The organism is Neisseria gonorrhoeae (assembly GCF_013030075.1).
Lineage (GTDB): Bacteria > Pseudomonadota > Gammaproteobacteria > Burkholderiales > Neisseriaceae > Neisseria > Neisseria gonorrhoeae.
Map to the genome: position 1 here is coordinate 567,065 of NZ_AP023069.1, position 57,671 is coordinate 624,735.

The 57,671-nt window shown below is 52.3% G+C and carries 42 protein-coding genes and 5 pseudogenes (1 of these 47 cut by a window edge); 26 read left to right on the plus strand and 21 right to left on the minus strand.

Annotated features, from left to right (window positions below; all coding sequences use genetic code 11):
* Positions 1-82: 82 nt before the first annotated feature.
* Together HT085_RS03040 and HT085_RS03045 are read right to left on the minus strand one after the other, a co-directional pair.
* Positions 83-1,072, minus strand: coding sequence for a tyrosine-type recombinase/integrase (locus tag HT085_RS03040; RefSeq protein ID WP_003689040.1), 990 nt, complete (start codon positions 1,070-1,072; stop codon positions 83-85).
* A gap of 259 nt (positions 1,073-1,331) precedes the next feature.
* Positions 1,332-1,520, minus strand: a complete 189-nt coding sequence (locus HT085_RS03045; RefSeq protein WP_003689039.1) for a hypothetical protein — start codon at positions 1,518-1,520, stop codon at positions 1,332-1,334.
* Between the two features lie 240 nt (positions 1,521-1,760).
* Here HT085_RS03045 and purM point away from each other — a divergent pair, with 240 nt between their 5' ends.
* The 3 genes from purM (at position 1,761) to HT085_RS03065 (ending at position 6,612) form a co-directional block, all read left to right on the plus strand.
* Positions 1,761-2,795 carry a phosphoribosylformylglycinamidine cyclo-ligase gene (gene purM / locus HT085_RS03050; RefSeq protein WP_003691398.1) on the plus strand — a complete coding sequence of 345 codons (1,035 nt, stop codon included), beginning with the start codon at positions 1,761-1,763 and terminating at the stop codon, positions 2,793-2,795.
* Positions 2,796-3,797: 1,002 nt separating this feature from the next.
* The gene (locus HT085_RS03060; RefSeq protein WP_017147274.1) at positions 3,798-4,451 is read left to right on the plus strand and encodes an IS1595 family transposase; all 654 of its coding nucleotides are present in this window, start codon (positions 3,798-3,800) and stop codon (positions 4,449-4,451) included.
* Between the two features lie 133 nt (positions 4,452-4,584).
* A complete protein-coding gene (locus tag HT085_RS03065) occupies positions 4,585-6,612 on the plus strand; it encodes a BCCT family transporter (RefSeq protein ID WP_003691396.1) in 2,028 nt (675 codons plus the stop codon).
* Between the two features lie 89 nt (positions 6,613-6,701).
* On the opposite strand, the gene HT085_RS03070 is transcribed toward HT085_RS03065, so the two are convergent.
* The gene (locus HT085_RS03070) at positions 6,702-8,255 is read right to left on the minus strand and encodes a fatty acid--CoA ligase (protein WP_003691393.1); all 1,554 of its coding nucleotides are present in this window, start codon (positions 8,253-8,255) and stop codon (positions 6,702-6,704) included.
* Between the two features lie 50 nt (positions 8,256-8,305).
* Between HT085_RS03070 and HT085_RS12020 the strand changes: the two genes are divergently transcribed.
* Entirely contained in the window at positions 8,306-8,434 is a 129-nt protein-coding gene (locus HT085_RS12020) for a hypothetical protein (protein WP_255294324.1), read from the plus strand.
* Between the two features lie 72 nt (positions 8,435-8,506).
* Here the strand turns inward: HT085_RS12020 and HT085_RS03075 are convergent, their stop codons facing one another.
* The 4 genes and pseudogenes from HT085_RS03075 to HT085_RS03090 form a co-directional block, all read right to left on the minus strand.
* Positions 8,507-9,700, minus strand: a complete 1,194-nt coding sequence (locus tag HT085_RS03075) for an SGNH/GDSL hydrolase family protein (RefSeq protein ID WP_003691388.1) — start codon at positions 9,698-9,700, stop codon at positions 8,507-8,509.
* Positions 9,697-10,680 (minus strand): peptidoglycan O-acetyltransferase PatB, encoded by a 984-nt coding sequence (patB, locus tag HT085_RS03080; RefSeq protein ID WP_003689032.1) that lies wholly within the window; start codon positions 10,678-10,680, stop codon positions 9,697-9,699. The genes HT085_RS03075 and patB overlap by 4 nt, the downstream gene beginning before the upstream one ends.
* Positions 10,681-10,690: 10 nt before the next feature.
* Positions 10,691-12,127 carry an MBOAT family O-acyltransferase gene (locus HT085_RS03085; RefSeq protein WP_003689031.1) on the minus strand — a complete coding sequence of 479 codons (1,437 nt, stop codon included), beginning with the start codon at positions 12,125-12,127 and terminating at the stop codon, positions 10,691-10,693.
* A 129-nt stretch (positions 12,128-12,256) separates the two neighbouring features.
* A pseudogene (locus HT085_RS03090) lies at positions 12,257-13,422 on the minus strand (sugar transporter).
* A gap of 440 nt (positions 13,423-13,862) precedes the next feature.
* On the opposite strand from HT085_RS03090, the gene HT085_RS03095 reads away from it, so the two are divergent.
* A complete protein-coding gene (locus tag HT085_RS03095; protein WP_003689029.1) occupies positions 13,863-14,075 on the plus strand; it encodes a heavy-metal-associated domain-containing protein in 213 nt (70 codons plus the stop codon).
* Here HT085_RS03095 and HT085_RS03100 read toward each other — a convergent pair.
* Entirely contained in the window at positions 14,054-14,215 is a 162-nt protein-coding gene (locus HT085_RS03100; protein WP_170830926.1) for a hypothetical protein, read from the minus strand. The genes HT085_RS03095 and HT085_RS03100 overlap by 22 nt on opposite strands.
* Before the next feature lie 7 nt (positions 14,216-14,222).
* Between HT085_RS03100 and HT085_RS03105 the strand changes: the two are divergent.
* The 9 genes and pseudogenes from HT085_RS03105 (at position 14,223) to HT085_RS03145 (ending at position 26,066) form a co-directional block, all read left to right on the plus strand.
* Positions 14,223-15,802: pseudogene (locus tag HT085_RS03105) on the plus strand (methyltransferase regulatory domain-containing protein).
* Positions 15,803-15,883: 81 nt separating this feature from the next.
* Positions 15,884-16,981 carry a hypothetical protein gene (locus tag HT085_RS03110; protein ID WP_003689027.1) on the plus strand — a complete coding sequence of 366 codons (1,098 nt, stop codon included), beginning with the start codon at positions 15,884-15,886 and terminating at the stop codon, positions 16,979-16,981.
* Positions 16,982-17,094: 113 nt separating this feature from the next.
* Positions 17,095-18,209 (plus strand): annotated as a pseudogene (locus HT085_RS03115) (glycerate kinase).
* A gap of 124 nt (positions 18,210-18,333) precedes the next feature.
* A complete protein-coding gene (locus HT085_RS03120; RefSeq protein ID WP_003702839.1) occupies positions 18,334-18,789 on the plus strand; it encodes a low molecular weight protein-tyrosine-phosphatase in 456 nt (151 codons plus the stop codon).
* A 76-nt stretch (positions 18,790-18,865) separates the two neighbouring features.
* A complete protein-coding gene (locus HT085_RS03125; protein ID WP_010357704.1) occupies positions 18,866-19,342 on the plus strand; it encodes a Fur family transcriptional regulator in 477 nt (158 codons plus the stop codon).
* Complete coding sequence (locus HT085_RS03130; protein WP_003691374.1) at positions 19,330-20,256, plus strand: CobW family GTP-binding protein; 927 nt, start codon at positions 19,330-19,332, stop codon at positions 20,254-20,256. Before HT085_RS03125 ends, HT085_RS03130 begins: the two co-directional genes overlap by 13 nt.
* Positions 20,257-20,320: 64 nt before the next feature.
* Positions 20,321-20,878 carry a peptidylprolyl isomerase gene (locus tag HT085_RS03135; protein ID WP_003691373.1) on the plus strand — a complete coding sequence of 186 codons (558 nt, stop codon included), beginning with the start codon at positions 20,321-20,323 and terminating at the stop codon, positions 20,876-20,878.
* A gap of 107 nt (positions 20,879-20,985) precedes the next feature.
* A complete protein-coding gene (locus tag HT085_RS03140) occupies positions 20,986-23,037 on the plus strand; it encodes a site-specific DNA-methyltransferase (protein WP_080343708.1) in 2,052 nt (683 codons plus the stop codon).
* Positions 23,038-23,126: 89 nt separating this feature from the next.
* Entirely contained in the window at positions 23,127-26,066 is a 2,940-nt protein-coding gene (locus HT085_RS03145; protein WP_003689015.1) for a type III restriction-modification system endonuclease, read from the plus strand.
* Between the two features lie 93 nt (positions 26,067-26,159).
* Here the strand turns inward: HT085_RS03145 and ttcA are convergent, their stop codons facing one another.
* From ttcA to HT085_RS03160, 3 genes are all read right to left on the minus strand, one after another.
* Positions 26,160-27,119 (minus strand): tRNA 2-thiocytidine(32) synthetase TtcA, encoded by a 960-nt coding sequence (gene ttcA / locus HT085_RS03150; RefSeq protein ID WP_003689014.1) that lies wholly within the window; start codon positions 27,117-27,119, stop codon positions 26,160-26,162.
* A 91-nt stretch (positions 27,120-27,210) separates the two neighbouring features.
* Positions 27,211-28,074: a CAF17-like 4Fe-4S cluster assembly/insertion protein YgfZ gene (ygfZ, locus tag HT085_RS03155; RefSeq protein ID WP_025455802.1), complete on the minus strand. Its 864-nt coding sequence runs from the start codon at positions 28,072-28,074 to the stop codon at positions 27,211-27,213.
* Between the two features lie 33 nt (positions 28,075-28,107).
* Entirely contained in the window at positions 28,108-28,470 is a 363-nt protein-coding gene (locus HT085_RS03160) for a RidA family protein (protein ID WP_010357712.1), read from the minus strand.
* A 74-nt stretch (positions 28,471-28,544) separates the two neighbouring features.
* On the opposite strand from HT085_RS03160, the gene ybaK reads away from it, so the two are divergent.
* The 6 genes from ybaK (at position 28,545) to HT085_RS03190 (ending at position 37,212) form a co-directional block, all read left to right on the plus strand.
* Positions 28,545-29,024 carry a Cys-tRNA(Pro) deacylase gene (gene ybaK / locus HT085_RS03165; protein ID WP_003691371.1) on the plus strand — a complete coding sequence of 160 codons (480 nt, stop codon included), beginning with the start codon at positions 28,545-28,547 and terminating at the stop codon, positions 29,022-29,024.
* A gap of 21 nt (positions 29,025-29,045) precedes the next feature.
* The gene (locus tag HT085_RS03170; protein ID WP_012503722.1) at positions 29,046-29,738 is read left to right on the plus strand and encodes a DUF4870 family protein; all 693 of its coding nucleotides are present in this window, start codon (positions 29,046-29,048) and stop codon (positions 29,736-29,738) included.
* 3 nt (positions 29,739-29,741) lie between these two features.
* The gene (locus tag HT085_RS03175) at positions 29,742-30,617 is read left to right on the plus strand and encodes a DMT family transporter (protein ID WP_003689009.1); all 876 of its coding nucleotides are present in this window, start codon (positions 29,742-29,744) and stop codon (positions 30,615-30,617) included.
* A 207-nt stretch (positions 30,618-30,824) separates the two neighbouring features.
* On the plus strand, positions 30,825-34,253 hold the full coding sequence (locus HT085_RS03180; RefSeq protein ID WP_003689008.1) for a TonB-dependent receptor domain-containing protein: 3,429 nt from the start codon (positions 30,825-30,827) through the stop codon (positions 34,251-34,253).
* 214 nt (positions 34,254-34,467) lie between these two features.
* A complete protein-coding gene (locus HT085_RS03185; protein ID WP_003689006.1) occupies positions 34,468-35,451 on the plus strand; it encodes a Slam-dependent surface lipoprotein in 984 nt (327 codons plus the stop codon).
* A 270-nt stretch (positions 35,452-35,721) separates the two neighbouring features.
* On the plus strand, positions 35,722-37,212 hold the full coding sequence (locus tag HT085_RS03190) for a surface lipoprotein assembly modifier (protein ID WP_003691365.1): 1,491 nt from the start codon (positions 35,722-35,724) through the stop codon (positions 37,210-37,212).
* Between the two features lie 67 nt (positions 37,213-37,279).
* On the opposite strand, the gene aspA is transcribed toward HT085_RS03190, so the two are convergent.
* The 3 genes from aspA to HT085_RS03205 form a co-directional block, all read right to left on the minus strand.
* Positions 37,280-38,677: an aspartate ammonia-lyase gene (gene aspA, locus HT085_RS03195; protein ID WP_003691363.1), complete on the minus strand. Its 1,398-nt coding sequence runs from the start codon at positions 38,675-38,677 to the stop codon at positions 37,280-37,282.
* Between the two features lie 75 nt (positions 38,678-38,752).
* On the minus strand, positions 38,753-38,890 hold the full coding sequence (locus tag HT085_RS03200) for a hypothetical protein (RefSeq protein WP_003691361.1): 138 nt from the start codon (positions 38,888-38,890) through the stop codon (positions 38,753-38,755).
* A 63-nt stretch (positions 38,891-38,953) separates the two neighbouring features.
* Positions 38,954-39,514, minus strand: coding sequence for a YceI family protein (locus HT085_RS03205; RefSeq protein WP_003691360.1), 561 nt, complete (start codon positions 39,512-39,514; stop codon positions 38,954-38,956).
* 200 nt (positions 39,515-39,714) lie between these two features.
* On the opposite strand from HT085_RS03205, the pseudogene HT085_RS03210 reads away from it, so the two are divergent.
* From HT085_RS03210 to HT085_RS03220, 3 genes and pseudogenes are all read left to right on the plus strand, one after another.
* A pseudogene (locus HT085_RS03210) lies at positions 39,715-40,362 on the plus strand (IS1595 family transposase).
* 174 nt (positions 40,363-40,536) lie between these two features.
* Positions 40,537-42,781, plus strand: a pseudogene (locus tag HT085_RS03215) (TonB-dependent receptor).
* Between the two features lie 124 nt (positions 42,782-42,905).
* Positions 42,906-44,456 carry a YdgA family protein gene (locus tag HT085_RS03220; RefSeq protein ID WP_003688997.1) on the plus strand — a complete coding sequence of 517 codons (1,551 nt, stop codon included), beginning with the start codon at positions 42,906-42,908 and terminating at the stop codon, positions 44,454-44,456.
* 423 nt (positions 44,457-44,879) lie between these two features.
* On the opposite strand, the gene lpdA is transcribed toward HT085_RS03220, so the two are convergent.
* From lpdA to aceE, 4 genes are all read right to left on the minus strand, one after another.
* Positions 44,880-46,664, minus strand: a complete 1,785-nt coding sequence (lpdA, locus tag HT085_RS03225) for a dihydrolipoyl dehydrogenase (protein WP_003691354.1) — start codon at positions 46,662-46,664, stop codon at positions 44,880-44,882.
* A gap of 17 nt (positions 46,665-46,681) precedes the next feature.
* Positions 46,682-47,116, minus strand: coding sequence for a hypothetical protein (locus HT085_RS03230; protein ID WP_029670159.1), 435 nt, complete (start codon positions 47,114-47,116; stop codon positions 46,682-46,684).
* 100 nt (positions 47,117-47,216) lie between these two features.
* A complete protein-coding gene (gene aceF / locus HT085_RS03235; protein ID WP_003701407.1) occupies positions 47,217-48,779 on the minus strand; it encodes a dihydrolipoyllysine-residue acetyltransferase in 1,563 nt (520 codons plus the stop codon).
* A 149-nt stretch (positions 48,780-48,928) separates the two neighbouring features.
* Positions 48,929-51,592, minus strand: coding sequence for a pyruvate dehydrogenase (acetyl-transferring), homodimeric type (gene aceE, locus HT085_RS03240; RefSeq protein ID WP_003691347.1), 2,664 nt, complete (start codon positions 51,590-51,592; stop codon positions 48,929-48,931).
* Positions 51,593-52,289: 697 nt separating this feature from the next.
* Here aceE and HT085_RS03245 point away from each other — a divergent pair.
* Both HT085_RS03245 and HT085_RS03250 read left to right on the plus strand, forming a co-directional pair.
* Complete coding sequence (locus tag HT085_RS03245; RefSeq protein WP_003688993.1) at positions 52,290-54,002, plus strand: proline--tRNA ligase; 1,713 nt, start codon at positions 52,290-52,292, stop codon at positions 54,000-54,002.
* Positions 54,003-54,064: 62 nt separating this feature from the next.
* Complete coding sequence (locus tag HT085_RS03250) at positions 54,065-54,721, plus strand: fumarylacetoacetate hydrolase family protein (RefSeq protein ID WP_003688991.1); 657 nt, start codon at positions 54,065-54,067, stop codon at positions 54,719-54,721.
* Between the two features lie 9 nt (positions 54,722-54,730).
* Here the strand turns inward: HT085_RS03250 and ruvX are convergent, their stop codons facing one another.
* From ruvX to HT085_RS03265, 3 genes are read right to left on the minus strand one after another with little or no spacing between them, the layout of a single operon-like run.
* Complete coding sequence (gene ruvX / locus HT085_RS03255; protein ID WP_003688990.1) at positions 54,731-55,186, minus strand: Holliday junction resolvase RuvX; 456 nt, start codon at positions 55,184-55,186, stop codon at positions 54,731-54,733.
* Entirely contained in the window at positions 55,179-55,727 is a 549-nt protein-coding gene (locus HT085_RS03260) for a YqgE/AlgH family protein (RefSeq protein ID WP_003688988.1), read from the minus strand. Before HT085_RS03260 ends, ruvX begins: the two co-directional genes overlap by 8 nt.
* A gap of 1 nt (position 55,728) precedes the next feature.
* Positions 55,729-56,289 (minus strand): CreA family protein, encoded by a 561-nt coding sequence (locus HT085_RS03265; protein ID WP_003691340.1) that lies wholly within the window; start codon positions 56,287-56,289, stop codon positions 55,729-55,731.
* 326 nt (positions 56,290-56,615) lie between these two features.
* On the opposite strand from HT085_RS03265, the gene HT085_RS03270 reads away from it, so the two are divergent.
* Positions 56,616-57,671, plus strand: partial view of a peptidoglycan DD-metalloendopeptidase family protein gene (locus HT085_RS03270; protein ID WP_003691339.1) — the 5' portion only. The gene runs 741 nt beyond the window's last position; only the first 1,056 of its 1,797 coding nucleotides appear in the window; the start codon lies at positions 56,616-56,618; its stop codon lies beyond the right edge, outside the window.

The window sequence follows — 57,671 nt, forward strand, 5'->3', positions numbered from 1 at the left end:
TGAACCTTTGAAACCGAAGATAATTAATTTTCCTCTTTATTTTCAATACGCAGTGTGCCCTATGTTTTTAAATAAAAATATTTTAATCCAACATTTTTGCAATATCCGCCATGTCGGGGCGGTAGTAAACATTGAGTAAAATCCTTAAATCCCGATGCCCGCTGATTTTTGCCAAGACCTCCACAGGCACTTTTTTTGATAGGCGCGTGAGGGCTTCGCGGCGGGTGTCGTGAAAATGCAGGCCTTGTATGCCGCAATTATCCCGCGCTCGCCTGAATAATACATCAAGGCTTTTGGCATCCAGGCTAAACACCCATGTGTCATCAATTCCGCGCAGTTGCTCTATTAGTTCGGCGGCTCGCAAGGATAATGGCACGTCACGGCTGTCGCCGTTTTTAGTTATTGGGAGGTGGGCAATACGACGCCGCATATTCACATCTGCCCATTTTAGGCCGCAGATTTCGCCTGCCCGCATGGCGGTTTCGATGGCAAATAGGACGGCAACGGCAACCCGTTGCACCGCCATTTTCGGTTTCTCATTAGGCCGGTATAGGAGGGCGGCGCAAATATCGGCAATTTCCTGCTCGGTTGGCCGTCTTGTCCTTGCCCGGCTTTTTTTCGGCTTGCTGATTTTGCGTACAGGGTTTTCGCGAAGAAGTCCCCACTCTTTCATGGCGTGTTCGCAGACGGCGGATAAAGTGGTTAATTCGCGTCCGACGCTGGTGGGGGATACCTCCTGCAACCGTTGATCTCGCCAATCGGCGAAGTCTTGAGGGCGCAGGTCGGCAAGCCGCACCTTTGCCAAAGGTGTTTTTAGTGCGCGTCCAATGCGGTATGATTCTTCCCGTGCGCCCCGCTTTGATGGTGTAACCTCGGATAAATACCGCCGGATAAGGTCGGCAAAGATAGTATTTCGCGGGGCATTGCCTTGGATGCCGTCCATAATTTGCGACTCTATTCGCGCCGCCCACGCCTTCGCGTCTGATGCCCGCTCAAATGTGGCGGAACGGGAAACGCCTTTCATACGGATTTGTACGCGCCATTTGCCGTTACGTTGAGTGATGGTTGCCATATTTATTCGGGTGCAATTCGGGTGCAAATATAATAGAGCAAAACAGATATAAAGCGGGGCAAAATAGGGCTATATTAAATTTAATGCTTTGATATGTAGGGATAAATAGATTTAAAAAGACGAAAGAAGTGCGGACGTAGAATAAGCGTAGATGCGCTCCGTCCGCACCAATAAAAATATATAAATCATATTGTTAATGATTATTGGGACAATTCGGTGGCACAAAATATAAGCTGTCTGCTTTTCAGCGGGCGGCTTTTTATCTGCCTATGTGTTTCAACACACAAAACGGCACATAAAGCACCGCCATTTGTTCCGCACCGAATCGGAAGCGGGTGCTTCCGCCCGCAATCGGATTCGCCGCCCCTAATGTCGGGGTTTTAACCGGAAAGAAGAAAATATTGATTTTGATGATGGCATCAAAAAAACCCTTCCGCCCGTCTGCCAAAAGGAATGGTTAAGAAAAGCAATGCGTCTTTTGATGGAACGCGATATATAAGAAATTGAGGGGAAGGGCAGGCGGGTTTCTGCCCGTTAATCCTGCGGACGGCCCCGCCAAACCCGACACGCGCGGGCATATGGCGGATTGTTTACAATATTGTCTAAAAATCTGAACCTGCAAACGCGAAATAAGGTAGAATACGCCCCGTTATTTTACCGTCCAATCCCCATTTACCAAGGAAAAACGATGAGTACTTCATTGAGTTACCGCGATGCGGGCGTCGGTATCGACGCAGGCGACCAACTGGTCGAAAAAATCAAACCGTTTGCCAAACGCACCATGCGTCCGGAAGTATTGGGGGATTTGGGCGGTTTTGGCGCATTGGTCGAAATCGGCAAAAAATATCAAAACCCCGTATTGGTCAGCGGTACGGACGGCGTGGGTACCAAGCTCAAACTTGCCTTCGATTGGGACAAACACGATACGGTGGGCATCGACCTTGTTGCAATGAGTGTCAACGATATTTTGGTTCAAGGAGCTGAACCATTGTTTTTCTTGGATTATTTTGCCTGCGGTAAATTGGATGTTCCGCGTGCGACCGATGTCATCAAAGGCATTGCCCAAGGTTGCGAAGAATCCGGCTGCGCCCTGATTGGCGGGGAAACTGCCGAAATGCCGGGTATGTATCCCGTTGGTGAATACGATTTGGCGGGTTTTGCCGTCGGCGTGGTGGAAAAAGAGAATGTCATTACCGGCCTCAGCATCGGCGCGGGCGATGTGGTATTGGGTTTGGCTTCCAACGGCGCACATTCAAACGGCTATTCCCTTATCCGTAAAATCATCGAACGCGACAATCCCGATCTGGATGCCGAGTTTGATAATGGCAAAACTTTACGTGAAGCCGTTATTGCGCCGACACGTCTGTATGTGAAACCGATTCTTGCCGCTTTGGAAAAATTTACCATTAAAGGTATGGCGCACATTACCGGCGGCGGCATTACCGAAAACGTGCCGCGCGTGTTGCCTAAAAACACGGTTGCCCAAATCGATGCCGAATCGTGGGAATTGCCCAAGCTCTTCCAATGGCTTCAAAAGGCGGGCAATGTGGAAACCCAAGAAATGTACCGGACCTTTAACTGCGGCATCGGTATGGTCGTCATCGTTGCTGCCGAAGATGCCGATGCGGTTCGGTCATTCCTGAGCGGGCAGGGCGAGACAGTGTACCGTTTGGGTTGCATCCGAGAGCGTCAAGGGAACGAGCATCAAACCCAAGTTGCCTGACTTCCAAGCATCAAATGCCGTCTGAATTTGTTTCAGACGGCATTTCCGCATCTTCCAAACGCGTATCCGCAACACAGTTCTGCAAACTGATATTTTGCCCGGTATGGCGGCTTAAACTTCTTCATCATATTTCGATAATGCTATAAAATGATATAATCATAAAATATTGTTTATTCCTACATCGTATTTATCCTATTTTCCGAAATGTGAGCGTTTTATGAAGCAATCCGTCCATAATAAAACAATTTTAAGTGTTTTGATTTCATCTATGTCTGTAACGGCTTTTTCCGCCCCCCCCCCACCCCCCCCGCGCGATAAATGCTATTTCAGTCAATCGTACCGATTCCGGCGAACCCATCGGTTTTGAGTTTAATAATGCGGACAATACCGTAACCGGCAATGCGGATATTACGGTCAAACCTGCCGACCCTTCACAGCATTCGCGCCCGAAAGGGCTGATTATCCGGAGCGACCGTAACGAACCAAACAAAAACCAAGAAGTTCGCTTAAATAATATAGCGGATTAACAAAAATCAGGACAAGGCGGCGAGCCGCAGACAGTACAAATAGTACGGCAAGGCGAGGCAACGCCGTACCGGTTTAAATTTAATCCACTCTATATGGCTGGTGGAGTTTATTTAGGCGGAAAAATTATTAGCCCTATATATCATTCATCACAAGAATTTTCTGGTGAACCAATAATCTATGCTGAAACAAATATAATTTTATGTCCTGCTGAAAAATTTTTAACTTTAAAACGAGTTTTCCATAATGGAAATATTTTTAATATGAATCAGATAATTACTTTTTTATCCAATAAACAAGGGGGAGTACGTTTTGATAAAAATTACGATAAATATAAAACTTGGCAAGTTGCTATAGAAAAAGCAGCAAATTTTTTAAAACTCGGTAATCCATATAATGAAGATAAATTATCTCTTAGTGAAGAACATGACACTATTCGGGTCTGTACCAGATTAGCAGATATGTTACCCTCGAAATATGAAGATAACACACTGCAAATTAAAGAAAGAAGTACAAAAAGAACCGCTCCGTTCTTTTGTACCGGAAGTTACCGCCCGTTCTGCCGCCGATATTTTGGGTATCCATCCCGATTCGGCGGCACTGTTTTACCGTAAAATCCGCACGGTTGCCAACCATCGTTTGGCCTTGGCTGCCGATGAGGTTTTCGAGGGCCCCGCCGGGCCGGGCGGAAGCTGTTTCGGCGGACGGCGTAAAGGCAGACGCGGTCGCGGCGCGGCAGGAAAAGCGGTTGTCTTCGGCATTCCGAAACGCAACGGGCGGGCCTATACCGTTGCCGCGGACGATGCCGAGCCTGAAACGTTGCTCCCTGCCGTCAAAAAGAAAATCATGCCGGACGGTATTGTTTATGCCGATAGCCCGGGCAGCCGCGGCAAGTCGGACGCGGGCGGTTTTACCCGTTGCCGCATCAACCGTTCCAAGGAATTTGCAGACCGTCGGAACCACATTAACGGCATTGGGAACTTTTGGAATCAGGCAAAACGCGCCTTGCGGAAATACAACGGAATCGATCGTAAACCTTTCCCGCCGTTGTTGAGGGAATGCGAATTTCGACTTAACTTCGGCACACCGCCCCGGCAGCTAAAAATCCTGCGGGATCGGTGTGGAATTTAGGGATAATCTAGTACAGCCCCATTTCGGCCGGTTTGTGCATTTCGTCATCCGGAAGCCGGTATTTTGCCGGCAGGTTTTGACTACTTTGCCCGATGACCGGGTTTGTCTGTTTTTAACAAAGGAGTGAGAAGGTTTGTCCCTGTCTGAATTTATAGAACGCCGAACGTCATTTAATCCGATGGTTATTTTGACGACTTTGTTTTTTGTGTGTGTTTTGGTGGTATTGGTTTTAACCGTGCCGGATCAGGTGCAGATGTGGCTCGACCGGGCAAAAGAAGTCATTTTTACCGAGTTCAGCTGGTTTTATGTTTTAACGTTTTCCATTTTTCTGGGTTTTCTGCTGATACTCTCGGTCAGCGGTTTGGGAAACATCAGGCTAGGACGGGATGAAGATGTGCCGGAATTCGGCTTCCTGTCGTGGCTGGCGATGCTGTTTGCGGCCGGGATGGGCGTGGGCCTGATGTTTTTCGGCGTGGCAGAGCCGTTGATGCATTATTTTTCGGACATTACGGTCGGCGCGCCGGAACACAGGCAGCAGCAGGCATTGCTGCACACGGTGTTCCATTGGGGCGTTCACGCCTGGTCGGTGTACGGTACGATTGCATTGGCTTTGGCTTATTTCGGTTTCCGCTACAAACTGCCGCTTGCCCTGCGTTCTTGTTTTTACCCCCTGTTGAAAGAAAAAATTTCCGGAAGGTTCGGCGATGCCATTGATATTATGGCGTTGCTTGCTACTTTTTTCGGCATCATCACCACATTGGGGTTCGGGGCTTCGCAACTGGGCGCCGGATTGCAGGAAATGGGCTGGATTGCCGAAAACAGCTTCGGCGTGCAGGTCTTGATTATCGCCGCCGTAATGTCCCTCGCCGTCGTTTCGGCAATATCCGGCGTGGGGAAGGGCGTGAAGGTGTTGAGCGAGTTGAACCTGGGCCTTGCGTTTTTGCTGCTGTTTTTTGTTTTGGCGGCGGACCCCACTGTTTACCTGTTGTCGGCATTCGGCGACAACATAGGGAACTACCTCGGAAATCTGGTGCGCCTCAGTTTGAAAACTTATGCGTACGAACGGGAACACAAGCCGTGGTTTGAATCTTGGACGGTGCTTTATTGGGCGTGGTGGTGTTCTTGGGCGCCGTTTGTGGGTTTGTTTATCGCGCGCATTTCAAAGGGGCGCACCATCCGCGAGTTTGTCTTCGGGGTTTTGCTCATCCCCGGCCTGTTCGGCGTTTTGTGGTTTACCGTCTTCGGCAATACGGCGATTTGGCTGAATGACGGGGTTGCGGGGGGAATGCTCGAAAAGATGACCTCCTCTCCGGAAACGCTGCTTTTTAAATTCTTTAATTACCTCCCCCTGCCCGAACTGACGAGCATCGTCAGCCTGCTGGTCATTTCCCTGTTTTTTGTAACTTCTGCCGACTCCGGGATTTATGTCCTGAACAATATTACCTCTCGGGACAAAGGCTTGAGCGCGCCACGGTGGCAGGCGGTTATGTGGGGCGTGCTGATGTCTGCCGTTGCCGTTTTGCTGATGCGCTCGGGCGGACTCGGCAACCTGCAGTCTATGACCCTGATTGTTTCCCTGCCGTTTGCCCTGCTGATGCTGATAATGTGTTTCAGCCTGTGGAAAGGCTTGAGTGCGGATAAGAAATATTTTGAGACCCGGGTCAACCCTACCAGTGTATTTTGGACGGGCGGCAAGTGGAAAGAACGGCTGGTGCGGATAATGAGCCAGACGCAGGAGCAGGATATTTTAAAATTCCTCAAACATACCGCATCGCCCGCTATGCACGAGTTGCAACGGGAGCTTTCGGAAGAATACGGCTTGAGCGTCCGGGTCGATAAGATGTTTCATCAGGACGAGCCCGCAATCGAGTTCGTCATTCGGAAAGAGACGATGCGCGATTTTATGTACGGGATTAAGTCTGTCGGGCAGGATGTATCCGACCAGTTGATTAACGACGGCAAGCTGCCGCATATCCGGCACCAGACAACTTACAAACCCTACGCTTATTTTTTCGACGGGCGCGTCGGGTACGATGTGCAGTATATGAACAAGGACGAGCTGATTGCCGACATTTTGAAAAACTACGAACGTTATTTGATGTTGTTGGATGATGTCGGTCAGGAACTGATGGCGCACGAGCAGGTGGAATTGGCAGAGTAAATATCCTCGCTCCGGCGTTTGCCAAAAAAATGCGGTGAATCAGATTCACCGCATTTTTTTGCCGGACGGGGCTTCGGACGGCACGGCGTTCATTTGTTTCCTTCAAACTGCTCCTTCAGCACCCGTTTCAATACTTTGCCCGTAGCGTTGCGCGGCAGCCCGTCTTTAAAGTGGATCTGTTTGGGGATTTTGAAATTTGCCAGCACGGTACGCAGGTGGCGGCGGATTTCGTCCTCGCCCAAATCCATACCTTCCTTCAATTGGACGAAGGCGACGATTTCCTCGTCGGCATAACGGTCTTTCACGCCGATGACGGCGGCGGCTTCGACGGCATCGAGTTTGTGGATTTCTTCTTCGATCTCGCGCGGATAGACGTTTTGACCTTTGGAAATAATCAAATCTTTTTTGCGGTCGACGATAAAGATAAAGCCGTCCTCGTCTATGGTAACGAAATCGCCCGTTTTCAACCAGCCGTTGACGATGGTTTCATCGGTGGCGGCAGGCATATTGAGGTAGCCCCGCATCACCGAACCGCCCCTGACGATCAGTTCGCCCACTTCGCCGCGCGGCACTTCGACCAATTCTTCATCGACGGCTTTGGCTTCCAAACCGGGCAGGGGGATGCCGACGCTGCGGGCTTTTTGCCGTTCGGGCGTATTGACGGCGACGACGGGCGAGGCTTCGCTCAGTCCGTAGCCTTCCAGCAATTTGGCGCGGGGGAACTTGGCTTTAAAATCGAGGATGGTTTGTTCCGCCAAAGGCGCGCCGCCGCTGATAAACAGGCGGATGCGGTTGAACCATCTGAAATACCAAGGGATTTTCGCCTTGCTCATCGCGGTGTAAATCGCGGGTACGCCCAAAAACACGGTTGCGCGTTTGAGCAGGGCCTGTTTCAAAACGTTGGAAAAGGGGAAAACGGATTTGACCAAAATAATCGAACACGCCATATAAATCGGCAGCAGTACCATAGCCGTCAGCGTGAAGCTGTGGAACATCGGCAGGAAAACGATAAAGCGGTCGCGTTTGGAAATTTTAAAGATGCGTTCGATGCCGTTCAGGTTGGCGAACAGGTTGGCGTAACTGATTAGCGCGCCTTTGGGATGCCCCGTCGTGCCGGAGGTGTAGATGATGTGTGCCAAATCATTTATCCGGGGTTGGCGGCCCAAGTCGGGTTTTTCGGGGAAGCGGCGCACGTTTTCAAAAAAGGCATCGCCTTCCGCCGTTTCGCCGGCCGGCCGGCTTTTGTCCGTCCAAATGATTTTTTCGACGGGCGTTTGCGCCTTCAGGCCCGCCAATTCTTTTGACAGGCCGGCCGAGGCGAACAGGAAGCGCGCCTTGCAGTCATTCAGGATATACGCGTATTCGCTGTTTTTCAAAAATGTGTTCATCGGTACGGCGACCGCGCCGATGGCGGAGACGGCGAAATAGGCGGTAATAAATTCTGTGGAATTGGAAACCGCCAGCGCGACCGTGTCGCCGAACTTCACGCCGATATTTTGCAGATACGCCGCGACGGCTTCGGCTTCCTGCTTGAGCGCGCGGTAGGCGGTTTTTTCCTTGCCGTCGAACACTGCCGTGCCGTTGCCGTTTTTGCGGCAGGCGGCGGCGAGCATTTCGTAGAAATTGGCATAAGTCCGGTTCATGAAACTTCCTTTATGGTTGCGGACGGCGAATGCCCTCATTTGAAAACAATATGCCGTCTGAAAACGGAAGGCGGCAGTTTATCATCTTTGCCTTCAGACGGCATATCAAACGCCGCCTTTGCGCCGCATGCCGGAGGTTCGCCCCCGTCCTTCCTATGTCTGACCTGAATGCCGTCTGAATCAATATGAAGATATACGTTTCAGACGGCATCCCCCTGTTGTGGAAATACCGTCCGCCCCCCCCTGTCCGATTATTGCCTGATTGCGGCGGCGCGGACGAGTTCTTCGAGGCTGTCGGCAAGCATTTCCGCCGCGCGCCGGTAGCCTTGGGCGGAGAAGTGTACGCCGTCTTTGGCGGCCCATCCTTGGTTGAGCCAGTTTTTCATGCTGCATATGCCGCCCATTGCGTTTTGCCAAGACCAAAACATCGTCTGCCCCTGACGGGCGACGCGCCGCTGCATCTGTTGGACTTCGGTCAGGAGGACGGGGCGCGTGCCGCATACGCCGAGCGTGTTTTTCAGGGATTCGGGCGCGCCGATGATGAGGATGCCGGCGGCGGGCAGGCTGTCGCGGATTTGGCGGACGGTATCCAGCCATTTTTGTTCGGTATCGGCAATGTCGATGTTGTTGTTGAAGGCTTCGTTGGTGCCGTAGGAAAGGATAACCAAATCGGCGCCGGTTTGGGCAAGGTCGTTCATACGGTCGGCACGCCATTTCGACCACTGGGTCAATTGTGCGCCGTTGATGCCCATCGCGGAAACGGTAATGCCGCCGGCGGGATTTTCGATGTTGATGAAGCCGATGTCCCACGGCATTTCGGTCTGTATGGCCAGGGGCAGTGCCGCGCCCGTATCCAGTACCTGCCAGCCGCCGCCGTTGGCGGAGACGGTGTTGCCGTTGACGGTCAGGGTTTGTTCGGCGAGCAGCGGTTTGGCAAACAGGGAAACGCGCTGTTTGCCGGTTTTGCCGTCAGACGCGGTCAGGGTCATGCCGCCGCCGCTGCCGGTTTGGGCGAGGATGCCGCCGAGCGGGAAATCTCCGGTATTGTTCCTGCTGGTGAAGCTTTGCCAGTTGCCGCTGTGACGGACGGCCGCCATGCGCTGCCCTTTGACGTTGGCGGGGTAAACCCAGCCTATGCCGCCGTCGCCCCATGTTTTTTGCAGGCGTTTGCGCAGGGCGTCGGTAAAGAAGTCGCCGGCGGTATGCGAGTCGCCGATTTGCAGGATGCGGAAGGCCTCGCCGCTGCCTTGTGCGACGGATCGGAGTTTTTTCATCCAAGGCGAGGCGGCGGCGTTGCCGTAGTCGGTCAGCAGCCCGTTTGTATCGGTGTAGGGGGCGGACGGGGAAACGGTAACGGTGTCGGGGCTGACGGAGGCGACGGGCAGGGCTTCTGCCTGCGTGGCGGCGAACAGGGCGGAAAATGCGATGAAGTGTTTGGGGTTCATGGCTGTGTACTTGATGGTTGCGTACTCGGTTCAAAAACGATTTTTTCCATTATTTTTTCCGCCAGCAGTTTTTGTCCTTCGGCGGTAAAGTGTATGCCGTCCTTACTGCGGTAGCGGACGGGTTTGCCGTTGACGTTGACGGAATCGGTGTAGCGGCCTTTCCCGCCGCTCAGTGTTTGCGCGGTGGGAATCAGGATGATTTTGCCTTTCAAGTGTTCCGAAAGCAGTTTGTCGAGGTAGCGCATCTGACCGTCGAGCTTGACTTTTTTCATGTAGGGGATGCCGAGCCAGACGACTTGGACGCGGTGCGTGTGTGCGGCTTCAAGGATGCGGTCGACGCGTTTCAGGTATTCTTGCGCCCATTCGTCGGAAGCGAATTTGAGGTAGCGTTTGCCGACGGGGAAATCCCACGGGTCGTTCGGGCCGAGGAAGACGGCGAGTACGCTGATTTCGGGATGTTTTTTCAAGGTTTCTTCAATCGTTTTCGGCCAGTCGAAGAATGAGGGATAGGAAAGCCCCGTGCTTTGTTTGCTGAGGTTGGCGGATTCGATGCCGTATTGCTGTTTCAGGCTTTTTTGCACGAAAGGCGCAACGCCCTGCATCAGCGAATCTCCGGCGAAAAAGACTTTGTCGCCGCTGCGGACGGCGGCGGCTTCGGTGCCTTGTTTCCATTCTGTTCCGCCGGCCGGCGGGGCGGCTTCGGATGCGGCGGCTTCAGGCGGCATATCTGCCGAACCGCCGTCTTGAGCCGTCGGCGGCGTTTCGCCGGACAGGAAGGTTTTGATGCCGTCTGAAAGGGCGTAGGCGTTTTCTTGCAACGCCGCTCCGCTCCGCCACCATCCGTAGGCGGCAAGCGGTTCGAGCGGGCTGTTGCGGTGGTAGGTCTGCTGCCAGTAGGCGTTGATGGGGTTTTGGCTGAACCACACGGCAATCAGGGCAGACATCAGTATGGAGGCGAAAAGGGAAAGAAAGTTTTTCATGTCCAAACCCTTAAAAATTGGCATAAATAAAGCCGGGTATCCCCGAAGGGGCGAGGACGATAATCAGCAGCAGGATGATGGAAATCTGGATAAACCACAGCCACATCGGGATTTTTTCCAAACCTTTGACCGTGCCGTCGAAAGCGCGTTGCAGGTAAGGGTAGAGCAGCATCAAGGATGCAAACGAGGCAAGCAGCAGCATATCCGCCCGTTGCGGCGCGTTCCAGCCGCCGGCATTGGCAAAGAGGGCGCTGAAAACTGCGCCTGCATCGTCGGGGTTTGCGGTATTGAAGACGACAAAGCTAAGGCAGACGAAATGGAAGGTAACAAACCACGAGAGCGGCGCAAGGTATTTCAGACGGCATAGCGCGTCGCGTCCGAAATACCGGTCGCCCGTGTTGAGCAGCGCCAGTGCCGTGCCGTGCAGCGCGCCCCAAATGAGGAAGTTCCAGCCGTAGCCGTGCCAGATGCCTGAGAGTACCATTGCCGCCATCAGGTTGAGCTGTGTCCGCAAAAAGCCTTTTTTGCTGCCGCCCAAGGGGATGTAGATGTAGTCGCGTATCCAGGTGGAAAGGCTGATGTGCCATTTGTCCCAAAATGCGCGGATATTCGCGGCACGAAGCGGTGCGGAGAAGTTTTTGGGCAGCCGGAAGCCCAGCAGCATCGCCATACCGATAACCAAATCGGAATATCCGGAAAAGTCTAAAAAGAGTTGGAAGGTATAGCCGTACACGCCTGCCAACACGCCCCAGCCGTCGAATTGGGCGGGATTTTCAAATACGGGCGACACCCAGTTTTCCGCCAGCATCCCCGCCAGCCACCATTTTTTGGCAATGCCCAGTAAAATCAGGGAAACGGCGAGGGCGGGGCGGACGGGCGAACGCGGTCGGCGGGTGCGGATTTGCGCCAGTGCACCCGCCTGTTCGCCGTCCGTGCTTTTGAATGCGGCGGCGCGGATAATCGGGCCGGAGGTAACGGTGGGGAAAAAACTCAGGTGCAGCAGCAGCTCGTGCCACCCAAAACGCGCGGCGTGCGGGGCGCGGAAGCAGTAAACCAGATAGGCGACAGACTGGAAGGTATAATAGGAAAGCCCCAGCGGCATCAGGATGTCGATTGCGCCGCCTTTTCCGGCATATTGTGCAATCAGCGGACGGAAAAAATCGAAATATTTGAAAAAGCCCAAAACGGTAATCGAGGCGGCAATGCCGCACCCCAGCCAAAAGCGGCGCGTACTTTCGCGATCGGAACGGAGCAGTTCGCCCAAAAGGTACACGCAGGAGGAATAAAGGACGATGATTGCCGCAAATACGGGGCTAATATGGTAGAGCCAGCCCATACCGGCAGCCAAAAGCAGCAGGTTTTGGACGGACGGGTATTTCGCAAAGCCCCAGTAAATCGGCAGGAAGACGATAAAAAACAGTGCGAACTCGACAGACAGCAGCGGCATAAACCATCCTTGGGACAAAAAAATAGGCGTTAAAACACGGCAAAGCCCGTTATTTTAAGCAGGGGCGGATATTCCTTCAATCAAAATGCCGTCTGAAGGGCGGGAGGGGCTTCAGACGGCATCGCTCGGTCAGGTTCGGATATGGTGGTTCAAATTCAGGCAGACCCGCAAACCTGCCGCCGCCGTCAGCATACCCGCAACGCCGATGCAGGAAATGCCCGAGTATTGCGTAACCTAATGTCCCAGCAGTGCGCCGCCGCCTATACCGACGTTGTAAAGCTCCGAATAAATCGAGTTGGCAAGGTCTGCGGCATCGGAGGCGAAATCCAAAACTTTGGCAACCATCCCCAAGCTGACGACCACAATCGCCGTCCCCCATACGAACACCAACGCGTAAATGGCGGCAGGAAAATGCGCCAAAGGCAGCAAAAGCCCCGAAGAGAGGGCGATAAGCGACACCGCGCCCGCCAAAAATGCGCGCGGATGTTTGGCAAACCATTTGCCGAACAGGTAAGACGCGGCAAAACCCGCCAGGCCGTACAGCCCCGGAACCACCGTAACCTGCCGCGCGGAGAAACCGCCGATTTGGATGACGAAGGGCTCGATGTAGCTGTATGCGGTAAAGTGCGCCGTAATCACCGGCACCGTTACCGCATACAGCAGCATCAGTTTTTTCCGTTTCAAAAGCAGGGGCAGGCTGCTTAAAGAACCGGTATTCACGCTCGGCAGGCGCGGCAGGCTTTTGGCAAGCACTGCCATTACCGCCGCCGAACACAGGCCGATCAGCAGAAAACTCGCCTGCCAGCCCAAATATTGTCCGACCATACGCCCGAGCGGAATCCCCGCCACCATCGCCATCACCGTCCCCGTGCTGAGCAGCCCCAATGCCTGATTCCCTTTTCCGACAAGGGCGATGCGTACCGCCAGCGAAGCCGTAATGGACCAGAACACCGCGTGCGTCAGCACAATCCCCACGCGGCTTGCGAGTAGGATTTCAAAACGCCACGAGGCAAACGACAGGATGTGGCTGACAGTAATACAGCGCAAACAGGACCAGCAGCAGGCCGCGCCGTTCCATAATTGCGCGTCAGCAGCATCAGCGGCAGCGGCAGCGAAGTCAGCGCGACAATCCACGCATAAACCGTAATCATCACACCCGTTTCGGTCGCCGCCATGCCGAAGCTTCGTCCGATGTCGCTCAAAAGCGCGATGGGGATGTATTCGACCGTGTTGAAAATAAATGCGCCGATTGCCAAGGCAATGATGCTCAACCAAGGTTTGTGCGAAGCGTTCATCTCAATTCCTTATATGTCGCACCCCGCCAAAAGGGGGCGCATTATGGTGAATTAACAAAAACCGGTACGGCGTTGCCCCGCCCCGGCTCAAAGGGAACGATTCCCTAAGGTGATGAAGCACCAGGCGAACCGGTTCCGTACCATTTGTACTGCCTGCGGCCCGCCGCCTTGTCCTGATTTTTGTTAATTCACTATACTTTTCTTGTCTGCCGGACGGCAAAATCCAAATCAGGGGGAAGCAGCCGCCTCCCGTTCGGAGGAACACTCGGGACGCTGCTTTGAAAATCGTTCCATATGTTGAAACATTGCCGCCTCCCGATTGGGCAAGGTTGCCATTATGTCGCAAGCATCCGTGCCGCACCGTTTCCGCGTTTGCCCAAGTTCACGCTCCGACTTACAATAACGCCCGTCAGATTGCAGTACCAACGAAAGGAAAAATCGTGGAAACCCTCCTCCTCGACATCGGCGGCATGAGCTGCGGCGGCTGCGTCAAAAGCGTTACCCGGATATTAGAAAGCGTAAAAGGCGTGGCAAGCGTCGAAGTCAGCCTTGAAAACAAAAGTGCGACCGTCGGATACGACCCCGCGCAAACCGCAGCGGAAGCACTAATCGAAGCCGTAGAAGACGGCGGCTATGATGCGGCGTTGAAATAAAGCGGCAAAAATGCCGTCTGAAGCCTTTGCGTTTCCCCGATGCCGTCTGAAGCACGCTCCGCGCCTTCGGGCGGCATTTGATTTAGTTGAACGGGCAGGATGAATTGGTTAAACTTGCGGGCAATAGTGCCTTCAGACAAACAAAATATGCCGAACAAAAAGAAAAAAGCCGCCTTTGCGCGCTGCAACGGAGAACGGTGTGCCGGGCGTGTCCGACATCAAAAATTCATATGATGATTTGATGTACGAATCCAAAGCATTTTCCCAAACCGCCATCAACGCCTTGGAGGCATGCGCCCGCATGATGGGTTTGAAGCCTACGGCAGCCGCAAAAGCCAAGGTCTTGGAGCTGGGCTGTTCGATGGGCAGAAACATCATCAACGCAGGCACTTTATTACCCGGATGCGGAATTTGTCGGTATCGACTTGTCCGGCAGGCAGGTTGCGCAGGGCAACGCCATCATTGAAAAAATGGGCTTGGAAAATGTGCGTCTGGAAGAAAAAGATATTTTGACCGTCGATGAATCATTCGGGAAGTTCGACTATATCATCGTCCACGGCATTTGGTCGCGGGTGCCCGACGCAGTTAAAGACAAAATCTTTTCGATTTGCCGGAACAACCTGACCGAATACGGCATTGCCTATATTTCATACAATGTTTACCCCGGTTGGAAGCGGCAGGAGCAGTTGCGCGATATTATGCAGTTTGCCGGCAGGGATGCGCTTGGAGAACCCTTGGAAGCAAGGACGCGGAAAGGCTTGGATGCGATCAAGGCGCTGGCGGAAATTTTGGAAAACGACAAGGGCTTGGGCGGCGGCAAACTTCCGGCGATTCAAAAAATATTGAATCACAATACTTATTATGTCGCACACGAATATATGGAAATATTCAACAACCCGATTTACGTTAACGGTTTCATTGAATGGGCAAACCGCCACCGGCTGGCGTATATCGGGGATACCGATTTGCATGTGTCTTTTGTTTCTTGGATGGCGGAGCATACGCGGGAGCGGATTCTGGCATTGGCAGGGGGTGATTATATTGCCAAAGAATTTTACAGCGATATTTTATCCGACCGCCAATTCCACCGTTCGCTTTTATGCCGTGAGGAAGTCGGGGATACTGTCAGGCGTGATGAGTCGGTTGCCGTCGAAGTGATAGAAAGTTTGAATTTCCGCCCGGCAAGAGGGGAAACAATCAACTTTGATGAAAACGATACCCTGCTTTCGGGCATACGCGATGTGATGAAAACCGGAGAGGCGTTTAAAACGGAAGATGTTGCGGAAAATCTTGCCCGCCGATTTCCCGGTCTGGAATTTGACCGCATGAAAATCAATTCCCAGCTTTTATTGCAAACCATTCTCGGGCGTTTTTCTGTTTCATCAGACAATGCGGGCAAACCATTTTTTGAAGACCATAAAACCTATGTGCCGGCGCGCTTTACAAACTATGCCGCCGCCTTTGTGGAACACGGTGCGGGAGCGTTTGTCCGGCCTGCCAACCGTTACAACGAAAGCACGCCCTCATTCGGATACGGGCATTTGTACATTATGCGGCAATTGTCGCGGCCGACGAGCAAACAGGCATTGATTGAAACGGTTGCCGAAAACTTGAACATCGTCAGCGCCACGCCCGACGGTTTGACATTCCATCCGCCTGCCGAAGTGTATGTGGAAGAAATATTGGCAGACTTGGCAGACAGGCATTTTCTCGTTTCGGCGGATTGACGGGCAAGTCCCGACGGCAATCCGTCCGATATATTTTCAGACAGGAAAGACACACACTGCGAAAAACGGTACACGACACATATGAACCAGACATTTACCTTGCCCGATACGCGCCCGTATCCCCAAAATCCGATTAAAAACCACCTGCTGCTCAATGCCTACCAGTTGGCGCACAATTCGTCACAGGCTTCGCGCAAACTCTCGTCCGGGCAGCTTCAAACCGAAATCAGGGGGATGCTTGAGCAAAACCACTATATCAACCTTTCCCTCGCGCTGACGATGTCGCCCGATGCCGGAACTTATGCCGCGCTGCTTTCCAGTGTGAACGCGGTACTCGATTGCGAGAAAGAAGGCGAAGTGCAGTGGTTCGCCCTGCCGGTCGTGCTGGTGTCCGGCTGCAAGAAAGAACGGGCAATCGAGATGAAGCTGCCGACGGAGGCATTGTTTGCCTGCCTGCAAAACTATCCGCACCTGCGCGCGTTGACGCAAGAGACACAATGGCTGCCTTATCTTGTGCATTCTTCCGATTTGAGTGCGGTCGCGCCGGATGAGTGGTGGCGTGCCAAACAAAATACCGAAGCGGCGGCGCAACACTTACGCCGTTTCGCCCCGCGCCCTTTGCTGTTGCCCGAAGGGCAGTCCGTCCACGTCGTTTACGTGCTGGGTTTCGGCAGCGGCAAAGTTCAGGCGGCATTGGGGCAGAACCTTCTTCAGGCAGGCTTGCCCTTAATGCAGGTATGGCAGGAAAATCTTGCATCGGAAGGCATTACGCTGTTTGCCAATCCGCTTTCCCCCGATACCCCGGCGCGCGCGCTTTCAGACGGCAGCCACACGCGCCAACGTATGGCGATGGATGTTTTTGCGGCAAACGCGATACGCGCCGTCCGGATGCAGGGTCCGCGCGTCGGCGTGGTCGCTGCGGCAAAGGCGGGCGGACAGATTCTATTCGGATTTAATGCGACCGACGGCGCGTTTGAAGTCGTGCCGCAGGTGTTTTGCTGGCAGCTTTCCTTTACCGATAACATTGCCGTCATCCAGCAGAATTTCCTCGACCTGATGGCAGAATGCCGTGTAGAACACGTTTACCTGCTGCACAATCCCTTGGGCGAACAGGAAAACATCCCGAGCTATGCGGAAGCGTTGAAACGGGAAGGGCGCAATCCGTTTTTCAGCGCATAGTGATTTGTAGTAGTGATAGGCTTTCTCATTTCTATAATAAATCAAAATAAAGAGCACAACACTTTTTCATTCTGTGTTGTGCCTTGAGTGAAACGAAAGGATGAATTATAAATATGAAGATTGTAATTGCACCGGATTCGTTTAAGGAAAGCTTGACAGCTCAACAGGTAGCTGAAGCAATAAAAAGAGGCTTCCAACAATCGATAGCAGATGTGGAATGTCTCCTCTGTCCTGTCGGTGATGGGGGAGAAGGCACTGTAGATGCTATCCGACATTCTCTTGACCTAGAAGAAAAATGTCTCCAAGTGACAGGACCTTTTGGACAAAAAAAGTCATGCGCTATTTTCAAAAAGAACAACTAGCCCTATTCGAAGTTGCTGATTTGGTTGGTCTTGGAAAAATCCCGCTAGAGAAACGAAATCCATTACAAATCCAAACTCGTGGTATTGGAGAATTGATTCGCCACCTCATTAGTCAAGAAATTAAAGAAATCTATATTGGCGTTGGCGGTACGGCCGGTAATGATGGAGGTATTGGGATTGCTGCTGGTTTAGGTTATCAATTTTATGATGAGGATGGAAATGCCTTACCCGCTTGCGGTCAATCCTTACTAAACCCAGCTTCTGTTTCAACAGAAAATCGCTATGAAATTCCTGAAGATGTTCACATTCGTATTTTAGCAGATGTTGTGAGTCCCTTATGTGGACACCAAGGTGCGACCTATACGTTTGGCAAGCAAAAAGGGCTGGATTCTACTATGTTTGAGGCCGTAGATCAGGCAATACAAGATTTTTATGAAAAAGTCCCCCCTGCAACATTAAAACTTAAAGGAGCAGGAGCTGGTGGAGGCATCGCTGGTGGTTTGTGTGCCTTTGCTCAGGCAAGTATCGTATCTGGAATTGACACCTGCCTGGACTTGATTGACTTTGATAAGAAAGTGTCAGATGTTGACTTGGTTATCGTTGGTGAAGGAAGACTAGATCGTCAAAGTTTAGCAGGGAAAGCGCCTATTGGTGTAGCAAAAAGAACCCCTGTCGGAGTTCCTGTTGTCGCTATTTGCGGCAGTTTCGCTGAAGATTTGCCTTCCCTACCATTTGAAAATATCCAAGCTGCCTTTTCTATTTTGGAGAAAAGTGAACCTTTAGAAGATAGTTTGAAAAATGCCAGTCTTTATTTGGAGCATACGGCTTCTAATATTGGACATTTATTAAATATGCCTAAGATTTAGCCAAGCCATTTCTTCCAGATGGATGTTTTGGCAGGTTCTTCCTTATGCGGTTACGATTAACCGGCCGATGCCGTCTGAAAGGGTTTCCGCTTCAGACGGCATCGCGTTGGAACAGGGATGGGATATGAAAAAACCGAAAATCCTTTTTGTCTGCCTCGGCAACATCTGCCGTTCGCCGATGGCGGAATACATTTTGCGCCGCCGTGCCGCCGAAGCGGGCATTCCCCTCGAAACGGACAGCGCAGGGACATCGGGCTGGCACGACGGCGAGGATATGCACCGTGAAACGGCAAAGATATTGAAAAAATACGGCATTGACGCTTCAGGCTTTACCAGCCGCAAAATCCGCCAAAGCGATGCGACGGCGTTTGACTACATCATCGCTATGGACGGCAAGAATTTGTCCGAATTGGAAAAAACTTTCGGCAGGCGGCCGGAAAAAATATTCAAGCTGACCGACCTGATACCCGAAAGCGGTTACGACCATGTCCCCGATCCGTGGTACATGGGTGATTTTGAAGAAACATACAGGCTTGCGGATGCAGGCTGTCGGGCATTATTGGAAAAGATTTCCAAATAAAGCAATTGAATACAAACACAAATATAAAACCGCCTCCTGTCGTATCGGTCGTTCGGACGGCATAAACAGGGAATTTATGAAAACAAATTTCAAACAGAAAATTATCGAACAGGCACGCAGAGAGGACTTGCAGGTAACCGCTTTGCGCGAGCAGGTATTAGATATTGTCTTGCAGCAAAGCGGCGTGATTAAAGCCTACAATGTTTTGTCACAGATGCAGCAGCAGAGCGAAGGCGTGCTTGCACCGCCTACCGCCTACCGTGCCCTTGATTTTTGGGCGGATCAGGGCGTTTTACACAAAGTGGCGGCGGTCAACGGCTATATTTTGTGCAGCCACGCGCAGCACGAGTGCAACGACCATTGCCACGACCACGAAGAAGCCGAAGCGCACCACAGCGCGTTTATTTTGGTCTGCACCGAATGCGGCGCGGCGGACGAGCAAACCCTCAGCCACGAGTGGGCGGCACTGCGTGCAGGCGTTGCCGAAAGCGGTTTTGCGCTGAAAGAAGAACACGTTGTTTTAACTGGAATCTGTAAAAAATGTCAGAAGTGAAAAAAACCAAAGTCCACCTGATTTCAGGTTTTCTGGGAACAGGCAAAACCACCGCGCTCAAAAGCCTGATGGCGCAAAAAGACCCGAACGAAAAATGGGTCATCATCGTCAACGAGTTCGGCGAAATCGGCATTGACGGCGCGGTATTGAGCGACAACGGCATCCCTGTGGCAGAAATCGCCGGCGGCTGTTTATGCTGCACCGCCGGCCCGCAAATGGGCGTAACCGTGCAGAAAATGCTGCGCGACGCCAAACCCGACCGCCTGATGATTGAGGCAAGCGGACTGGCGCACGCCGCCAGCGTCATCGACGAATTGAAAGCCAAACCTCTGGACAGTCTTTTGGAAATCGGCGCCGTCTTTACCGTCGTCGATCCGCGCCAGTTCATCAATCCCGATTACGCGCAACAGGCGTTGTATAAAGACCAAATCGGCATTTGCGACGTATTGGCCGCCAGCAAAACCGATTTATGCACCCCCGAACAGCTTGCCGAATTTCATGACAAAGCGGCAAAACTGTTCCCACCCAAAGCTAAAGTGGTCGAAGTCCAAAACGCACAACTCGATATCCAATGGCTCGATATTCCCGTAGTTGAAAAATCACGCTACCGCCTCAAAGCCCTGCCGGACAACACCATGGGCTTCCAGTCGCAAGGTTTCACATTCCCCGCCGGACGCGATTTCGACGGCGAAAAATTGACCAACTTCTTCAATGATTTGCCCAAAATGACCGAAGGACTCGTCCGCGCCAAAGGCGTGTTCCAAGTATTGGGAACGTGGGTGTGGCTCAACTGGGTGGACGGGCAGTGGGGCGCGAACCAAGTGTCTTGGCGGCGCGATTCGCGTTTCGAGCTGATTGCCAAATCGTTTGACGCGGATTTAATCGAACAAAAACTTAAAGACGCATTGGAATAGCGTTCACGCGCTTTCAGACGGCATATGAAATGAAAATGCCGTCTGAAGGCTTTAGGAGGACGGGATGAAACCCAAATTCAAAACCGTTTTAACCGCGCTGCTTTTGGCGGTTTGCCTGCCGTCTATGGCGGCAACCCGCGTCCTGATGGAAACCGATATGGGCAATATCCGTTTGGTTTTGGACGAATCCAAAGCCTCCAAAACCGTTGCCAATTTCGTGCGCTATGCCCGAAAAGGCTTTTACGACAACACGATTTTCCACCGCGTCATCGGCGGCTTCGTCATCCAAGGCGGCGGATTGACCGAGGACTTGGTGCAAAAGGCAACCGATAAGGCCGTTGCCAACGAATCCGGCAACGGCTTGAAAAACACCGTCGGCACCATCGCAATGGCGCGGACGGCAGACCCCGATTCCGCCGCCGCCCAATTCTTTATCAATCTGGCGGACAACGGTTCGCTCGACTACAAAAACGGACAATACGGCTACACCGTTTTCGGCAGGGTAGAAAGCGGAATGGACACCGTTTCCAAAATCGCCCGCGTCAAAACCGCCACGCGCGGCCTTTATCAAAACGTACCCGTACAGCCCGTCAAAATCCGTCGCGTTGTTGTCGGGCAGTAACACGCAGACAGACGTTCAGACGGCGTCGCCCGTTTCCCAAAAAACGCCGTTTAAAGTAAAAAAATATTTTAAAACAGACAGTTGATATTGACAAATTCAAACCGAGGATTTTAAAATGCTGCCAACCCAACCCAACCCAACCCAACCCAACCCAACCCAACCCAAGCCCTGATCTAAGCGACACAGCCGGGGCGAACACTGAGGCAATCTACACTTCAGACGGCATTACCGCCAACTCTACCCAACTCGAACAGCTCAAAAAACTGTTTCCCGCCTGTTTTGACGCAGACGGAAATTTCCTTATCGACAGATTACAAGCCGAAATTGCGCCACAGACCGACATCGGACGCGAATTTTACGAAATGAACTGGCTGGGCAAATCATATGCCCGCCTGCTTCGCAACCTGCCGCCCGAAACCCTGATAAGTGAAGACAAAACGCACAACGCCAAGCCCGAAAATGCAGGCAGCCAAAATCTGCTGATTCGCGGCGATAATCTGGAAGTGTTGAAACACTTAAAAAACGCCTACGCAAACAGCGTGAAGATGATTTACATCGACCCGCCCTACAACACCGGATCGGACGGCTTTGTCTATCAGGACGACCGCAAATTCACACCCGCCGAACTTGCCCTCCTGGCGAATATTGACGAAGACGAAGCCGCGCGGATTTTAGATTTCACCGACAAAGGCTCAAACTCGCACAGCGCGTGGCTGACCTTTATGTATCCGCGCCTGTATATCGCCCGCGAACTGTTAAAGGACGACGGCGTGATTTTTATCTCGATTGACGATAACGAAGCGGCGCAGTTGAAATTGTTGTGTGATGAAGTGTTTGGGGAAGGGAATTTTGTTGCACAATTGCCTTGGCGAAAAAGAACAGCTAAATCAGATGTGCCTTTTGGTATTTCGCAGGATTATGAATGGATATTTGTATTCGCAAAATCTTGCCAATTTATTGCAGCAACTAAAGGCAAGGAACGACGCTATTATGAGACTGATGATTTCCCCGATCGTCCTTGGCGTACCCACGACTTAACGAAACAAACAACTGCGGCGGAAAGGCCAAATAGTTTTTTCACAATGGTTGATCCCAAGACAGGAAAAAAATATCCAGCAAATCCAAATGCAACTTGGCGTGTAACCAAAGATACATTTCAAGATTATTATAATAAAGGAAAAATCGTTTTCCCTGATGATTATGATTTCTTAAATATCAGCAATCCAGTTATGCGTTACTTTAAAGATGACGACATGAAAAAAGCTGGCGAGGATTTTGGCAAAGTAGCTGTAAGCAGTAGATTACCTGAAAATGTTGGTACATTAGCCGATGCAGTAGCCGAATATTTGGCTATTTTTAGTAGGACGCTACCTGAAAATATCGGAATGACTAAAGAAGGCACAAAAGAAATCACAGATTTATTTGGTAGCAAAATATTTACCTTCCCCAAGCCTAGTCAATTGATTAAATTTTTAGTTTCAATAAGTTCAAAGAGTAATGACCTAATCCTAGACTTCTTCGCAGGCAGCGGCACAACCGCCCACGCCGTGATGCAGCTTAACGCCGAAGGACAAAACGGTAACCGCCGCTATATCTGTGTACAGCTTCCCGAAAAAACCGCTGAAAAATCCGAAGCCCGTAAAGCAGGCTACCCGACCATCTTCGACATCACCAAAGCCCGCATAGAAAAAGCCGCCGCCAAAATCCGCGTCGAACATCCCGATTACACGGGCGATTCGGGCTTCAAAATCTTTCAAACGGCAGACAATTTCAGGCAGCATCCAGACAAGGATTTTTCGCCCGAACAACCGGATTTGCCGCTTAACGATGAATTAAGCGAAGAACAGCTGCAAACGCTTCTGACCACCTGGACGCTGTATGACGGGGCGGCACTGACCACGCCGGTTGAGCCTGTGCGGTTGGGCAGTTATACGGCGTATCTGTGCGAAAAACGGCTGTATCTGCTTAACAAGGGTTTTACTTCCGCCGATTTGCTGGCGTTTATCAAGAAGCTGGACGACGATGCGGATTTCAATCCCAACCGTGTGATTGTATTCGGCAGCAATATGGCAAGCGCCATGCAGCACGAACTCGACCAGGCGGTTCGCGGTTATACCAATAAAAAAGAGATTGAGTTGAATGTGATTATCAGGGTGTAACCGGAATCCGAAAGTGCAGGCTGCTTTTCGGCTTGGATTCCCCTTGCGGGGGAAGGACGATACAACAATGACTTCATGGAGAAACATTCATGAGCGGTTTTAATTACGAGAAAAACCAGCCGCACCAAATGCGGGCGGTTTCGGCGGTTTTGGGCGTGTTTGACGGGGCAACGCCCAAATATCGGACGGCAGACGAAAATCCCGAACTTTTGTTTGCTGCAAAACAATACGCAAACAATATCCTGAAAGTGCAAAGCCAAAACGGTATAGACGGCCGATTCCCCGACCGTTCGGACGACCAAAATATCCTTGATATTTCCATGGAAACGGGCACGGGCAAAACCTATACCTACACACAAACCATGTTCGAGCTGCACCGTTGGCTGGGCGTGTTCAAATTTATCGTGGTCGTGCCGACTTTGTCCATTAAGGCGGGAACACAGCAGTTTTTGCAAAGCAAGGCTTTGGCAGAGCATTTTGAACAGGATTTCGGCGGCGATTATGAAGGCGTACGCCTGAAAACCTATGTGGTGGAAAGCGCGAAAAAGAATAAGGGCAAAAAGTCCAATGCGCCCATAACGATTGAGCAATTTGTCAAAGCGGAAAACAAAAAGGAAATTCATGTGCTGCTGATTAACGCGGGCATGGTTAATTCGTCGTCCATGAACGATACGGGCGACAAGGCATTGAAGGATTTGTTTGACAATCCCGTTGATGCATTGGCTGCCGTGCGCCCGTTTATGATTGTGGACGAACCGCATAAATTCCCGACCCGAGATAGCGCGAAAACGTGGGGCAATATCAAACGCTTAAAACCGCAATATATTTTGCGCTACGGTGCAACATTTAACGATGAATATTACAACTTGCTTTACCGTTTGACGGCAGTAGACGCGTTTAACGACGGGCTGGTCAAAGGCGTGCGCGTGTTTCAGGAAGAAATGCAGGGCGGCATGGATGCGGCGGTAAAACTGGTGTCGTCGGACGGCAAAGAAGCGAAATTTGAATTAAACGAAAAGGACAAAAAGCAGACGTTCAAACTGGCAAAAGGCGAAGATTTGGCGCAAATCCATCCGGCTATTTCGGATTTGAAAATCGACAAAATGAATAAAACCGTGGTGGTGTTAAGCAACGGCTTGGAGTTGAAAACGGGTGCCGTCATCAACCCTTATTCCTATTCGCAAACGGTGCAGGATGCGATGATGCAGCGGGCGGTTGCCGAACATTTCAAGCTGGAACGCGCGCTTTTGGCAGAACGCGCGCCACAGCCCAAAATCAAGCCGCTGACGCTGTTTTTTATTGACGATATCGCGGGCTACCGCAGCGGCAACGAGCTTTCAGGCAGCCTGAAAGATAAATTTGAAAGCTGGATTCGCGCGGAAGCGGCACGCCGTCTGAAAACGGAAAGCGACCCGTTTTACCGCGATTACCTGCAAAAGACGTTGGACGATGTATCCGCCTGCCACGGCGGCTATTTTTCCAAAGACAATACAGACAGCGACGATAGAATCGAGCAGGAAATCAATGAAATCCTGCACGATAAGGAAAAACTGCTGTCTTTGGACAACCCGCGCCGCTTTATTTTTTCCAAATGGACGCTGCGCGAAGGCTGGGACAATCCCAACGTTTTCCAGATTTGCAAACTGCGTTCCAGCGGCAGCACGACTTCCAAGCTGCAAGAAGTCGGACGCGGCCTGCGCCTGCCGGTAAACGAGCTGATGGCGCGGGTGCGCGATGTACCGTACAAACTGAATTATTTTGTCGATAGCAGCGAAAAAGACTTTGTGAAGCAGCTTGTCGGCGAAATCAACGACAATTCTTTTCAGGAAGAAATCTCCAAAAAGTTTACCGAAGAGCTGAAACAAAAAATATTGCAAAAATACCCCGATATCAAACCGCTGGTATTGGTAAACCAACTGTTTTCAGACGGCATCATTGACGACAATGAAAACTTTGCCGAAGACGGCTATGACAAATTAAAAGCCGCCTATCCCGAAGCCTTCCCCAAAGGTTTGGACAAAGGCAAAGTCAGCAACGCCAAAGACGAGGGCAAAGACACCATCATCATGCGCGAAGGCAAATATGAAGAACTCAAAGCCTTGTGGGAGCTGATTCACCATAAAGCCGTTTTGCAGTACAAAATCAAAGATGAAGCCGAATTTGTCGATTTATTTACCGCCTATTTGCGTGAAAACGCCGCCAAATTCCCGCAGGCAGGCATATGCACGGCGGTAAACGAAGCTTATATCAACAACGGGCTTATGCTTTCCCGCCGCATAGACAGTATTGAAGATGAAGATTTTATCCGTTTCAACACAATGACTTACCGTGAGTTTCTGGAAAAACTGGCACAAACGGCAAAAATCCAGATGCAGACTTTGCATCAGGCGTTTTACCGCGTCCGCGACGAACTGAACATTGGCGATTTTTTGAATATGCAGACCATCGCCCAAATCAAAAACGGCTTCAACCGGTTTTTGCTTCATCATTCCTTCCATAAATTCGAACTGGATTACCGGCTTGTCGGCAGCAAAATCCATCCGACCAAATTTACCAATAAAGACGGCAAACCGCGCGCGGTGAAAAAAGCAGATTTGGGCAGATTTGAAGATACGGAGCACCGGCCTGCCGCCGGCTATCTCTTCGGCGAGATTTTCTACGATTCGGATATAGAACATGAAAATGTCGCCAACAACCAAATTGAAGGCGTAATCGTATTTACCAAAATACCGAGAAACTCCATCAAAATCCCTGTTGCCGGCGGCGGCACGTATTCGCCCGACTTTGCCTATATCGTGAAAACCAAAAGCGGCGAGATTCTGAACTTTGTGATTGAAGCCAAAGGGACTGACGGGGCGGAAGATTTGCGAAAAAGCGAAGAGCGGAAAATCAAACATGCCGAAAAGCTGTTTGCCGAGATTTCCAAAGAAATCAAGGTGGTGTTCAAAACGCAGTTTGACGGCGAGAGGATAGCCGAACTGATCGGGCAAAATATGCCAGCAGGCGGGCATTCTGAAAACGGACACTGAGAAACAAATGTTTGGAAGCCGTCTGCTTCGGGATTTTAAAATGCCGTCTGAAACGCCAAACGGGCTTCAGACGGCATTTTTGACGGTGGAGGTTTACGCGCCGCAGGTTTTCGGCTTGTTCGCCAGAATGTTGATGACTTTGCGTTCGGCTTTTTGCGGCTCGATTTTGATTTCGCTCTCATCTTCTTCGCTGCCGTCTGAAAAGCGTTCGGGCATTTTTTCGCTGTCAAAAGCCAAATCGCCGCCGTGTTTCAGATTTTGACCGCGTTCCAATCCGGCAAAGTCAAAGAGTTCGGTATCGGCAAGGTGGGAAGGGACGACGTTTTGCAGGGCGGAGAACATCGATTCGATACGGCCGGGGAAGCGTTTGTCCCAATCGCGCAGCATATCGCCGATGACTTGGCGTTGTAGGTTGGGCTGCGAGCCGCAGAGGTTGCACGGGATAATCGGGAACTGTTTCAATTCGGCGTATTTGATTAAGTCTTTTTCTTTCACATACGCCAGCGGGCGGATGACGATGTGTTCGCCGTTGTCGCTCACCAGCTTGGGCGGCATGGCTTTGAGTTTGCCGCCGTAAAACATATTTAAAAACATGGTGGCGAGGATGTCGTCGCGGTGGTGTCCCAAGGCGATTTTGGTGCAGCCCAATTCTTTTGCGGTGCGGTAGAGGATGCCGCGCCGCAGGCGGCTGCACAGCGAACAAGTCGTTTTGCCTTCGTCCAACACGCGTTTGACGGTGGAGTAAGTGTCTTCTTCAACGATTTTGTAGGGAACGCCGATGCTTTCGAGATAGGTCGGCAATACTTCTTCGGGGAAGCCCGGCTGTTTTTGGTCGAGATTGACGGCGACCAGTTCAAAATCAATCGGCGCGCTGGCTTGGAGCCGGCGCAGGATGTCTAACAGGGCGTAGCTGTCTTTGCCGCCGGAGAGGCAGACCATGATTTTGTCGCCCGGCTCGATCATGTTGAAATCGTTAATCGTGTCGCCGACGGCGTGGCGCAGGCGTTTGCTGAGTTTGTTGTTTTCGAGTTCTTGCTTGGTTTTTTTGGACATGGCGGTGGTTTGAAAAATTAGGGATGCGGCATTGTAACCGAAAACAGGGGCGGCAATGCCGTCTGAAGGGCTTCAGACGGCATTAGAGGGCTTATTCTGCATTTTTGGTTTTAAAGAAGAGATGAACCGCTTTGAAGATACCGCCGTTTGGGACGGTGAGTTCTTTTTGCGCGGCGGAGAATTTAATCACGGCAAGGGCGGTAAAGTTTTCCGAATCTTGAACGCTGTCGAGTACGATGCCGGCTTCTTCGCCGTCCGCCGTCAGCAGGATGCCCGCTTCGGCTGCCGAATTTCCCGACAATACCGCCAAGCCGCGTTTGACCTGCCCCCGATACTGGGCGCGCGCGATGATTTCCTGTCCCGGGTAGCAGCCTTTTTTGAAGTGTACGCCGCCGATGATGTGCTGGTTGAGCATTTGGGCGACGGCGGTTTCTTTGGTAGCCGCGCATATCCACGGATAACCGCTGCGGATTTCGTGCAGCCGCCACGCGTTTTCGGCGGCAGCGTCATAAGGGGGTAGGGCGGTTTCGGGGGCGATGTGCAAAATGCCCCGATGGTGCAGGATGACGGAACAGATGCCGTCTGAGACGCATTCGGAGGTAAAGGCGAGACTGGGTTCTTGCGCGGCAAGCGGTTCGGCGGATGCTGCCAATTCCGCGCCGACGGCGTAATCTTCAAGGATTTCAAAAACGGCTTTGGCGCGCAACACAAACATCCGCAGGCGTTTGACCGTTGCTTCAAGCAAATCTTGCGCCATAATCAGCAGCAAATCGTCTCCACGGTTGACGACAATCATATTGGCGATGACGCGGCCTTTGGGCGTGTTGTAAGTCGCGTAACACGCCTGCCCGGCCTGAAGATTATTGATGTCGTTGGAAAGCTGTCCGTGCAGGAAGGTTTGGCGGTCTTCGCCGCTGACGCGCGCCACGCCGAAAAAGGGCAGTAAGGTTTTCATCATTTGCGTACTCTGAAATATAAGGAAATCTGTTTATGCAGTTGCCGCGTCTCTCTTCACGGCGGTTATTTTGATTTCGACGCGCCACTCCGGACGGGCGAGCCGCGCTTCCACGCAGGCGCGGGCGGGCGTTCTGCCGGCGGCAACCCAAGCGTCCCACACGCCGTTCATTTCCGCATAGTCGCCCATATCACGCAGGTAGATGACCGCATCCAAAACGTGTGCCTTGTCCGAGCCGCATTCCGCCAGCCAGCGGTCGGTTTGGGCAAGCACGTCGGCAGTCTGTTCGGCAGCCGTTTCACCGTTTTCGGGAACCATGCCGGAGAGGAAAATCAAGCCGCCCGCGCAAACCGCTTCGGAATAGCGGGGCGTTGTGCCGAAATACCGGATATCCATATCGGTTTCCTTCGATAAAGGGGATATATGGTAACATTGCGCTTGACCGATTTCCATGTTTTGCATGACGAAAAATGAGTAAACACACTTATCCGATAACACCTGCCGTACGCGTTTTGCGTGAAAACGGCATCGAATTTGAACCTTTTACCTATGCCTATGAGGAACACGGCGGCACGGCGCAGTTTGCCCGACTGTTCGGCAAAGACGAACACTTGGTCATTAAAACCATTGTTTTGCAAGATGAAAACGGTAAGGGGCCGATTGTCTTGATGCACGGCGACAAACAGATTTCAACCCGCAATCTGGCGCGGCATTTGGGTGCGAAACACATCGAACCCGCCGCGCCTGCGCAGGCAAACAAGTGGACGGGCTATCTGGTCGGCGGCACAACGCCGTTCGGCATCCGGACAAAATTGGATATTTACGTCGAACAGTCGGTGATGGATTTGGAAACCATCTATATCAATGGCGGAAAACGCGGGTTCATTATCGGTATCCGCCCCGATGATTTAAATATTTTGAACCCGAAAACAATACAGGCAGCGGTTTGACCGGGAAGTATAAGGAGCAATATGGACAAAGATTTGTATGCCGTATTGGGCGTGTCGCCGCAGGCGGGGGCGGACGAAATCAAACGCGCCTACCGCAAGCTGGCGATGAAATACCATCCCGACCGCAATCCGGGCAATCCGCAGGCGGAAGAAAAGTTCAAAGAAATCCAACGGGCTTACGATACGCTTTCCGACCTGTCAAAACGGACGCAATACGACGCGTCCTTCAGACGGCATGAGGAACGCGGGCGGCAGGAAGAGGCATTCCGCCGCGAACAGGCGCGCAGGGAGCAGTTTTACGGCGAACAGATGCGCCGCGAACAGGCGTTCAGACGGGAGTTTGAACGGCAGGCTTCACGTTCGCGCCATGCTTACGAACCGTCCGGCAGCGGAAGCGGGCGCAACTATATCCTCGCCGCCTACATCCTGTTCGGTTTGGGTGCAATCATGCAGTTCATGCCCATAGTCGGCGTGATTCTCGCCTATATGAAACGGAACAGTTTGGACAGCATTGTCTATGCCGCACATACCGAATACCTGATTAAAACCTTTTGGCGCACATTTTGGCTTTATCTTTTGGGCGCGCTGACTGCCCGTTTCGGCATCGGCGTGCTGGTTATTATTGCAACGACCGTCTGGTATTTCTACCGCATCATCGCCGGCTTTATCCGCTTCAACGACGGCAGGGCGGTTGCGCCCGAGAAATGGATATAGAGCATGGCCTACCTGTTAATCAGCATCGTGTTCAGCGTGTCGGTTTCCATTTTGCTGAAAATGGCAAGGAAGAAAAAAATCGACATCGCGCAGGCGGTCGCCGTCAATTATGTGGTCGCGGTCATACTGACCCTGTCGGTATTGAAGCCGGATGTCGGCAATATCGGTGCATTTTTGCCGACGTGGCCGCTGTTTGCCGCTTTGGGCGTGCTGCTGCCGTCCGTATTTGTCATTATGGGCAAATCCGTAGAATCCGCCGGTATCGTCAAATCCGACGCGGCGCAGCGTTTGTCGCTGTTTTTACCGATTGTTGCCGCTTTGACGCTGTTTGGCGAAAAACTCAGTGAAGGCAAACTGATCGGACTGTGCCTCGCCTTTGCCGCACTGTTCTGCCTGCTTTGGAAAAGCGACAGCGGCAAAAAATCAGGCAGCGCGTGGCGGCAGGCGTTATTGCTGCTCGGTGTGTGGGCGGGTTACGGCATTATCGACATCCTGTTCAAACAGATTGCCAAAAGCGGCACGGCATTTGCGGGCAACCTGCTGGTTGCATTTGCGCTGGCGGGTGTGCTGATGTTTGCCTGCCTGTTTGCCAAATCGGTCAGATGGCGCGTTGAGAGCGTGGTCGGCGGCATACTCTTGGGCGGTTTGAATTTTATGAACATCGTAACCTACATCACTGCGCACCAAATGATGAAGGACAGTCCCACGCTGGTTTTTGCCGGTATGAATATCGGTGTGATTGTTTTAGGGACGCTTTCGGGCGCATTGTTCTTTAAGGAAAAAATCAACACAATCAATACGGCAGGCATTGTACTGTCATTATGCTCCATTGCCTGCCTGTTCTATTGGACAGAAGTTAAGGCACTGTTCGGCATATAATCCGGCTGATTGATATAACAAAATGCCGTCTGAAACAGGAAAATGCTGCTTCAGACGGCATTTTGTTATACGGGCAGATTCAAAATTTAATTAATAATAGTTATTTTTAATTATAATTTAAATATTAATAATAATTAAAAATTTCAAATAATTCTTATTATGAGTGTATCTTAATAAAATTCATTTTATATTCTTAATAAGGAATACATGATGTCCGGATTCTCCCCCAAACCTAAGACCATTATCCTAAGCCTTGCAGGTGCATTTGGCGCATTGGCTTTTGCAGACACCCCGAACAATACCGAACAGCAGAAAGAACTGAATACCATAGTCGTCCATGGCAAACGCAGTGCCGACCAAAAAGGCGCGGACGACGTGTATTACAAAAACGTCTCCAACGCCTACGTCGGCAAAGAATACCTCGAACGCTACCGCGTCCAATCCGCCGGCGACGTACTCAAAGGCCTAAACGGCGTGTACAACATGAACACCCGCACCGCCGGCGGCGCCATCACGCCCAACATACGCGGTATCACCGGCAAGGGCCGCATCCCGGTTACCATAGACGGCACCGAACAAACCATCGACGTATGGATGAACAACTACGGCGTGGGCGACCGCAACTACCTCGACCCCGCCCTGTTCCGCAGCATCGCGGTGGAAAAAAGCCCCGCCCTCACGCGCGGCGTGAAATCGGGCGTCGGCGGCGCGATGTCCATCCGCACCATCGAAGCCGGCGACATCGTGCCCGAAGGGCAGAAATTCGGCTTCCAGCTGAAAACCGAGTTTGCCAACAACAGAACCCGCCCGGCCAACAACCTCAACCAATGGCTGGGCTGGGAAGACTACCGCACCCTGCCGCTCGGCGCCACCGCCGACGGCGCGGGCGGCGGTTCTGACCCGATCACCGGACAGCAGAGCCCGCAGGCGTTGGTGGTAGACAACTTTACCCCGCCGCAGCACAAAAGCGGCCGCGACAACTGGCGCTTCGGCGGCGACCGCAGTTATATGGCCGCCGCCGCCTTCAAAACCGAACTTTCAGACGGCCTTGCCGCCTACAGCTACCGCAACAAAGGCAACTACTTCGCCGGTCGCAAGGGTGCGGAAGGCTACCTGAATAATCCGGTATACGACCTGCAAAAATGCTACGACGAAGGCGGCAGCGATTTCAACTGCAAAAATTCCGCCACCTTCATCCCCAATATGGCGCGCATCTACCACCCCGGGGTGGAAGTGCTCAACAGCAACACCGAAACCAAAACCCTGCTGCTGAAAAACAACTGGCACCTGCCCGGCAGCCATCGGCTCGGCTGGCAATATATGCGCACCGACGTGCGCTTCGGAGAGATCAACCCCTTCCACACCACCTATGTGATGAATATGGAAGAGCACAACGAGACCAACCGCCCCAAAGAACTGTCGCCACAGGCGCAGAGCATCGATTCCACCATCCGCACCGACACCTACAAACTCGGCTGGGCCTGGAAGCCGGAAAACAGCCGCTGGGTCGATCTGCAGGCCAACCTGTGGCGCATCAAAACCAACAGCACCCGCCACCAGAGTGGCGGCATGGATTTGTCTTCCGCCCGCCCCGATCCCTTCTACGACGTTTGGTATTGGTGTACCCAACGCGGCCGGATACCGCCCGAGCACGTCGACAACTACAGCAGCTGCAACGACCTGATGAATGATTTCGGCGTCAACGGCCTGACCAAAGAACAGGTGTTGGCCATGACCCCGAACGACAACGGCCAATTCCGCGTGATTTCCGGCGCCGAGCAGAAAACCCGCGTCAGCCGCACCGGTTTCGATATCAGCAACCGCTTCCGCCTCAGAGACCGCCTGAGCATGACCTTGGCCGCCGATTATCAGAAAGAGAAACTGGCGGAGGAAGTGGAAATCGTCAATTCGCAAGACCTGTTCAACCTGGCCGGCATGGTAACCGGCCTGACCAAGCTGGCCGGGCCGCGCGGCGGCGAGCGGCGCGAATGGGGCACCAATTTGGTGTTCGACTGGCAGGCCGCCGACCGCCTGAAAATCTCCGCCGGCATCCGCTACCACAACTTCCGGGGCTTCGATACCGCCCTGGCCGAAGGGCGTGCCCGCCGCGACCCGCGCTATCAGGCAGGCGATGGAACCCAGCATTATGCCGATGGTGCCTATCTGCCGTATTTCGAACTGGCAGGCGATCAGGAGCGGCGTGACTGGAATGTGGTGGCCGAACAGCTTCGGCAGGCGTATCAGTCAGGCGATGCTGCCGCCATTGCCGCGGCAGTACAGGCAGAACAGGCGCACGGCGCCCGTTACCATTTGCTGAAATACTATGACGGCTCGTATCGTACCGATGGTTATGTGTATATCGGCAACGATGGCCGTGCCTATTTTGACGGACGGTTCGGCGGGGTTAACGAGGCACAGAACCAACCGCTCTATCGGGTGCGCCCCGTTTATGTGCCGTTTGTCAACGGCAAGCTGGACAGCGGCGCATTGCCCCAGCATTTTCATGATTTCGTCAGCAATTATCAGGAAAAAGTGACCAATCCGCAGGGGCTGCACGGGACGCATTATCGATATTGGGCAGGCGTGGGGAATCCTATCGACTGTATAAGAAGTGATGCGGCCTCTTGCCTTGCTCATAACCTATCGGGAAAAGTAACCAATTTTCAAGTCGGCTATCCCGAGTACGGTGATGATACCGGTCTCGGTCTCAAAATCATCGGTCGGCACTATACCGAGGAACAGTATTGGGCGCAGCCCAAACCGATCCGTGCCCATGCCTGGGCGCCGACCATCGCCGTCAGCTACGATCTGACCGACAACAGCCGCCTGTTCGTACGCTATGCGCAGATGAGCCGCTTCCCCAGCGTGTATGAGGTGGGCAGTTTTTATAACGACGTGGCCTATGCCGGTATGCCGAAGGCCCCAAATTTCCGCTTCAAGCCGGAACGCAGCCGCAGCTGGGAAATCGGCTATAGCTTCAATTTTGCCCCGTATTGGAGCCGGCTGCGTGCCGGCGATATGCGCCTGACCTACTACCGCAACCGTATCCAAAATGTGATCGAAACCACAGATTATTTCCGCACCGTGCAATACGACCGCAAGGACACCGCCGGGCTGGAATGGCAGAGCCGCATCGACACCGGCCGCTTCTTTGCCGCGCTCGGTGCCACCTACCGCCTGAAACAGCAGATGTGTGACCGCGATACCGCTTTCGATTACGACCCTTATGGTGCCAAAGGCGTGCCGATCTGCATCGAAGGCGGCTACGGCAGTACGCGCGGCTATCAGGCCTTGCAGCCGAAATATTCAATAAACCTGGATGCCGGGGTGCGCCTGTTGGGCGAGAAACTGGAGCTCGGCCTGCGCGGCATCTACCACAGCCGGGTCAACACCAAGCAATACGACCAACTGCTGCAAAAGGATTTGGGCATCATCTTCGATACCACCGGCAAGCCCCACCATTGGCGGTCATCGCTGACTTGGGATGTTTATGGCCGCTACCGGCTGCACAAAAACCTCAACGTCAACCTCGGCATCACCAACCTGACCAACCGCTACTATCTCGACCCGATGTCCAACGTTGCCGCCCCCGGGCCGGGCCGGACGGTTACCTTCGGGCTGACTGCCAAGTTCTAGCCGCAGGGCGGAGTGGGGTTTTCAGGTAGCCTGCGGGTATGGCGGGAAGGCTACCTGAAAACGGATTGGATATAACAACAAACAATTGAACACTCCGGACGCACAAACCCAACCGGCCCCGCTTATCCGAGGTAATGGTTTTTACCGTTTTTTCCGCCGGTTCGGCGGTAATAAAACGGTGGCTTTTGTTTAACTCTTAATTAAGGAAACGATTATGTCTATACGTAATAAAACCCTGTTGGCCGTCTTGCTGTGCGGCGTTTTTGGTGTGGCTGCGGCTGCTCCGGCTGGTGGTTCCAGCCAAAGGAAAAGCCAAGATCCAAATAGTGACCCGACGACAGTTCGCCCCGGCACCTCTGACAAGCAACCTTTCGGTGCCGGTAAGGCCGGTTTGGCATTCAGTATCAATAACGGTGGAAGTTGGTCGAAATCCATCAATCTGGATGATGGTCCGGTCAAATATATCCGTGCGAAATATCAGGCACCGATTAACGGCAACGATCCCTATGCTAATGTTGATGGTACGCGCAATCTGCAATATCTGCGCTTAGGCGATGTGAAACCGGTTATCGGCTGGTTCTACAACCCAACGTTGGGTCAGGTGTGGTATGAAAACCACCACAACAACACTGAAGTGTACAGTGTGCGCCAGATAGCCAACCCGGCAATCCCCGCCGCACCCAAGTTCGGCGGCCTGGTAATCGCCAAAGTGCCGGGCATGGGCGGCAGCAACGGCAACGTCTTCTTCGGCGAATGGGCGCCGCGTGCCGGTAACCCGCAGCAAATCAGCACCGACCTGAATATGGCGGATGGTAAACGCACCGTTTGGTATGTGGGCGATAATCCCACCGGCAACACCACCGGTGTGAGAACCGCCACCTACAATGTGCTGGGTATCAATAAGCACACCCCGGGGCAGAACGATTTCTATACCGGTCAGGTAACCGCCACCTTCGGTTCTGGTATAACCGGGACGATGGCAGGCAGAATCAGCCGCAGTTCCGATCACGTCGATTTTGATCACGCCAAAATCGATAACAGAAATGGTACCTTTGCCGATCCCAGTCAAGGCATGACCGGCCGCTTCTACGGCAACCAGGCGGCAGCCATGGCCGGCTATACCACACGTGGTACCGGTAATGTCGGCGATGACGTAGCTTTCGGCGGTAGCGCCACCGATATTGAGACCCGCAAATAACAGCTGCCATCCGATTTGGTTTGGCAACGGCTAGGCTGGATTTAACCCCTGAGGAGTTTCAAGCTGCCGTTTTATGCCGACTGCCAAGCCATATAAATCATCCGTCCGATACGGATTGCTGCTCGGTTTCAGGTAGCCCGTGTTCAACACAGGCTACCTGAAATTTGATATTTGTAAATAAACATCGCCTATCCCATACGGTTTCGGCCTATCGGACATTTTGGGACAGCAATTAAAACCTGCGTTACTTTATCTTTTCGGAAGGCAACCATGAACAAACCACTCAGCCTCGCCCTCTTCTGCCTGCTTCTGCCCATCACCGCCCACGCCGACAACCCCGCCGACGAACGCCGCCGCCTGCTGGACGAGGGCAGCCGCCAAACGCAGCAATACCGCGAAAGCGGTTGGCTGGACACGGAACAGGCACGCGGGGAAGTAGAGGAAAACGACGGCTATATTTCGATAGGCGGCGAAATCTACCAAGTCGGCGATACGGCGGAAGAACTGGAAAGCGCAATTTACCACGCCCTCAATGCGCGGCAGTGGCACAAGGTGCGGCAGTTCGCCGCCCGCTACGCCAAACTGCCCCGGCACAAACCCGCGCTGATTCATTTGGCCGATGCGCTGCAAAAACGGGACGAAGGGGATTTCCGCGCGGCGGGGAACAGTTTTCAGACGGCCTTGGAAGCCGAACCCGACAACCCCCGCCTGCTGCTCGAAGCGGGGCGGTTTTATGCCGAAGACAACCAAAACAAAGAGTCTGCCGCCGCGTTTGAGAAAGTTCTGAAAACGGACATTCCCGCAGAAACCCGCCCCATCGTGGAAAACTACCTGTCCGAACTGGGCAAACGCCGCCGCTGGCACGGCCAAATCAGCCTCGGCTACGGCTATAACAGCAATGTAAACCAAGGCAACGGCATCAACCAATGCGTGTGGGAAATTGCGGGCATGTGCCTGATGGAGCGCACCCTGCCCGCGCCAACGGATTCGACCTTCTCATCCTATAGCGCGACCGCCGAAAAAACCGTCCCGCTCAAAGGGAATCACGGCGTACAGGTGCGCGGTGTACTGTACGGCAACCGCTACACGGAAAAAGACAAAGATTCGGCGGCTATGCCGGATTACGGCTATCGCAACGGTTCGCTGTACGCGGGATACGCCTATGCCGACGCACGCTCCTCCTTTTCCCTGCTGCCTTATTTCGAATACGATTTCCGCAACCGCCACACCCACTACCGAGCATGGGGTGCGGATGCCGACTGGTCGCGCACACTCTCCCCGCACTGGCGCATTAACTCACATGCCGGAGCAAAAAAGACCGGATACGGCGGACAAAGCAAAACTTATTTTGCCGATTTCAAACAATACGAACTCGGCGCGGGGGCGGAATTTTCCATCACGCTGAAAAGCGGCCTGCTTGTAAATTTCGATGCCGCACGCAAAGCCTATCCCGAAAAATCCTCTTCCAGCAAAGAATATACGGCTCGGCTGGGCGCGTATAGGCTTTTTTCGGGCGGTACTTATTTAAACGCCGTCCTGCTCTACCGCCGCAGCCTTTATGACGCGGCAAGTTTCGTCAGCGATAACAAACGGCGGCGCGACAAGCAATACATCATGATGGCTGCGGCGGGTTTTCCGCAATGGAATATCAAAGGCGTATATCCCGAACTGCGTTTCAGGCGAACAATCGCACACAGCAACGCGGTGTATTACCGCTACCGCCAAAACGAATGGCTGTTGGGTTTTAAATATCGGTTTTGACCAGTCGGGTGATAAAAAATGCCGTCTGAAAGGGCGCTTCCTTTCAGACGGCATTTGTCCGTAATGTTTACAGATGAGGATTCATCAGGTTCTCGGGGGAGAGGATGCGGTTGATTTCTTCTTCGCTTAACAGGCCGCGCTCCAGTACGACTTCGCGCACGCCTTTGCCGGTTTGGGCGCAGATTTTGCCGACCAAGTCGCCGTTGCGGTGGCCGATGTACGGATTCAGATAAGTCACCAGCCCGATGGAGTTGAAAACGTAACGTTCGCAGATTTCGCGGTTGACCGTAATGCCTTTGACGCATTTGTCGGATAGGTTGACTGCGGCATTGCCCAAGAGGGAAATGGTTTCAAACATACATTGGGCGATGACCGGCTCCATAACGTTTAATTGCAGTTGCCCGGATTCGGCGGCGAAGGTAATCGTCGTATCGTTGCCGATGACTTTGAAGCAGACTTGGTTGACGACTTCGGGAATCACGGGATTGACTTTGGCAGGCATGATGGAAGAACCGGCCTGCAATTCGGGCAGGTTGATTTCTTTCAAACCGGCGCGCGGACCGGAAGAGAGAAGGCGCAAATCGTTGCAGATTTTAGAGAGTTTGACGGCCGTGCGTTTCAATGCGCCGTGTACCATCACATATGCACCGCAGTCGGAGGTCGCTTCGATCAGGTTTTCAGTCAGTTTGCAAGGCAAGCCGCTGACTTCGGAGAGTTTTTTGACCACCAGTTCGGCGTAGCCTTTGGGCGTGTTCACGCCCGTGCCGATTGCCGTTGCGCCCAAATTGACTTCCAAGAGCAGTTGGCGGGTGCGGTCAAGGTTGAGGATTTCCTCTTCCAACAATACTTGGAAAGATTGGAATTCCTGGCCTGCCGTCATCGGTACGGCATCTTGAAGCTGGGTGCGACCCATTTTCAAAACGTCTTTAAACGCTTCGGCTTTGGCGGCAAAGGCGTTTTTCAATACGGTCAGTTTGTCGAGCAATTCGCCGATGCTGTAATACACGGCAAGGCGGAAGCCCGTGGGATAGGCATCGTTGGTGGATTGGCTGGCGTTGACGTGATCCATCGGATTGACGATGTCGTAGCGGCCTTTCTCATAGCCCAAGGCTTCCAATGCAAGGTTGGCGATGACTTCGTTGGTGTTCATATTGACCGAAGTTCCCGCACCGCCCTGATACACGTCGGACGGGAATTGGTCGAGGCAGCGGTTGTTCAGCAGAACTTCGTCGCAAGCCTTTTCAATGGCGGCGGCGATTTCGGGTTTTACTGCACCCAATTCGCCGTTTGCCTGCGCGGTTGCTTTTTTCACCATCACCATACTGCGGACAAACTGCGGCACGTCGGAAATTTTTTGTGTGGAGATTTTAAAGTTTTCAATGGCGCGCAGGGTGTGGATGCCCCAATACACTTCGGCGGGAATCTCGCGGTCGCCCAATAAATCGTGTTCGATACGGACAGTCATGTTTTTACCTTTGTAAGTCGGATAATTAATATTGAAAAAATGCGCCATCGGAAAGATGCCGCAGCAGGACGAACACTATACCGGCCGGATGAAATTGTCCATATCGTATGCCGTCTGAAAACGGGAAACGTTGTTTTCGGTCGTTACTTTCCGGACTTTCCGGCAAGCCCCGCCTGCCGCCAAAATATCTTTCGGCGGGTTGTGCTCCGCCATATCGGCTTACGGTTGGCAGGGCGGTTTGATGAAGACGGCATTTGTGCTGATTCGCATCAAGGCTTATTGTTTTGCAGCTTCGATTTGGATGTCGATGCGGACGTTTTTGGTCATACCGGCGTTAACGAGGTAGTCCACGCCCCATTTGGTGCGGTCGATGGTGGTGCTGAAGTCGCCGCCGCAAACTTCGGTTTCCGCCATCGGGCTTTGGTAGCAGTTGAATTTTTCGGCTTTGAGTTTGACGGGGGCGGTTTTGCCGCGCATGGTCAGGTTGCCGTCAACGGAAACAAGTTTTTTGCCGTTGAAGTTGAATTTGGTGGAAACGAAGCGGATGTCCGGATATTGAGCGGCATCGAAGATGTCGGCGGATTTCAGGTGGCCGGTGAAGGGTTGCGAACCGCTTTGCAGGTTGGCGACGGGAATGGTGATGTCGATTTTGCCGTCGCGTTTTGCTTGATCGAACTCGACGGAACCGGTCAGACCGTAAAAACCGCCGACGTTGGTGCTGGTGTTGAAGTGGTCGATGGCGAAACGGACGTTGGCGTGATATTCGTCCACTTTGTAGGTGGCGGAGGCAGTGCCGACGGCTGCCGCTGCGAGCGCGGCGAAGATGATTTTTTTCATGATGATAATCCTTTGTGTGGGCCGGTAAAGGCGTTTATCCTAACATAGGCGGGGATTTATGGCATTTCCTGCCGGTAAACGGTGGGTTTGCAGGCGGTTGACGAACGGGCGGGCGGAACAGGGCGGATGAAAAAGCGCGGTGTTATCCGTGCTTTGTTTTTGGGTCTGTACCAGATTAGCAGATATGTTACCCTCGAAATATGAAGATAACACACTGCAAATTAAAGAAAGAAGTACAAAAAGAACCGCTCCGTTCTTTTGTACCGGAAGTTACCGCCCGTTCTGCCGCCGATATTTTGGGTATCCATCCCGATTCGGCGGCACTGTTTTACCGTAAAATCCGCACGGTTGCCAACCATCGTTTGGCCTTGGCTGCCGATGAGGTTTTCGGGCCGCCGGCCGGGCGGAAGCTGTTTCGGCGTACGGCGTAAAGGCAGACGCGGTCGCGGCGCGGCAGGAAAAGCGGTTGTCTTCGGCATTCCGAAACGCAACGGGCGGTATATACCGTTGCCGCGGACGATGCCGAGCCTGAAACGTTGCTCCCTGCCGTCAAAAAGAAAATCATGCCGGACGGTATTGTTTATGCCGATAGCCCGGGCAGCCGCGGCAAGTTGGACGCGGGCGGTTTTACCCGTTGCCGCATCAACCGTTCCAAGGAATTTGCAGACCGTCGGAACCACATTAACGGCATTGGGAACTTTTGGAATCAGGCAAAACGCGCCTTGCGGAAATACAACGGAATCGATCGTAAACCTTTCCCGCCGTTGTTGAGGGAATGCGAATTTCGACTTAACTTCGGCACACCGTCCCGGCAGCTAAAAATCCTGCGGGATCGGTGTGGAATTTAGGGATAATCTAGTACAGCCACAAAAATAAACCAATATTTAACAGTCGGATAGCTCCGCCTGATTAAGTTTTTCGGTAATAGTTGTGATTATCAAATATAATTGCCGCCCGAAATATCCGATAAGTTTGTTTGTTTTATCTTTAATTCCCCAATACTTAAAAAAGAGAGCGTTTTCATGAACAAAAAACTTGCCTTAATGCCGCTGTTGATTTTGAGCGCGTTTTCATCTGCCGCCGACAATACTCCGCAGCATGGCGAACTCGGACAGGTTCATGTCCGCGCCGATGCCAAGCGCGTCAAAGCCGCGCATTCTTACTCCATCGCCAGCGATGGCGACTTGCGCGACCGCGTAAATTTGGGCGTATTGGGTAAAGCCAACGCGTTTACCGCGCCGATTACCGTCGTCAACTACGACGAACAAGCCTTCAACAATACCGAGGCGCGTACTTTAGTGGATGCCGTAGCCAAAAAAGACGCTTCCGTTTGAGAGTTTGGCGGCGAAAGCAACACGCTGACCGGTCTGTATTTCCGTGGTTATCAGCTTGATGCGCGCCAATTCAGCGTAAACGGCTTGGCAGGAATGTATGGCACGCAAGGCACGGCGAGCGTGCAAGTCGGCTTCGCACAACTGATTAAAGGCGCGTCCACCGCCGTAAACGGCATACCCTGAAGGCGCGGTATCCGGTTCCGTCAACATCGAAACCAAAAAAGCCGCCGACGAAGGCAACCGCAAAATCGGTTTGGCCCGGTTCGGCAACAACCGCGCCCAAGGTAGGTTCGACTTAGGGCAACGCTTCGGCGAAAACAAAGCATTCGGCGTGCGTGCCAACGGCAAACTGCGCCACGGCGACACCCCGCGCCACGGTTACAGAGAAGACAACAAAGAATTTGCCTTAAATGCCGATTATCGCGGCGAAAAACTGCGCGTGACGTTCGACTCCATCTACGCGAAACGCAAAATCAACGGCGGCCGCGCGCGTATGAAGGATATCCAAAACGCCGGCGGACGCTTGTTCGACGCGCCCGACGGCAAAATCAACCTGCTGCCTTCTTGGAACTGGCAAAATACCGTCGGCGAAACCAATATGCTGACGTTTGAATGGGATGCGTTTGACAATACCTAAATTACCGGCGGTATCGGCTACAACAAAGCGCGTTATTACGGTACGCTGATTTCCCCAACCGTTTGCGGTACAAGCGGTGCGAGCAGCCAAACCAAAACCTGCATGGCTGCCAACCAATACCACACCGGCACGGCGCGCCTGACCGACCAATATTTCCGTACTTTGAGTATGAACCTGACCGCACGCGGCGAATTTGAAACCGGCCCGGTCACGCATAACTGGAGTACGGCTTTCGACCGCGTTATCCGCCAGCGGAAAACCATAAACGGCAGCGGGAACGGCAACAGCAAGATAGAAGTGAAGGCAAACGAAAATATTGCGAATCAATTGGCATCGTTCAAAGCCGACTATCCCAATTCTTGGGCGAACTCGGCCAACTTGGATGCCAATATCAAAGTCAACAGCTTGGCTTTGTCCGATACTTTGGGCTTCGTTGATAACAAATACCCCCTGACTTTGGGCGGACGTTTCCAAGCGGTTGAATACACTGATAAGAAGAAATCACAGAGCGGCGATGCCAAACGTTTCAGCCCGATGCTGATGGCGGCGTGGGTGCCGCAACCTGATTTGGTCGTGTGCGGCAACTATATGGAAGACTTGGAGCGTGCCGATATCAAAACCGATGATTCCGGCGAAACGACAATGGCGAAGCCGCGCGTCAGCCGCCAGTTTGAAATCGGCGTGCGTAAAAACTGGGGCGATTTTGTAACCACGTTGAACGCGTTCCAAATCAAACGCCCGGGCTACTGGCGCGGCAATACCAAAAAAGGTACTGATTTTGCAGCATATAAAGCAGCAGGAGGCGCAGCCGGCGACGAGCAAGGTATGGAACGCAATCGCGGTATTGAGTTCAATGCCTATGCCAACCTGTTGAACAAAACCCTGCGCCCGACTTTCGGCGTGATGTATCTGCAATCGTCCGTGAAGAATTATCCGAATGCGCGCGATATGCTGGTTAACGGCGTACAAGTCGCCAACCCGCGCGTGATTGTCAAAACAGGCGTTGAACGGGATACACCGTTTGCCAAAGGTTTGAGCTTGAACGGCAATGTTTCGTATTTCGGCAAGTCTTATCAAGACACGCAAAAACAATACGCCTTCCCGTCCTATACCTTGGTTGACGTAGGCGCGCGCTACAAAACCAAGCTGGGCAAAAACACCCTGACCGTCAGCAGCTCGGTAGAAAACCTGTTCAACAAAAACTACTGGCAGGTACAGCGCGGACAATTTGACCGTAGTTTCGCCGTCGTCGGTCTGCCGCGTACTTACTGGCTGAAGGCGGAATTGGATTTCTAAGCTGCCTCCGTTTCCGAAAATGCCGTCCGAACAGGTTTCAGACGGCATTTCTTTTAAAGAAATATGGCGGGATATGCTTAAATAATGCTATTCTAGTACCTTTGAAACCTGCTTGTTTGAAGTGATGAAAAAACCTTTGATTTCAGTTGCGGCAGTATTGCTCGGCGTTGCTTTGGGTACACCTTATTATTTGGGTGTCAAAGCAGAAGAAAGTCTGACGCAGCAGCAAAAAATATTGCAGAAAACGGGCTTTTTGACCGTCGAATCGCACCAGTATGATCGAGGCTGGTTTACCTCTACGGAAACGACGGTCATCCGTCTGAAACCCGAGTTGCTGCATAATGCGCAGAAATACCTGCCGGATAACTTGAAAATAGTGTTGGAACAGCCGGTTACGCTGGTAAACCATATCACGCACGGCCCTTTCGCCGGCGGATTCGGCACGCAGGCGCACATTGAAACCGAGTTCAAATACGCGCCTGAAACGGAAAAAGTTTTGGAACGCTTTTTTGGGAAACAAGTTCCGGTTTCCCTTGCCAATACCGTTTATTTCAACGGCAGCGGTAAAATGGAAGTCAGTGTTCCCGCTTTCGATTATGAAGAACTGTCGGGCATCAGGCTGCACTGGGAAGGCCTGACGGGGGAAACGGTTTATCAAAAAGGTTTCAAAAGCTACCGCAACAGCTATGATGCGCCCTTGTTCAAAATCAAGCTGGCAGACAAAGGCGATGCCGCGTTTGAAAAAGCGCATTTCGATTCGGAAACTTCAGACGGCATCAATCCGCTTGCTTTGGGCAGCAGCAATCTGACTTTGGAAAAATTTTCGCTCGAATGGAAAGAGGGTGTCGATTACAACGTCAAATTGAACGAACTGGTCAACCTCGTTACCGATTTGCAGATCGGCGCGTTTATCAATCCCAACGGCAGCATCGCACCTTCCAAAATCGAAGTCGGCAAGCTGGCTTTTTCAACCAAGACCGGGGAATCGGGCGCGTTTATCGACAGCGAAGGGCGGTTCCGTTTCGATACGTTGGTGTACGGCGATGAAAAATACGGCCCGCTGGACATCCATATCGCTGCCGAACACCTCGATGCTTCTGCCTTAACCGTATTGAAACGCAAGTTTGCACAAATTTCTGCCAAAAAAATGACTGAGGAACAAATCCGCAATGATTTGATTGCGGCAGTCAAAGGCGATGCTTCCGGATTATTTACCCATGACCCGGTACTAAATATCAAAATTTTCCGTTTCACCCTGCCTCAGGGAAAAATTGATGTGGGCGGAAAAATCATGTTTAAAGGCATGAAGAAGGAAGATTTGAACCAATTGGGACTGATGTTAAAGAAAACCGAGGCAAACATCAGAATGAGTATTCCTCAAAAAATGTTGGAAGATTTGGCGGTAAGTCAGGCTGGAAATATTTTCAGTGTAAATGCCGAAGATGAGGCGGAAGCCAGAGCAAGCATTGCCGATATTAATGAAACATTGCGCCTGATGGTGGACAGTACGGTCCAAAGTATGGCAAGGGAAAAATATCTTACTTTAGACGGTAATCAGATTGATACGGTCATTTCCCTTAAAAACAACGCCCTGAAGTTAAACGGGAAAACGCTGCAAAATGAACCCGATCCTGATTTTGACGAGGGAGATATGGTTTCCGGCCAGCCGCATTAATGCCGTTTATGCCAAATGCCGTCTGAAATGTTCAGACGGCATTTTTGTCGGTCTCGAAATAGGATGGATTTTCATGTTTCAAAAACAATTGATTGTCTCTAATCCGATATCAGGACACGCTTCCAATGTTTAGATATGGAATTCGGACGGGATAGGGGAACTATTGAAATCCAGTTGAAATCTGTTATTGGAAAGCATGGAGGAAAAATAAAAGGCTGTATTTTAATATAGTATTGATAGGCATGCTTAGCTTCAAGGTATTCAATAGTGTAGGTGTCTGCCTAACTGGAAAATAATCGTCTTTTCCCTTGCAACCAGTTAAAATTGACAGATGGTTAAAACACAGCCAAATAAAAATGCCGCCTGAAGGGTTCAGACGGCATTTGTTCGGATAAACCTTATCGGCTGCTTAGAGCATCAGGTTTATTTTTTCTTTTGAGGAGGCAGGTCGGTACATACACCCAAAGCCACTTCCGCAGCCATACCGATGGATTCGCCCAAGGTCGGGTGCGGGTGGATGGTTTTGCCGATGTCTGCCGCGTCGCAGCCCATTTCGATGGCAAGGCAGACTTCGCCGATCATGTCGCCACCGTTCGGACCGACAATGCCGCCGCCGATGATGCGGCCGGTTTCGGCATCGAAAATCAGCTTGGTAAAGCCGTTGTCGCAACCGTTGGCAATCGCACGACCGGAAGCCGCCCATGGGAAGTTGGCTTTGGTGATTTTGCGGCCTGATGCTTTGGCAGACAATTCGGTTTCACCGACCCATGCCACTTCGGGGGAAGTGTAGGCAACGCCGGGAATAACGCGTGCGTCGAAGTAGGCTTTGTGGCCGGCACAGTTTTCAGCGGCAACGTGACCTTCGTGAACGGCTTTGTGTGCCAACATCGGTTGACCGACGATATCGCCGATAGCGTAGATGTGCGGTACGTTGGTGCGCATTTGTTTGTCAACTTCGATGAAGCCACGATCGGTAACGGCAACACCGGCTTTTTCTGCGCTGATGAGTTTGCCGTTAGGCGCACGGCCTGCCGCGACCAGTACGGCATCGTAACGTTGCGGCTCTTTAGGTGCATTTGCACCTTCAAAGGTAACGTAAACGCCGTCTTCTTTCGGCTCGACTGCAACGGTTTTGGTGTTGACCATAATGTTGTCAAAACGGTATTCGTTTTGTTTTTGCCATACTTTAACCAAGTCGCGGTCTGCGCCTTGCATCAGGCCGTCCATCATTTCAACCACATCCAGGCGAGAACCCAGCGTGCTGTAAACCGTACCCATCTCGAGGCCGATAATGCCGCCGCCGATAATCAGCAGTTTGCCCGGTACTTCTTTCAGTGCCAGTGCGCCGCTGGAATCGATGATGCGCGGATCTTCAGGAATGAAAGGCAGTTTGGTTACGCGGCTGCCTGCTGCAATGATACAGTTTTTGAAGGCAACGATTTTTTTCTCGCCGGTAGGGGCTGCCTGTTCGTACGCGTCGCCGGCAGTCAGCGACACTTCCAAGTGGTGAGGATCCAAGAATTGCCCGTCGCCTTGGATAACGTCCACTTTACGGCTTTTCGCCATACCTGCCAAACCACCCGTGAGGCGGGAAACCACGCCGTCTTTATAGGCGCGAAGCATATCGATGTCGAGTTCCGGTTCGGGGTATTTGATACCGTTGGCAGCCAAGTGGCGCACTTCGTCGATAACGGCGGCATTGTGCAACAAGGCTTTGGAAGGGATACAGCCGACGTTCAGGCAAACGCCGCCCAAAGTTTTGTAACGCTCGACGATGGCGACTTTCAAGCCTTCATCGGCAGCGGCAAATGCAGCGGAGTAACCGCCGGGACCGCCGCCCAATACGACCACGTCGTACTCGGCATCGGCAGCACTGCCGAATTGCGCGGCTTGCGGAGCAGGAGCGGCAGCTTTGGGTGCTTCTTGCGCCGGGGCGGCAGCCGCTTCGGCTTTAGGGGCGGCAGCCGCACCTTCGGCTTCGACGACGACAATCAAACCGCCTTCGGAGATTTTGTCGCCGACTTTGACTTTCACTTCTTTGATCACGCCCGCAACTTCGGCAGGCACGTCCATCGTCGCTTTGTCGGTTTCCAAGGTAATCAGGGTGTCGTCAACGGCGATGGTGTCGCCAACGTTCACTTCAACCGCGATAATATCTACATTTTCGTGTCCGCCAATGTCGGGCACTTTCAATTCAACTAAAGCCATTATATTGACCTTTCAACTTAGTTAATTTCTATCAACTCTTTAGCAATAATCACTTCTTCAGGAATACAGCCACAATCTTCAGCTCTGATTGTTACTTCCTTCTCATCTGGGTTTTCTGGATGTTCAACCTCATATTCAAAAATAGAATATTGACCAAACAAATCTCTATTTAAAACATATATATAGCCATTTTCGATGCCGGAGCTTGTTGCAAATTTCTTGGCAATTTCCTTGTCTGTTGTCGTAGATATATAACATCCGTCATATAGATCTGTTTCAATTTGATGGGCGTAAACTGCATTCTTCACACTTGGACCATGTGTAGCTTTACCATCATATTTAAACTTACCATCATAACGAATTGCAACTTCAGCTTTATTACCTTTAGGTTTTAACTGTCCATTATTTTGCTCATCTTGTTGGCAACTAATGCCTCTATATAAATAAGAAATTTCCCATAAGTTATTAATTTAAAGTTTGAATTTAACACCATCACTCATCAATCTCAAGCAATCCAAACATTATCAGACTGCTTGAGAGGGATGTTTTATTTTATAAGGTAATGCGGCGGAAGTCTTTCAACAGGTTCGCCAGGAATACGGTGAAGCGCATACCGGCGGCACCGTCGATGACGCGGTGGTCGAAGGACAGGCTCAACGGGCACATCAGGCGCGGGGCAAACTCTTTGCCGTTCCAAACCGGTTTGATTTGGGATTTGCACACGCCCAAGATAGCGACTTCGGGAGCGTTCACAATCGGCGTGAAACCTGTGCCGCCGATGCCGCCCAAGCTGGAAATGGTAAAGCACGCGCCTTGCATTTCTTGCGGTTTGAGCTTGCCTTCGCGGGCTTTTTTGGACAATTCGGTCAATTCTTGGCTGATTTGTTTCAAGCCTTTTTGATCCACGTCTTTGATGACGGGAACAACCAAGCCGTTCGGCGTATCGGCTGCGAAACCGATGTTGAAGTAGTTTTTCAGCACCAGGTTGTCGCCGTCCAAAGAAGCGTTGAATTCGGGGAAGGCTTTCAGCGCGGAAACGGAGGCTTTGATGATGAACGCCAACGGGGACAGTTTCACGCCTTCGCGTTCCCATTCTTTGTTCAGCTGTTTGCGGAATTCTTCCAGCTCGGTCATATCCGCTTCTTCGTGTACGGTAACGTGCGGAATCACCACCCAGTTGCGGGACAGGTTTTGACCGGAGATTTTCTTAATGCGGGACAATTCTTTAACTTCGACATTGCCGAATTTGGAGAAGTCCACTTTAGGCCACGGCAGCAAGTCCAGACCGCCGCCCAAAGATGCGCCGGCTGCGGCAGGTTTTGCCGCGCCGCCCTGCATTACGGATTTCACAAAGGCTTTGATGTCGTCTCCCATGATACGGCCTTTCAAGCCGCTACCTTTGACTTGGCCCAAATCCACGCCCAATTCGCGCGCCAGTTTGCGTGCGGAAGGACCGGCGTGTGCTTTGGCGAAAGCGGCTTCATCGATTTTGGCAGCGGCAGGCGAGGCAGATGTAGGCACGGCGGCGGGTGCGGCAGCTTGAGCGGCAGGCGCAGGAGCTGCTGCGGCAGAGCCGGCGGTTTCCACTTCGATAATGGCAGAGCCTTCGGACACTTTGTCGCCGACTTTTAAGAATACGGCTTTAACGACACCGGCAGCGGTACAAGGTACGTCCATTGTCGCTTTATCGGTTTCCAAAGTAATCAGCGTGTCGTCTTCGGCAACGGTGTCGCCAACTTTGATTTCAACGGCGATTACATCTACATCGGTATGGCCGCCGATATCGGGAACGGCTACTTGAACGGTTGCACCGCCTGCGGCAGCGGGTGCAGGTTGTGCTTCGGCGGCAGCAGCCGGGGCGGCTTCGGCAGCGGCGGCACCGGTTTCAACGGTCAAAATTACGCCGCCTTCGGAGATTTTGTCGCCGACTTTGACTTTTACTTCTTTCACGACACCGGCCGCATCGGCAGGCACATCCATCGTGGCTTTGTCGGTTTCCAGTGTAATCAGGGTGTCGTCAACGGCGATGGTGTCGCCCGCTTTAACTTCTACGGCGATGATGTCGACGCTTTCGTGACCGCCGATATCGGGGACTTTGATTTCTACGATACTCATTTGAGTTCCTTTAATCTTTTTCAGTTGGATGCCGTCTGAAAGCTGCTTCAGGCGGCATCGGTACGGTTTGTCTGTTCAAACCATTCGGGCATTCGGTTTTCAGACGGCCTGATGTTGGCATGAAACAAACAGGCCGTCTGAAACATCAATCAGCGTTTCCAGCTAGGGGCTGAATCGGCTTTGATGCCGTATTTCTCAATGGCTTGTTGAACGGTTTCTTTGCTGACTTTGCCTTGTTCCGCCAATGCGGCCAATGCTGCCACGGCAACGTTGTAGCGGTCCACTTCAAAGAAGCGGCGCAGGTTGGCGCGGCTGTCGGAACGGCCGAAACCGTCAGTGCCCAAGACATGGTAGTCGTTCGGGATGTACGCGCGGATACGGTCGGCATAGCTGCGGATATAGTCGGTAGCGGCGATAACCGGACCGTCATGACCTTGCAGTTGGGAAGTAACGAAAGGCACTTTTTCAGCTTCCAGCGGATGCAGGCGGTTGAAGCGTTCGGTTTCGATGGCGTCGCGGTGCAGCAGGTTGAAGGACGGGCAAGACCAGATGTCTGCTTCCACGCCGAAGTCGGCTTTCAGCAGCTCGGCACCGGCAATCACTTCTTGCAGAATCGTACCGGAACCCATCAATTGGACTTTCTTGTCGCCTTTGCCGCCGGCTTTCAGCAGGTACATACCTTTGAGGATGTCTTGTTCCGCACCTTCCGGCATATCGGGATGGGTGTAGTTCTCGTTCATCAGGGTGATGTAGTAGAACACGTCTTCATTATTGGCATACATACGGCGCAGACCGTCTTGTACGATGACGGCCACTTCGTATTGGAAGGTCGGGTCATAAGATACGCAGTTCGGAATCAGGTCGGCCTGGATGTGGCTGTGGCCGTCTTCGTGTTGCAGACCTTCGCCGTTCAGCGTCGTACGGCCGGCAGTACCGCCCAGCAGGAAGCCGCGCGCGTGCATATCGCCCGCCGCCCAAGCCAAGTCGCCGATACGTTGGAAACCGAACATGGAGTAGTAGATGTAGAACGGAATCATCGCGAAGTCGCTGTTGGCGTAGCTGGTCGCAGCCGCAATCCAGTCGGCCATCGCGCCCGGTTCGTTAATACCTTCTTGCAAGATTTGACCGTCGACGGATTCTTTGTAGAACATCAGTTGGTCTTTATCTTGAGGCGTGTATTGTTGGCCTTTGGGATTCCAAATACCGTATTGGCGGAACATACCTTCCATGCCGAAAGTACGGCTTTCGTCGGGAACGATAGGTACGACGCGTTTGCCGATTTTTTTGTCTTTCAGCAAAGTGGACAGGATGCGGACGAATGCCATCGTGGTCGAGAACTCGCGTTCACCGCTGGATTTGAGTTGTGCGTCGAATGCCGACAGCTCGGGCACTTCCAATACTTCCTGCGTCGGTTTGCGTTGCGGCAGGTAGCCGCCCAAAGCATCGCGGCGTGCGTGCAGGTATTTGTATTCTTCCGTATCGGGGGCAAAAGTCAGGTAAGGCAGATCGCCGCTTTCGATTTGTTCGTCGGTAACCGGAATGTCAAAGCGGTCGCGGAATTGTTTCAGGGACGCTTTGTCCATTTTTTTGGCTTGGTGGGCAACGTTCTGACCTTCGCCGGATGCGCCCATACCGTAACCTTTAATGGTTTTCGCCAAGATAACGGTAGGTTTGCCGTCGGCATGGTTCGCTGCGCGGTCGTAGGCGTTGTACACTTTTTGAGGATCGTGGCCGCCGCGGTTCAATGCCCAGAGTTGCTCATCGGTCATATCGGCAACCAATGCTTTCAGTTCGGGCGTATTGAAGAAGTGTTCGCGCACATACGCGCCGTCTTTGGATTTGTAAGTTTGGTAGTCGCCGTCCAAACATTCTTCCATACGTTGGCGCAGGATACCGTCTTTGTCTTTCGCCAAGAGGCGGTCCCAACGGCGGCCCCAAATGACTTTGACGACATTCCAGCCGGCACCGGCAAAGTTGCCTTCCAATTCTTGGATGATTTTGCCGTTGCCGCGCACCGGACCGTCCAAGCGTTGCAGGTTGCAGTTGATGACGAAAATCAGGTTGTCCAAGCCTTCGCGTGCAGCCAGCGCGATTGCACCTTGGGATTCGGGTTCGTCCATTTCGCCGTCGCCGCAGAAACACCATACTTTACGGCCTTTGGTTTTTGCCAAGCCGCGTGATTCCAAGTATTTCAGGAAACGCGCCTGATAAATCGCCATGATGGGGCCCAAGCCCATGGATACGGTCGGGAACTGCCAGAAGTCGGGCAAGAGGTGGGGGTGTGGATAGGAAGGCAGACCGTGTCCGTCCACTTCTTGGCGGAAGTTGTTCAGCTGGTCTTCGGTCAGACGGCCTTCGACGAATGCGCGTGCATAGATGCCCGGGGCAACGTGACCTTGGAAGAAGACCAAATCGCCTTCTTCACCTTCACCTTTGGCTTTCCAGAAGTGGTTGAAACCGACTTCGTACATGGTGGCGGCAGATTGGAAAGATGCGATGTGCCCACCCAGTTCCAAATCTTTCTTGCCGGCGCGCAATACGATGGCGGCGGCGTTCCAGCGTACGAATGCGCGAATGCGGTGTTCGATGTTTTGGTCGCCCGGAATGCCTTTTTCGTTTTCAACCGAAACGGTATTCAAATACGGGGTGGTCGTGCCGTGGGGCATACGTACGCCTTTGTCGCGGCAGTATTTGAGCAGGTTTTCCAAGAGGTATTGCGCGCGTTCGCCGCCTTCATATTCGAGGACGGAGCTTAACGCGTCCAGCCACTCTTGGGTTTCGATAGGGTCAACATCGTGTAATTGGGTGGACATAGTATCTATCCTTTATGTTGAGTGTTTAATCGGAAGGGAGGGTGTAGCCAACCCCTTTATTTTCGTTTGTGAAAAATAATAAGCAAAAACGAAAATTTCTAAATCAAACCGAAACAAAATAATTTAAGTTTAATGTTTTCAAAAAATTATAAAAGTCTTGGAAGCAAGGGAAAACTTGAAAAAAAAATGTTCGGTCTGCTCCGCACGAAATCCTATCAGCAATCGGGTCTGCTGGCAAATAACCATGCTTTTAAAAGCAGGTTTTATACTGAAGTTGGCGTTTGGTAAGGACAGGTCTTTTTGATTGCGAAAACATTCTGTTTAATTTTGGTTATATTTTTTCGGAATTGTGGGATATCGAATCGTTATGTCTCTGTCGGCAATTTTCCTATTGCAGAAAATCTATACACAAGCTTTGTGGACAACCGTGTTGATAAGCCACGGCTTGTGTTAAAAAAGTCTTACGCAACAAATGTACGCTTATTTTGATTAAAAATTAGGCAAATTTAAATCTATAAAAATCATGTAATTATGTTCAATATGATGTTTCTGGTCATGTTTTTGCCGTCTGTTATGGGGTTTGTCCCGCGTTTGGGGCAGGGGGTGAATTTTGGAGGTTGGTGCAAAACCTGCTTTTTTCGCGTTACAATCTGCACCCGATTTACTTTTGAATCTGCCTGTTTGGAAAAATACTTTTATGAAAGCCAGCCAATTCTTTATCTCTACTTTAAAAGAAGCCCCTGCCGAAGCCGCGTTTGCCAGCCACAAGCTGATGATTCGCGCCGGTCTGATTAAAGCCAACGCGTCCGGTCTTTATACTTGGATGCCGATGGGGCTGCGCGTGTTACGCAAAGTCGAAAACGTCGTGCGCGAGGAAATGGCGCGCGCGGGCAGCGTGGAGCTGCTGATGCCGGTGGTGCAGCCTGCCGAACTGTGGCAGGAATCCGGCCGCTGGGAGTTTTACGGTAAAGAACTGCTGCGCCTGAAAGACCGCCACGAACGCGATTTCTGCATGGGCCCGACCTGCGAGGAAGTCATCGCCGACATCGTGCGCAAAGAAATCAACAGCTACAAACAACTGCCGAAAAATTTTTACCACATCCAAACCAAATTCCGCGACGAAGTGCGCCCGCGTTTCGGCGTGATGCGCGCGCGCGAATTTGTGATGAAAGATGCTTATTCCTTCCACGCCGACTACGCCTCGCTTCAGGCGACCTATGATGCCATGTATGACGCTTACTGCCGCATCTTTACCCGTCTGGGTTTGGCGTTCCGCCCCGTCGCCGCAGACACCGGCAGCATCGGCGGTACGGGTTCGCACGAGTTTCAAGTGTTGGCGGAAAGCGGCGAAGATGTGATTGCATACAGCGACACTTCCGATTACGCCGCCAATATCGAGTTGGCACCGACCTTGCCGCTTAAAGGTGAACGTGCCGCCGCTCAGGCTGTGTTGACCAAAGTACATACACCAAACGTCAAAACCATTGAGTCTTTGGTTGAATTCCTGAATATTCCGGTTGAACAAACCCTCAAATCCATCGTGGTTGAAGGCGAAAACGAAGGCGAACTCGTCCTACTGCTGTTGCGTGGCGACCATGAGTTTAACGACATCAAGGCAGAAAAACTGGCGGGCGTAAAATCGCCACTGACTATGGCAAGCCCTGCCGCGATTGTTGAACAATTCGGCGCAAACGGCGGTTCGCTCGGCCCCGTCGGCTTCACAGGCAAAGTCTATGCCGATTTCGCTACCGAAAAAGGCGCGGACTGGGTTATCGGCGCAAACGAAGACGACTACCACTATACCGGCTTCAACTTCGGCCGCGATGCCGCCGAGCCTGAATTCGTCGATTTGCGTAATGTGGTCGAAGGCGACGAAAGCCCCGACGGGCAAGGCCGTCTGAAACTGGCGCGCGGCATCGAAGTCGGACATGTCTTCCAGTTGCGCGGCAAATATACCCAAGCTATGAACGTCAGCTTCCTCGACAATAACGGCAAATCGCAAATCATGGAAATGGGCTGCTACGGCATCGGCATCACCCGCGTCGTTGCCGCCGCCATCGAGCAGAATAACGACGAAAAAGGCATCATTTGGACCAAAGCGATGGCGCCGTTTGAAGTCGTCATCGTGCCGATGAACTACAAAAAATCCGACACTGTGCGTGAAGCCGCCGACAGAATCTATGCCGAATTGCTGGCGGCAGGCGCGGATGTGCTGCTGGACGACCGCGACGAACGCGCAGGCGTATTGCTGAACGATTCCGAGCTTCTCGGTATCCCGCACCGCATCGTCATCGGCGACCGCGCCTTGAAAGAAGGCAATGTCGAATACGCCGAACGCCGCGACAACGAAGCGCAGGCAGTTGCAATCGGAGAAATTGTTGCGCGTGTAACAGCTTCATTAAATGCGTAAGTCTGGTCAAATGCCGTCTGAAAATAATTTCAGACGGCATTTTTATTTTGGGGGAAAGTGAAGTGGCTTCAGTATTTTTAGAAGGAGAAGCAGTCGAGGTCGGCAATATTTTCTGTATCGGCAGGAACTATGCCGCACATGTCGAAGAGTTAAAAAACGAAATACCTTCAGAACCTGTGGTGTTTATGAAGCCGTCAGGCAGCATTTTGAACAGCGGCGGTACAATCTTGCTGCCCGAGTTCAGTAGGGATGTGCAGTTTGAGTGCGAACTAGTGTTGCTGATTGGCCGGGATTCAGACGGCACGGGCGAGGGTGAAGATATTTTGGGATGCGTGGCGGGGTACGGCGTGGGTTTGGATTTGACCGCGCGGGACATCCAATGCCGTCTGAAGGCGCAGGGGCTGCCCTGGCTGAAGGCAAAAGGGTTCAGGCATTCTGCGTGCGTGTCGGATTTTGCGGCGGCAGACAGAATCGGCAATCAAGATAAGGTGTTGTTTTCATTAAAACAAAACGGCGTATTGAAACAGCGCGGGGAGACTGGTTTGATGATTTACCCGATTCGGGAAATTTTACACAAACTGGCGGCGGATTACGGTTTGGGGAAAGGGGATTTGGTGTTTACCGGAACGCCCTCCGGCGTGGGCGCAATCGGTGCGGGGGACAATTTGGCATTGGAGCTGGACGGCTTGGTGTGCGCCTCTTTCACGATAGGGTGTTAACCGCGCCGCTTAACCTTCACGCCCGTTGAAACATTCCGCCGGGCCGCCCTCGAGAAAACCGTGCAGGATGGCTTGCGCCGCCACTTGGTCGAGCACCGATTTGCGTTTTTTGCCCAAGACCTGTGCTTCCGAAAGCAGGCTTTCGGCATAGACGGACGACAGCCGTTCGTCAACCCAATAGACGGGGAGATTGAACCTGCCGTTCAGCCTGCGTCCAAACTTGCGCGACAGGTGCGTCATTTCATGTTCCGTGCCGTCGGCATGCACGGGCAGTCCGACGACAAAATAACGCGGCTGCCATTCTTGAACCAGCTTGGCGATTGCCGCGAATTTTTCATCGTTGCTGCCGCCGGTAACGGTGGCCAGCGGATGGGACAGCCCCAATTCCGCATCGCCCTGCGCCACGCCGATGCGCGCTTCGCCGAAGTCGAATGCCAGTGCCGTTCCTTTTGGAATTTTATGCATGGCCGGCTCCCGAAAACAGGGCGAGCGGGTCGATGCCGAGTTTGGCGAATGCGGCGGCGTAACGGTGTTCGTAGGGGATGTCGAACAGGATGTGTTCGTCGGCGGGAACGGTCAGCCACGCATTGTCGGCAAGTTCGCGTTCGAGCTGCCCTTTGCTCCAGCTCGAATAGCCTATGCTGATCAAGGCTTTGTCAACCGCGCCTTCGCGTGAAATGTTTTCAAGCACATCGCGGGAAGAGGTCAGCGCGATGCCGTCTGAAACGCCGATGCTGCTTTGCCAGTTGCCGATCGGAGTGTGGACGACGTAACCGCGCTCGACCTGCACCGGCCCGCCCATCATCACGCTGTCGTGCTGCATCCGCATGGGGATGTTTTTGCCGGTGGCGGAAAAAATCATGTCCATCGTAATCGGAGAGGGTTTGTTGATGGCGATACCGAGTGCGCCGTCTTCATCGTGTTTGCAGATATAGACGACCGATTGTGAAAAAAACGCGTCTTCCATATCGGGCATGGCGACGAGAAAGTGGTTGGACAGGTTCATATCAGCGTTTGTCGGGATTTTTTATCGGGTTGGAAATAATGCAGGCGCCGGCAAGCAGTTTGCCGGAAGTATCGGCTTGCACCCCGTCGGTTTGCGGTATGCCGCTGCCGAAACAGGAAACCGCGCTTAAGGAATTTTTCGGCGATCCTTGGACGATTTTATCGCTGTAAACCAAATAGGCGAAGGCTTTGCGTTTGGGGTCGTAATAACGGACAATCTGCCGGCTCTTGAACGCGAAGCCCGTACCGCGCTTGAAAACTTCTTTCGGTTTGCGCACGGCGGTTTCGTCAAAAGAAATCGAAGATGCCGTCTGAACGCACGAAACCGATGCGTCGGACGCGTCCTCTTCCAAATTGACCATTTCCTTCAAGCCGCCTTTTTTTGCATACGAAATATAACAGGCAACCCCTTGAACGTCGGGATCGTCGAATCCTTCCACTTCGATACGGTCGTTTTTGCCCAACATGTTGAAAACGGTACTTGCCCGTCCGATTTTATCGGTTTCGCCGCTGCCGCAGGCAGTCGGCAGGACGGCGGCAGACAGCAGTAGCAGTCTGTTCATCAAAATTTCCTTATCGGTTGAATCCCCGTTTTCCGGAAGGCGGCAGGGTTTGCTTTGTTTGGAGGGGCGCACGCTCCCAAATCGGGCAACATACGGTACGCAGCTTACATGTGCTACCCTGTGTGTCGGAACACAATATCCGTTGCAGCATTGAAAATATGCCGCACAATATAAGGCTGTTTGAGCCGATTGCAAGTATCCGCGCAAAGAAGGTGCAAGATTGGGCAAACGGCATTTTCAGACGGCATAACTGACAGTATAATCCGAACATCCGGCCGCTTTCGCGCGGCCTTCAGCATTATCCGATTTTTTCTGAAAGCCGAACCATGCAATACAAACCCCTCCTGCTTGCCCTGATGCTTGTCTTTTCCGCCCCCGCCGTTGCCGCCCACGACGCGGCACACAACCGTTCCGCCGAAGTGAAAAAACAGGCGAAGAACAAAAAAGAACAGCCCGAAGCGGCGGAAGGCAAAAAAGAAAAAGGCAAAAATGCCGCAGTGAAAGATAAAAAAACAGGCGGCAAAGAGGCGGCAAAAGAGTTCAAAAAAACCGCCAAAAACCGCAAAGAAGCAGAGAAGGAGGCGACATCCAGGCAGTCTGCGCGCAAAGGACGCGAAGGGGATAAGGAATCGAAGGCGGAACACAAAAAGGCACATGGCAAGCCCGTGTCCGGATCCAAAGAAAAAAACGCAAAAACACAGCCTGAAAACAAACAAGGCAAAAAAGGGGCAAAAGGACAGGGCAATCCGCGCAAGGGCGGCAAGGCGGAAAAAGACACTGTTTCTGCAAATAAAAAAGCCCGTTCCGACAAGAACGGCAAAGCAGTGAAACAGGACAAAAAATACAGGGAAGAGAAAAATGCCAAAACCGATTCCGACGAATTGAAAGCCGCCGTTGCCGCTGCCACTAATGATGTCGAAAACAAAAAAGCCCTGCTCAAACAAAGCGAAGGAATGCTGCTTCATGTCAGCAATTCCCTCAAACAGCTTCAGGAAGAGCGTATCCGCCAAGAACGTATCCGCCAAGAGCGTATCCGTCAGGCGCGCGGCAACCTTGCTTCCGTCAACCGCAAACAGCGCGAGGCTTGGGACAAGTTCCAAAAACTCAATACCGAGCTGAACCGTTTGAAAACGGAAATCGCCGCTACGAAAGCGCAGATTTCCCGTTTCGTATCGGGGAACTATAAAAACAGCCAGCCGAATGCGGTTGCCCTGTTCCTGAAAAACGCCGAACCGGGTCAGAAAAACCGCTTTTTGCGTTATACGCGTTACGTAAACGCCTCCAATCGGGAAGTTGTCAAGGATTTGGAAAAACAGCAGAAGGCTTTGGCGGTACAAGAGCAGAAAATCAACAATGAGCTTGCCCGTTTGAAGAAAATTCAG

Bases quoted from the DNA above. Each gene is read 5' to 3' on its own strand.
- HT085_RS03075 (WP_003691388.1), bottom strand. From the start codon at position 9,700: ATGAACCCCAAACACTTCATCGCATTTTCCGCCCTGTTCGCCGCCACG.
- ttcA (WP_003689014.1), bottom strand. From the start codon at position 27,119: ATGTCCAAAAAAACCAAGCAAGAACTCGAAAACAACAAACTCAGCAAA.
- HT085_RS03160 (WP_010357712.1), bottom strand. From the start codon at position 28,470: ATGGATATCCGGTATTTCGGCACAACGCCCCGCTATTCCGAAGCGGTT.
- HT085_RS03145 (WP_003689015.1), top strand. From the start codon at position 23,127: ATGAGCGGTTTTAATTACGAGAAAAACCAGCCGCACCAAATGCGGGCG.
- HT085_RS03135 (WP_003691373.1), top strand. From the start codon at position 20,321: ATGAAACCCAAATTCAAAACCGTTTTAACCGCGCTGCTTTTGGCGGTT.
- purM (WP_003691398.1), top strand. From the start codon at position 1,761: ATGAGTACTTCATTGAGTTACCGCGATGCGGGCGTCGGTATCGACGCA.
- HT085_RS03130 (WP_003691374.1), top strand. From the start codon at position 19,330: ATGTCAGAAGTGAAAAAAACCAAAGTCCACCTGATTTCAGGTTTTCTG.
- HT085_RS03120 (WP_003702839.1), top strand. From the start codon at position 18,334: ATGAAAAAACCGAAAATCCTTTTTGTCTGCCTCGGCAACATCTGCCGT.
- HT085_RS03260 (WP_003688988.1), bottom strand. From the start codon at position 55,727: ATGAACCTGTCCAACCACTTTCTCGTCGCCATGCCCGATATGGAAGAC.
- lpdA (WP_003691354.1), bottom strand. From the start codon at position 46,664: ATGGCTTTAGTTGAATTGAAAGTGCCCGACATTGGCGGACACGAAAAT.
- patB (WP_003689032.1), bottom strand. From the start codon at position 10,680: ATGAAAAACTTTCTTTCCCTTTTCGCCTCCATACTGATGTCTGCCCTG.
- HT085_RS03125 (WP_010357704.1), top strand. From the start codon at position 18,866: ATGAAAACAAATTTCAAACAGAAAATTATCGAACAGGCACGCAGAGAG.
- HT085_RS03220 (WP_003688997.1), top strand. From the start codon at position 42,906: ATGAAAAAACCTTTGATTTCAGTTGCGGCAGTATTGCTCGGCGTTGCT.
- HT085_RS03265 (WP_003691340.1), bottom strand. From the start codon at position 56,289: ATGAACAGACTGCTACTGCTGTCTGCCGCCGTCCTGCCGACTGCCTGC.
- aceE (WP_003691347.1), bottom strand. From the start codon at position 51,592: ATGTCCACCCAATTACACGATGTTGACCCTATCGAAACCCAAGAGTGG.
- HT085_RS03085 (WP_003689031.1), bottom strand. From the start codon at position 12,127: ATGCCGCTGCTGTCTGTCGAGTTCGCACTGTTTTTTATCGTCTTCCTG.
- ybaK (WP_003691371.1), top strand. From the start codon at position 28,545: ATGAGTAAACACACTTATCCGATAACACCTGCCGTACGCGTTTTGCGT.
- HT085_RS03200 (WP_003691361.1), bottom strand. From the start codon at position 38,890: ATGGCGGAGCACAACCCGCCGAAAGATATTTTGGCGGCAGGCGGGGCT.
- HT085_RS03245 (WP_003688993.1), top strand. From the start codon at position 52,290: ATGAAAGCCAGCCAATTCTTTATCTCTACTTTAAAAGAAGCCCCTGCC.
- HT085_RS03205 (WP_003691360.1), bottom strand. From the start codon at position 39,514: ATGAAAAAAATCATCTTCGCCGCGCTCGCAGCGGCAGCCGTCGGCACT.
- HT085_RS03175 (WP_003689009.1), top strand. From the start codon at position 29,742: ATGGCCTACCTGTTAATCAGCATCGTGTTCAGCGTGTCGGTTTCCATT.
- HT085_RS03060 (WP_017147274.1), top strand. From the start codon at position 3,798: ATGAAGATAACACACTGCAAATTAAAGAAAGAAGTACAAAAAGAACCG.
- HT085_RS03190 (WP_003691365.1), top strand. From the start codon at position 35,722: ATGAACAAACCACTCAGCCTCGCCCTCTTCTGCCTGCTTCTGCCCATC.
- HT085_RS12020 (WP_255294324.1), top strand. From the start codon at position 8,306: ATGCCGTCTGAAAACGGAAGGCGGCAGTTTATCATCTTTGCCTTCAGA.
- aspA (WP_003691363.1), bottom strand. From the start codon at position 38,677: ATGACTGTCCGTATCGAACACGATTTATTGGGCGACCGCGAGATTCCC.
- HT085_RS03185 (WP_003689006.1), top strand. From the start codon at position 34,468: ATGTCTATACGTAATAAAACCCTGTTGGCCGTCTTGCTGTGCGGCGTT.
- aceF (WP_003701407.1), bottom strand. From the start codon at position 48,779: ATGAGTATCGTAGAAATCAAAGTCCCCGATATCGGCGGTCACGAAAGC.
- ygfZ (WP_025455802.1), bottom strand. From the start codon at position 28,074: ATGAAAACCTTACTGCCCTTTTTCGGCGTGGCGCGCGTCAGCGGCGAA.
- HT085_RS03170 (WP_012503722.1), top strand. From the start codon at position 29,046: ATGGACAAAGATTTGTATGCCGTATTGGGCGTGTCGCCGCAGGCGGGG.
- HT085_RS03180 (WP_003689008.1), top strand. From the start codon at position 30,825: ATGATGTCCGGATTCTCCCCCAAACCTAAGACCATTATCCTAAGCCTT.
- HT085_RS03070 (WP_003691393.1), bottom strand. From the start codon at position 8,255: ATGAACCGGACTTATGCCAATTTCTACGAAATGCTCGCCGCCGCCTGC.
- HT085_RS03110 (WP_003689027.1), top strand. From the start codon at position 15,884: ATGAACCAGACATTTACCTTGCCCGATACGCGCCCGTATCCCCAAAAT.
- ruvX (WP_003688990.1), bottom strand. From the start codon at position 55,186: ATGCATAAAATTCCAAAAGGAACGGCACTGGCATTCGACTTCGGCGAA.
- HT085_RS03040 (WP_003689040.1), bottom strand. From the start codon at position 1,072: ATGGCAACCATCACTCAACGTAACGGCAAATGGCGCGTACAAATCCGT.